Raw genomic sequence first — 57,671 nt, 5'->3', positions numbered from 1 at the left:
CGGCTCGCGTCGCCATGACCATGCCGATCTTGGCGGCGTGCAACTCCGCCAATGTTCCACCCTCAACGATCGCTCGATTGTACGATTGATATGCCTCTACGAAATCGGTTTCCAGACGGAACAGAAACACCGCGAGTCCCGGCACGATGGTGAGATAACTGAGAAAAATGGGCACGTCATAGATCGGTGAGGCATATAGCGGTCCGATGACCTGCTCACCAGTTGCTGGATCAAACCAAAAAAGAAACTTATCTGCCCAAATGGCCGCATTGAAAGCCAGACCAACCAGAGAAAGTGACCAAAACAAGCGATTGGCACGCTTTTTCGGCCATTTCAGATACCCCGGAAACTCTCTTATAACGGTGATACCCAGGCCTAACAACAGAATCATTTGGCCCACCGCAAATGCTGCAAGGTAACCCGGCAATCCCCAGTGGCGACCCCCAAAAACTCCCAATAATATGACTGTTGCATAGGCGAGGAAATACCAACTCACTAGCGCTTTATAGTCCTTCAGACTGGTGCCCATGATCGTCAGCACCCATACACCACAGAGTTCGACAAAACTGAATCCCATGAGAATCTGGTAAACCAGAGACGTCCCTTGAAACAAAAACAGCAGGACCAGGATCGCGAATATCGCGCCCGGAACAATTGCCGTTACCAGCATGGTGAGCAATATCGTCACTACGGAACGTGCCTGCCGTGCAAAAAGCATATCGGCGATGTATCGGGTAAACAGCAATTGCATTGGCCCGGTAAAAATGAGCGATACTGCAATCAGGTAAGTGACAGAGACCTGAAACTGAATGATGGGTAGCGTTGCCGATCGGTCGCTGACAGCCAGGAAACCAAGGAGCAGTATTCCAAAAATCGATAGCAGCCATGGTCCGGATGAGACAATGCCGGCGTAGCCATAGGCCTCGATCAGCGCCAAGTAGCTATTTCGGCGGAGAATACGACGCAACTCAAAACCAATGCCGGCCATCGTCAATTCCTTCTCAGAGACTGGTCGTACAACTGTCGATACGCTGCAAACATCTGCTCTTCGCGATACTGGCTCTCCACACGTTCGATCGCCTGCTCGCTACAGCGACGCCACTCCGCAGGATTGTCCAGGAGCTCGTATATTGCTTTCGCCATCGCCTGCGCGTCTGCGATAGGTACTACCTTTCCGGCGGCACGCGGATGATCTGCGTTCGCGCCGAGGATGAGTCCCCGACAGGAGCCTACATCGGTACTGACCACGGGAACACCCGCCGCAAAACTCTCGAGAACCGACAGTGGCAGCCCCTCGCTAATGGAACTCAATACCGTGAGTCGCACATCCTGCAGTATCTCAGTGACGGCACGAAAACCCAAAAACTCCACCTGATTTTCCAGCCGAAGATGGCGCAGCAGCAGCATGCACTCCGCGAAATACTCCTCGTCCTCTTCCGTGGGGCCAACAATCCAGAAACGGGTACTACGACCCTGGTCGCGGGCAACTGCAGCGGCGCGGATAAAAGTCTTGATGTCCTTGATTGGGACCACTCGTCCAATCAATGCCACAATATCCTGCCTCTCGGCATAGTCTCGGCGACAGGAGACAAATTTCTCTACCGCAATCCCGTTGGGAATCGTTTGCAACTTATCGGGGCTGGCGCCATCGGCAACCTGCAACGAAATCACACCACTGTAAAGATTGATGATTTTATGGGCTTGGCTGTAGGCTATTTTACCGAGCAGGGCAAAAAAATTGATCCAGAGCTGCCGTAGATAATGGATGTGCCCGGCGCGCTGCAAGAATTCTTCGTCTTCCTGGATCCAGCGGGCCAGCATCAGGTCGATACGGCGCTCCTTGGTATAGATGCCATGCTCGGAAATGAGCAACGGCCGACCTTGCTGGTGGCTGAGTAGGGCGCCCAAGTAGCCGGCATAGCCGGTTGAGGGACAATGCATGATCTTGGCCTGGGGTGCATTTTCCATGGCTTTCTGCATCACCCAGAGGGGGGCATGCATACCGCGAATCGTCCAAAAATAATCGATGAAGGGGGGCTGGTCAGGGATCTCTGCATAACGCGCGAGGAAATACTCCCATATCGCTTCGGAATACAAAAAAGTCTGCTGACTCATCGAAAAGTTATTCGCATAAGCGGCAAGATTGAGCCCCTCTTGCTTGCCGGCGATACAATGTTTCATTTGCTCGTGAGCAACTTCAACCGACTGCAAATCCGCTCGCTTAGCCCATAATTCAACCTTTTTCGGTGGAAGCTCGTTACTGTCATGGAGGAAATATTCCGCAAAATAGTCTACGTTCTCCGGTAATGCATAAGGCGTGGCGGTGTATTCGTCACGGGCACTCCCTAAAAAAATGATGCCGAAACGATACTCGGGAAACCCTTGCATCATGCGATTTACCCAAGACGAGACTCCGCCGCGGACGTAGGGAAAAGTCCCTTCAAGAATCAGTAGGACATCCACGGCTTGGGCCGATGTACGTATCATCATTTCTGACCTAACCAGAAACGATAGGACGCACTGTAGCGCGGGGAGAGCAGCACCTCTGGATGCTTTCTATAAAGCATCTGCAAACGCCGGACATCACGTTGCCGATAAAGCGCGGCCGCCCGATACGGTGCCAGCACACTTGATGCCACGTTTGCCTGCTCGGCTTGCTGAAAAAGCTCCATCGCCTGGCCTACAGCGCCCATCTCCAACGCTCGCAGCCCTCGCAGCATAGCTGGCGCCTGTTCCACAGCTTGATCATCGGGCCCAAGCTCAGGCTTCGTTTCCTCTTTGCGCAGTACCGGATCGGCCAGCTCACGAGAATCTGTGTGTTCGATGTTCCAATGCAACCAGGCTAGATAATCCTGCAGCCGCTGGCGCAAGCGGGGGCTGGAATGGTGCTCAATATCCTGCTGCAGATCCAACAAGAGTTCCGTATTTTCCTGTTCGCGCTGATCGAGGGCTGCGTAGGCCAGCAAGCGGACCTCTTCGGCCTCGTCACGTAACGCGGCGCGAAGCAAACGGGTTTGTTCGGCAAAACGGGAGGAAACGATCTGGGAAAGCGCTTCCACCCTCTGACCAAGATTCCTGGATCCTCCTAGCCGACCTGCCACCGCCCCCTCTGAGGCAGCAGAAATGCGCAAGCGAAAATCTCGCGCAGGCGCTGGGACGAGAATCGGCTCGACTTCGGCAACGTGAATACGGTGCCGCACGGAACGCAGCGCAATCGCATAGATTAGGGCAAGCACCGCGCCCAGCAATGGGAGAAAAACGCTGAGCATCAGAAACAGCAGCCACGCTGGCAACCAACCTTGTGACGCCCTCTCTCGGGGTACAATGATGCTCGCCCCTAACGATGCCATCAAGGCGATTAAAAAATAGAGGATAGCGACCAAGGTCACGGCGAATCTCCCTCTTCGAGGAAGGCACGAATCTGGACAACAGCGTCTCTGCCATCAAGCTCTAAGGCATCTCTTCGTTGAAATACCTTTTCCCAATCGTTTGGGCAGCTTTCCTGGATCTGTGTTTCCACTCGCCGCAGGTAGCCCTCGACCGCACTCTGGCCGGAAAATGGCAGCAGTACCAGCAGATACAGCCCGTTATCACCGCGATGCAGCCACAACACATCCAATCCGCGACGCAGGTTCTCCATGCTTCGCACAATCGCCTCCGCTTGCTGGGCATCCCGCAGAACGTAGCGAACACAGAATCCCACATGCACCACGATTTTTGCCAAACGCTGCAGTTGCAGAAAATCAACAGCGAACTCTGGCGGACAATCGGACCAACGTTGCAGTAATTGCTGTGAAAATTGAACCGCGTTGGAATAGTTACAAAGATACTGAAATAAAACTTCTACGATCTGCAAGTTTTCTCTGCTAATAGCAAAAAAAGACATCTCTTCAATGGCGAGATAATATGCGACTCCGACTTCTTCCCGGTGGACATGGACAGACAGATATTGCTGAATCTGTGCCAAATCAAGGCCTGCAATGTTCTGGCTATGACTTTGGGCAACGGCGTGGTACCAAACAGGATCCAACTCATTCAAAGCGGCAACGTCACCGAAGCTCGCCAGCAAGACGGGATGCGCATTCGCACCGGAGCGAGAATACCAGGCAGCGACCTGGAGCCCGGCAAGCTGATTCAGAAAATACAAGACTCGGGACACGATCTCCTGGTTCAGGATACCTCGATTGGCAATGAGACTACGTCGCAGATCTTCTAGGGCACTACGCACCGAGACGGGTTTGTAGAGCAGACTTTGCTCCAGGCGATCGAGGGAGATTCTGGTGACGTAGAGATCATCGGCGAGCTGGCGTAACCGGGTCGCGGTAATTTCTTCCTCGAGCGCACGTCCGGTCTCACGCCGAAACCAGTACGCACTGAACTCCGCGGCAATGAGGACCACCAACAACGTACCGGCAGCCAGCTCCAGGCTGACTCCCAGCGGATAGGGATGCCAGAGAAAATTACTTGCCAGGATCATCATGGAAGCCAGTGCCGGCAGGAACGCGTAACGCAACGCGATAAGCAAGGGAATCAGCATCAACCAAGGAAATCCCTGGGTGAACAACAGGGGATCGTGGGGACGCAGAAAATTACTGAGCAATAATGCACCGATCGGCAACAGAATTGCCTCGAGCCAGCCCTCGCTCCGTCGTGGCAGCGCCGTCAACATACCCATGATGCTAGTGTAGCGCGCGATTGAGGAGACGCTGGATCAGGCGTTGCGCAACTCCTCCCGTGCCGCCACGTCCCAGGCTTCCGCCATGGGCACTCCCCACCCCACTCCAAACCACTTTATCGTTGGCAACATCGACTACCCACAGCGTCATGGCCACTTCCGGTTCGGCATTGATCCCCGCACGATAATCCCATTCATCGACACTTCCCGCGAGGGCATAGCGAGCTCCATCGGCACGCGCCTGACGCAACGCGTCCGCATATTCCCGCTTCCAGTCGCCACCAAGAAGGGCTTCGGTACGGGTATTGATCGGTAGATTCCCGAGTACCGGACGCCCCTCACTCTGCAAGGTACCTGCAGCGATCGCCGCCGCACGGGCATTGGCCATCGGCGTCTCGGTGTTATTGGCAAAGGGCAACACTGCCCAGGTGGATCCCTTGTTATCCGCGAGCGGGCCGGCAGTTTGCACATTCATGCCGGCACAACCACCAAGCGAAGCTATCAGCCCTACAGAAACGACCACTGCGCGCCAATTCATCTTGATTTTCCCCCTCTTCGATTCTTAAAAATAAAAACGATACCCGAGACGCACTACGCGCTGGTTCAAAGCTAAGCCATTTCCTCCCTGCCCTTGAGCGAAACCAATACGCAATCGATCTGGCCCAAAAACCGAGGTACTCAAACCTGCATCAAGCTGATATTGCGGGCCAAAGCGGGTATTTTGGTACACATTCAGAGCTAGGTACGGGGTCCAATCGCTGGCCACGGCCCGCTCCCAGGTTCCCCACTGCACTCGCATGCCGATATCGGCATAACTACCGGGCAATACAAGATCCGGGGTACGGGCATCCGGCTGCAACGCGGACGCGAGTACCCCTTGCAACTGGCTGACGCGGGAAAGATCGTGATAATCCGCGAAGGGTCCGACCTGGAGCTCCCAAGGGCCGAGATCATGACGCCACAATAAGGAGACCTCAGCGAAACGATCGCTGCCCAGCGCATCCCCGTCTTGTCCCTGATATTGCCGCCATCCCCCGCCGATATTGCCCAGCCAAGAGCCGAAGCGCTGCGCCCACTGCAGATCAACGCGGTTGACCATGCCTGCCGCTGCGAGAGCAGGGCTTTGCAAGCTACGATCATGATAGTCGAAGTTTGCCGAGAATTCGCCGCTGTCAGTAGCTTGCCAGGCAAGCGAAATACGCCCACTCACAGTGTTGCGCTCGGCTTGATAGCTTCCCAACAAGCCCTCTATCTGCCAACGCGGATCCTGCCAGCGGATACCGACCAGATCGCGGCTACTCCACGAGGGTACACGCAGCAACTGAGAGGCCGCAGACGCAGATTGGGCCAGGGCATCGGCGTCGAACACTAGGCTCCAACGGTCATTCCAGGCGATACGTCCACGTAGCCGCGGTCCATAGAGGCTGAGGCCATTGAAACTTTGCCAATGGCCTGCTAGGTCAACGTAAGTGGCACTTTCCCGCACGGCCTCCAGGTATTGGCGGCGTAGAAGGCGATCAAACGGATCGATCTGCATAGCCGACAATGCATCCTGCCGCGCTTGCCGGTAGCGCCCCAGCTCCATCTGCGCCTGCATTCGGTCGCGCACCGGTAGACCCTGCGGGTGCCGCAAGAGACGCGCCAGGGCGGGCGTATCGTGGGCATGCAACGCCAAGCTCAATTGCACCCAACGCGGCGTCGGTTGCGGGTTCTTGGCGACCAACAGTTGCGCGAGGCCCCAGTATCCGTGCGCCAGGCTCCAGGATATAGCGGGCAGAAAGTCGCCCCGGCGTGCCGCGGCAAACAACACATCGCGCGTCACATTGCCGCCGGCGGGCGCTGAGGCCAACGAATCGGCAAGAGTTCGCAAAGGGTCTTGCGCAAAATCTTCCTCAGGTGTCGGCTTGGGGATAGGAACAGCATGACCAGCGGGCTGGGACGAGGTAGCCTTCTCGCCGTTCGCGCGAGCCAAGGTTGGATACAGAAAAGAGCTTGCCGTCAGCAACGCCAAAACGCCCAGCCCCTTATGTCTCACCGATCACCCCCATCCGTAGCGCGTAACTCCTTAGCACTTTGCCAGGCCGCTTGACGACGCAAGCTCCAGGCTAGTCCGGTCTGACCAGTGCTCTCCCAGAGCGATGCCTCGTTGAGTAAACGTAGCGCCCGCGCGCTGGGCGCCGCAGCGTCTGTGGGTAAATATAGGGCCTGCCGGTTCAGATTCAGACGCTCCAGGGCATTACGCACAGCATCGCGCAGGGCGGGTGCCGGTTGGGCCGTATCCCCCACCAGGACTGCGCGCAACAGGCGTAGTTGGCCGCTGTCGATAAGCATCCACAGCAAATTGTTTTTAGCGACAGTATCATCGGGGTTCAGTCGAAGGGCCTGGGCATAGGCATATCCGGCAAGATGGTAGTCAAGACGCGCATTGGCCCATTGCCCCATCGCCAGCCAGTAGGCGGGAAAATTCCGCAAACCATCAGGGTCGGAATTTGCCACCTCTTGCAGGAGCTGCCCCAAAGTCTGCCAGTGTTTGGCCGCAGCGGCATAATACAACCCCTCGAAATAAAAAATCGGCAGATGGTATTTGCGCCATCCGAGCATGGCCACCGCCAGAGCCGCCTCGGGTTGTTCGTCACCAGTCAATCGCACCAAACGTTGCAAATCATATTGACTGGCAGCGCCCAGAAGATAAAGCGTCTTTTCTGCCTGCAATGCGGCATCATGATCATGCAACTCCCAGGCGAGAACGGCATACAGTTGCCAAAACGGAACATCTTCCAGGGTCGCTTGCCCACGAACGCGCTCCAGCGCAGCAAAGGCCAGACGATAATTGCCCTGCATAGATAACAGACGCGCTTCTTCGATCGCTATCGAGGGAGCGGAACCATACTGCCCTGCACTGCGCTGCAAGGCGTGCAGGCTCGCTTCGATGTCACCCATCTGATAACTGAGATACGCCTTCTGATTCAGCAGATAGCGACGCGGGCCGAAACGTTGAAGCGCAGAATCAAGGGCCTGCAACGCACGGTCTGGTTCACCAAGCTGCCCATATGCATAGATCAGGGACTTCCACTCTGCGTCACTGAGCGGTCGACTGCGCGCCGCCGGTGCCAGCATGCTGATGACGATATCTGGCCGCTCCAGGGTAAGCGCCAAGGAAATGGCTTCTCCCTGTGCAGCCGCATCGCCATGCTCCGCCAACCAATGCTGTTGGCGCAATACCTCTTCGCGCTGACCTAACCAGCCCGCAACCTCGATCAACCGCTGCCGCCACACCCGGTCGTCTGGCCGTTGCTGGACGGCCGTAAAGGCCAGCCGATATGCCTCTCCAAGATCATGGCTTTGCAAAAAGGCACTGTAGGCCAGATCGTAAAGCTTTTGCGAATATTTCGCTGGATAGGGCTGCACTTCCAAGGGTGGACGGTACCAGGATGGTGATACACCGCCCTGGTCCAGGTAACTCATCCCCTTGCCCGATTTTTGGCTGGCCTGTAAATCCGCGGCAAAGGCATTTGCATCCTCTTTTTGCCGCAGATATTTCGCCCGCCATTCTGCGTCGTCAGAAGCCAGGCTACCGGGAGCCTTCCACCAATCCGAGGGCATCGAAGCGGCGAGCGCTGGCATTGCGCACCATACTAGAACGAAGCTGATCGTGAGGGTGCGAATCTTCATGACCTCTTCTCGCTGGGGACATTGCGCAGCAATTCGCGATGCAGCCACTGTGCGGCCAGCTGTGGGCGATCAGCAGACAGAGCAAGCTCCGCCATGGCGAGCACCACCTCATGGTCCTGCCATAGCTGGGGCAATTTCTGTAAAGTCGATTGCGCTACCTGCAGGGCGGCTTCTGCACCTTTTCCACCTTCTACCCATCGTATCCCCTGCAAGAACCAATGCTTCGCGCGTTCGCTGTCATGACTCTGTGCCGCAAGCTGCAAAAGGAGCGCCCCAGCTTTGGCCGGCTGATTACCCGCTGCCCAGGCATGTGCTGCAGCAAGCTGATCGGCCTCCCGCTCTTGCGGGTCTACTGTGGCGGCCGCCAGCCACGCCTGTGCGCTGAGGTCATAGGCACCCAGAGCGAAGGCGTCCCGCGCGAATGCTTGCCATTGGCCAAGCGACCAGGCACCCAGTGCATACAACGCCGCTAACTGCGGCCGCAAGTCCCGCATCGCCGCCTGACGTCTCGGGGACTCTGCGGGGATGGCGAGCGCTTGCGTTTTGGCAATCCGCCATTGCAGCAGACGCGCCTGACGGTACAAAGGGCCGTCGGGATAACGCAATACGGGAGCGATTTGCTTTTGCGCCGCACTATACTGACCACTGCGCAACATCAGTTCCGCACTCTCCAGATGCGCCCGCGCATCGGCAGCGCTCTCCTGAAAAAACAAATGACCATGCCAACCATACTGCCAAGCGACACCGGCGATCACCGCCAGCACGATCGCGACGAAGAGCAGCAGGCTCGCCGGGCGGAGCAGATGCGCCCGACCGCCAGCCTGATCAGCTTGGCGGGCAGTGGACATCGACGCGCACACGCTGCGAATTGCTCTGGATCTGCTCGGAGCTTGCTACTGCCTTGCCGTTCAGCCTTACCGAACAACTCTGTATATTGGCGAGCTGGAGCTGTACCGGCACGAAACCATCGAGCTGCGCGGTAAAGCCGTTGGCATTTTCCTGATACGCGCTGATGGGCGCGTTGGCGCTCCTGATGTACGGTATCTTCGGAGCAGTGGATTGCAGCCCCAAAAGCACAGAGTTCTGGCCATCCATGTGCACATAGTAGGCATCGTTCGGCGTATCGTTGTATCCCGCAATGCCCGAGCTGGCCGCGAGGTTGGGATATCCGAGGCCCTTCGGCATCCGCAGCTCACGTAAGTCCGTGGCGTTACCAATCCAGAAACCATCGCCCTCGCGGGCAATGTGGATGGTGAAGAAATTGTTGGCGATATGCGCATAATCAGCGACATAGACCGGCGTAATGGATTGAGTCAGAACCCAGTCATAGACCTTCTCCAACGCCGAAAGGGAAGCGAGTTTGGTCGCCGTATACCAGTGGGTATAGATGTCGATCGGCTTCAAGCGATGGGGTTTGTTGGTCATTTCAAATGTCTGGATGACATTGATATATCCCCAGAACGGTCCATGCCATTGGTTGGTAAAGTAATCCTCATTCGCATCCGGAGCAAAGACCTGCAACCATTTACCGCGGAAGATGCCAATGGGTGGAACCGCAGTAATGCTCGGGTCCTTTTTGCTGATATAACTGTCCCCACCATTGATGTTCATCAATCCGGCCCCATACGCAAGGCCCACCACCTGCGCATCAGGTTCACAGTCCCCCGACCACTGATCGATCACGACCTGCTTACCAGGTGGCGCGAGGTGTTTATCAATCCACTTGGCGGCACCCACCGCCTCCATGTAGGGACTGAATTTGTAGCCCGGGACTGGCAGATTGATACCAGGATAATCTTTCCCGGCTTCAATTGCCGGCCAATTGAAGGGATGCGACCACATATGCGAACCAATTTCCACATAGGGCAGACGGAACACCTCGCGAGCCACCTCGGTACCCAGAGGCGCGAGCGCTGGATACAGGCCACGGTCACCGGGGAGCAGGTCGCCGACAATGATGGAACCCGTAAACGGCAACTTGTATTTCTCTAGTATCCGGTGCATGTATACCTCACCGGCAATGTGGTAAGGCGGAAATTGTGCTCGGCTGACAAAGCCGTCGCCGTCGGTATGCGCCATGAACAGACGCCGTCCACTTTCGGTCGTTGTATCCGGAACCGGCATCGGCGGCAGGCGCAAGGCTTCCCGATAGAGCGCAAAAGGATCGATCAACCAACGGGTATCCTTGTTCGGCAGAGTCTTCAAGATGTAGGGCGACAAGACATAACCGCCCCACGGGGTGATGGCTGCTGCATCTTCGCTGCTGCCCGAGCTATCGCGTACATGCAGCCAAATCTGGCTGCCCGCTGGAGCGTTCACGCCGAGAAAATCCCGGGTGCTGGCCTGCACCGGCATTTCGTAGTTCATTTCCTTGGCCGCACTGGCAACCTCTGCGGAACTCGCCGTGACAGACTGCGGGCGGGACATTTCCAGCGCTTGGTAGAACTCTGCGTCGAGATCGTCCTGAAAATCTCCCATCAGCAGGATGGGTATTCCCACCTTTTTCACCCCATGTAACCAACGCGAGAGACCAGCAACATCGGTCACCGGATCGCCATCACTCCAGAGTACAACCCCTGCGTATTCCCCGGCGTAGGGAGCTTTGGGCAACCCATCGGATAGCCGACGGAATTCCGGAATATATCCGAGATACTCCAAAGGCATGGCACCATTGGCAAACGCCTCACTGTACTCTTCTGGGCCGGTGCTGTTGTACAGGATCAGAACATGCCGTGGCATCGGTTCGCGCAAGCCAGCGCCGACAGCCGTCAGCTCGGCATTGGTCACATAGGGGATAAAACCCAGAGCCCGGATCTTCTCGGCATCCTCCCACCAGCCTTCACGATTGAGCTTGGTCGGCAGATAGTCGATCACAATAGCCGGCAGACCATAGGATTGTGCTTTGCGCAGTTCCGTGACAAGCGCCTCGCGGTTGCTTGCCGACACTTCCTGATAGCTTTGGGTGGATTGATTCCATTCGTGGAACAGCGACTCTGCCAACACGGCAGACAGATCCTGGTGAATCTGGGGCAGTACCGAAAAGCCCCGATTCGCAATCAATTGTGCTTGTGGATGCGCCGCCTTGATGGCCTGAATCAGATCGACGAGCCCCTGTTCCTGCGCCCTCCGTGCCATACCTTTGGTGACTGCCTCATAGGAATCTAGAGTATCCAGGAAAAATCCGCGGTAGCCCTCCGCCCAGATGGGATCAATGACTTTCTGTAGGAGAAAATCACGACATTGCGCATGCGCGAGATCAATGATTTTACCGCCCCAAGCGGCATTGCGACCCAGCACGCAGGATTCTGGAAGCTGGGCGTAGCGATCGTCACCGGGAGTCGTTTCGCCAATACTGACATAGGCAAAGACTTTTTGCTGCGGATCGAAGGCACTGGGTAGCCGATCGCCTCCGGGATTGACGACCACCCAATCAAAATCGTGGAACGCTGCGGGCGCGGCGCCATCTCCGTAGTAAAATCCAACACTGGGCTGGGAAGCGGCTTGTGCAGGCAATAGGCCCACCCATAGTACCACCAAGACCCCAAGTACCGCCGCAATCCGCGGATGCTGGAAAGAATCCAAACGCATACGTCCCCCTTATGTGTCCCTCACATTAGCAAGCTACGTGATAATTGCAAGAGAACGCATCGAGTTCGATCCCGCAAAAAAGCCGAGGACATAGCCTCGGCCCCCTTGACTCAACTCCCGCCCGAAACTTAGCGCTCCGACAACATCCGCTCGATGCGCGGCCCGAGAATCAGCTCCATGGCATAGCCCATCTTATTGCCCGGAATAACGATGGTGTTCTTCCGCGACATGAAGCTGCCAGGAATCATCTGCAGCAGATACGGAAAGTTTTCTTCCTTGTGATCGCTGAAGCGGATCACCACCATACTCTCATCGGGCGTAGGAATATCGCGAGCGATGAAAGGATTGGAGGTATCCACCATTGGTACCCGCTGAAAGTTGATATGCGTGCGACTGAACTGCGGGGTGATGTGGTGGATGTAATCGGGCATGCGCCGCAGGATGGTGTCGACAATGGCCTCGGCGGAATAACCGCGCTGGGCATTGTCACGATGGATCTTCTGGATCCACTCCAGATTGACCACCGGCACCACACCGACGAGCAGATCGACATAGTTGGCCACATCGTGCTCTTCGGTTTTCACGCCGCCGTGCAGCCCCTCATAAAAGAGCAGGTCGGTGCCGGACGGAATGTCCTGCCAGGGCGTGAAGGTGCCCGGGGCACTGCCGCGCAGCTCGGCCTCGGCATCGTCGTGCACGTAGTAGCGCATCTTGCCGGTGCCGGTCTCGCCATATTGGCGGAAGAGCGCCTCCAAGGAGCCAAAATCATTGCCTTCCGGGCCAAAATGGCTGATGGTCTTGCCTTCGGCAGCGGCTTTGGCAATCGCTTCGCGCATTTCGACACGATTATAGCGGTGGAAGCTATCGCCTTCGATCACTACCGGGTTGACATCCAGGCGGTGGAAGACATCGTGAAAAGCATGTTTGACGGTCGTAGTACCCGCACCCGAGGACCCGGTCACCGCAATGACAGGATGTTTTTTCGACATGGAACTGCTCCTTGATAGGCAAAGAAAAGGGTAGCGCGCAGCGGGCGCGACAAATTAGCCAAGAGTGTATATCAGCGCAGTGGAATCGCTCAAATATCCAGACGTTGCGCGATGGCGAGCGTAGCCTCCGCCTGGTTCAAGGTATAAAAGTGCAACCCCGGGGCCCCCTCTCGCAGCAGGAGATTGCACTGGCGCGCGACCACCTCGGCAGCCACTTCGCGCTGCGCCTCCGGTTCATCGGCGTAGGCTTCCAGCAGCAGGCGCAAGTAGCGCGGAATCTCTGCCCCACACTGGGCAGAAAAACGGGCAATTTGCTCAAAATTATGGATGGGCATCACCCCGATCAGAATCGGCACGGTCACTCCGCGCCGCTCCAGCTGGTCACGGAGCTGCAGATAGGCATCGGGGTTATAAAAATACTGGGTGATCAGCGCGTCCACCCCAGCTTCGGTCTTAGCGACAAGATAATCCAGATCCGCACGCGCATGCTGCGCCTGTGGATGGACCTCGGGATAGGCCGAAGCGAAAATCTCGAAGCCACCGAAGTCGCGGATGAAAGCGACCAGATCGCTGGCATGACGGAAGAATCCCGGATTTTCCATCCCTTCCGGCAGGTCACCGCGCAGGGCGACAATCCGCCGCACCCCCCAGTCCCGGTAGCGCTGCAAGAGCTCCCGAATCCCCGCCTCGGTAGAACCGATGCAGGTGAGATGCGGCACTGCCTCATAGCCATTCTGCCCCTGAATGAGACGCACCGTGGCGAGGGTACGCTCCTGCGTGGAGCCGCCCGCGCCATAGGTAACCGAGGCATAGGCTGGGTGCAAGGCCGCCAGGGCGGCCATGCTCTCGCGTAAGCGCTCTTCGCCCGCCGAATTCTTCGGTGGAAAAAACTCCACCGAGATTTCCGGCGTCTTCATCAGTAGCGGTAGGCGTCGTTCTTGAACGGGCCATCCACCGGCACGCCCAAGTAGTTCGCCTGCTCTGTGGTCAACTGCGTGATCACTCCGGCAAAGCCCTCGACCATGTAGCGTGCTACTTCCTCGTCGAGCTGCTTGGGCAGCACATCCACCCGAATCGCCTTGGCCTTTTCCGCAGCCGACAACTTGGCGAAGCCTGCCTGATACAGGTGGATCTGCGCGAGTACTTGGTTGGCAAAGGAACCGTCCATGATGCGACTGGGGTGACCCGTAGCGTTGCCCAGATTCACCAGACGACCCTCGGAGAGAAGAATCAGGTAGTCATGACTATCAGGGTTGGCCTTGCTGCCACTGGCGACATCGCGATAGACCTTGTGCACCTGCGGTTTCACTTCTTCCCAGGCCCAGGTCTTGCGCATGTAGGCGGTATCGATCTCATTGTCGAAATGGCCAATGTTGCAGACCACCGCGCCATTCTTCAGTGCCGCCAGCATGCGACTATTGCAGACGTTGAAGTTGCCCGTAGCGGTAACCAGCAGGTCGGTCTGCGCGAGCAGATCTCGATTGACGCAGGCGTCGGAACCGTCATCCACTCCATCCCGGTAGGGGGAAACCACTTCGTAGCCATCCATGCATGCCTGCATGGCGCAGATCGGGTCGACTTCCGTCACCCGCACGATCATTCCTTCCTGACGCAAGGAAGCAGCGGAACCCTTGCCAACATCACCATAGCCCAGCACCAGGGCGCGCTTGCCGGACAACAAGTGATCCGTGGCACGCTTGATGGCGTCATTCAGCGAGTGACGACAGCCATATTTGTTGTCGTTCTTGCTTTTGGTTACGGAATCGTTGACGTTGATGGCCGGGATCTTGAGGCTGCCCTCTTTGAGCATTTCCCAGAGACGATGGACGCCGGTGGTGGTCTCTTCCGAAACTCCGTGGATTTCGCTCAATAGTTCCGGACGCTTTTCATGCAGGAGGCCGGTCAGGTCACCACCATCGTCGAGGATCATGTTCGGCTTCCAGCCCCCCGGGCCGGTGATGGTCTGCTCCACACACCACCAGTATTCTTCTTCGGTCTCGCCTTTCCAAGCAAAAACCGGGATCCCGGCCGCGGCAATGGCCGCCGCCGCCTGGTCCTGGGTAGAGAAGATATTACAGGAAGACCAGCGCACCTCCGCCCCCAGAGCCACCAGGGTCTCGATGAGGACAGCAGTCTGGATGGTCATATGGATACAGCCGGCAATGCGCGCGCCCTTGAGGGGTTGTTCCGCGCGATACTTCTCGCGGATCCGCAGTAAAGCCGGCATTTCCGTCTCGGCAATACGGATTTCCTGGCGACCCCAGTCGGCCAGAGAGAGGTCGGCAACTTTATAATCAGCTTGGTCTTGCAACACGGCATTCATCGGGACTTATCTCCTTTGAAAGACGAGCGCGGTTGAAGCAAAGACCCGCACCGAGCCTGACCGCCGGACCGCGACGGCTGCAGCGCCCCTCGGCACAGGTAAAAAATCAGTTCAGGCCGGCCGCTGCACGCAAAGCCGCGGCACGATCGGTGCGCTCCCAGGTAAACTCCGGCTCCTCGCGGCCAAAGTGCCCATACGCGGCGGTCTTGCTGTAGATCGGCCGCAACAGGTCGAGCATCTGGATGATGCCCTTGGGACGCAGGTCGAAATGCTCGCGCACGATGGCGGCAATACGATCGTCGTCAATGACGCCGGTACCAAAGGTATCGACCATCAAACTGACCGGCTGCGAGATACCGATGGCATAGGCTACCTGCACCTCGCAACGCTTGGCCAGCCCCGCGGCAACGATATTCTTGGCAACGTAGCGACCGGCATAGGAGGAGGAGCGATCGACCTTGGAGGGGTCCTTGCCCGAGAAGGCGCCACCGCCGTGACTTCCCTGCCCGCCGTAGGTATCGACGATAATCTTGCGGCCGGTCAGACCGCAGTCACCCACGGGTCCGCCAATCACAAAGCGACCGGTGGGATTGATGAAATACTGGGTGCCCTTGTGCAACATTTCTGGCGGCAGAACGGGCTTGATGATTTCCTCCTGCACCGCCTCCACCAACTGTGTGTGACTCACATCGGGGCTGTGCTGCGTGGAGAGAACCACCGCATCGATGGCCACTGGGCGGCCATCCTCATAGCGCACCGTCACCTGGCTCTTGGCGTCGGGGCGCAACCAGGGCAAGCGGCCATCCTTGCGCACCAAGGCCTGCCGCTCGGTCAGGCGGTGCGCGAAATAGATCGGCGTGGGCATCAGCACGTCCGTTTCGTCGCAGGCAAAGCCAAACATCAGCCCCTGGTCGCCCGCCCCCTGATCCAAATCGAGGCCGGCCCCCTCGTCGACACCCTGAGCAATATCCGGCGACTGCTTGTCGAGAGTCTGCACAACGGCGCAGGAGGCCCAGTCAAAACCCATCTCGGAGGAATCGTAGCCAATCCGGCGCACCGTCTGCCGCGCCACGTCGGCGTAGTCTACCTGCGCCGCGGTGGTGATCTCACCGGCAAGGACAATCAAACCGGTGGTGATCATCGTTTCGGCAGCGACTCGCCCGCGCGGGTCCTGGGCCAGGATCGCATCAAGGATGGCGTCGGATATCTGATCTGCAACTTTATCGGGATGGCCTTCGGACACGGACTCGGAGGTGAAGAGATGGGTTTTGGACATGCGGACGGCTCCTCGGCTGCTGGCGATGTCAATCGCAGAAAAGTGAGGCAAATATAGCAGAGGGTCCGACCACAAGAAACTGAAAGGCGCTCATTGCAAGCGCGAAAAACCCTCAAGACCCCGATTGTGTCGGTGCGATAATGGGGAAGGCGCGCTTGTCCTCGCTGCCCCCCCAGAAGTAGGAAATGCCACCCGTCACCTGGACATTGTTCAGGGCACCCCCCTGCGCACGCGGGGTGTCGAAGAGGACTTGATCCTGCACGCCAAGACGCAGACCGAAATGATCACCCAGGCGCTGCTCGTAGCCCAGCCCAAAGATTCCCAAAAGCGAAGTGCCACGGCCGACTTGCTGGTTAAACAGATCGCTCGACGCACCAAGCCCCAGCGAGAGATAGGGGGAGGAATTTCCGGAAAAGGCATAGTAGTTGCCAATGAGGGAACCACTGTACTGATTCGCGTTGCTTTTGCTCTGATCTTGCAGTCGCGCAAAGGCCGACGCGATCTGCCACTCGATACCCAAATGCCGCCCCAAACGCTGCCCGACACGCAGACCTACCGTGCCCCCGCCATCCAAATGGCTGCCCGACCCGAAGAACGTGTTGCCACCAAAGAGATTGACATAGGGCTGATCCGGGGCAGCCATTGCCGCGGCCGGCAGCACTGCCAGCCCAGCAAACAGCAATCCAGAAAAAAGCCCCAAAGCTCGCATCATTCGCACCCGATGACCACATTGTCGTACAATGGCCACATTGTAGTCCTCAATCGTGCAAATTGCCACTCGTATCCGTTGCAAAAAATCAACAGGAGATTCCATGCCGACCCTTATTTGCGGTTCCCTCGCCTTCGATACCATCATGGTCTTTCAGGACCGCTTTCAGGAGCACATCCTGCCCGATCGTGTGCACATGCTGAACGTCTCCTTCACCGTACCCGAGATGCGCCGGGACTTTGGCGGCTGCGCCGGCAACATCGCCTACAACCTCAAGCTTCTCGGCGGCGAGCCGCTGATCGTCGGTACCGTTGGCCAGGACTTCGGCCCCTACGCGGAGCACCTGCAGCATCTGCACATTGCCAGCAGCCATATTGCGGTTCTCCGCGATCAATATACCGCACAAGCCTTCATCACCACCGACCTCGATGACAACCAGATCACTGCCTTTCACCCTGGAGCGATGATGCAGGCGGGCAAGAATCGTCTCGCCGGGCAGATTCCAGCGGGAAGCCGCTGGGGCATCGTCGCCCCCGATGGACTCGATGCCATGGTGCAACACCTGCACGACCTGCGGAGCGCCGGGGTGCAGACCATCTTCGATCCCGGCCAGGCCCTGCCCCTCTTCGATGGCGACACCCTACGCCAGATGATCAGCGAGGCCGATTATCTCAGCGTCAACGATTACGAGTGCGGCATGATCCAGTCGCGCACGGGTTGGGACTTGGCAACCCTCCGCAGCAAGCTTAAGGCTTTGATCGTCACCCAGGGCGAGAAGGGTTCGACTATTTATCAGGGCGAGGAAGAGATCCGGATTCCAGCGGCCAAGGCCAGCGCCGTCGTCGATCCCACCGGCTGCGGTGATGCCTATCGTGCCGGCCTGCTCTATGGCCTGGAGCACGATTTGCCGTGGGCAACCTGTGGCCGCATCGCGTCGCTTATGGGCTCCTACAAGATCGAGGTTGCGGGCACCCAGAACCATCGCTTCACACACAACGAGTTCGTACAGCGTTATCAGGACAGTTTTGGCGAGGCCTTACCTGCCTGAATCAGCTTTCGATGGGCTTATCCTCGGCTTCCCAGACGACCATGCCGCCGGTGAGGCTGTAGACCCGGGCGAAGCCCATCTGCGCCAGGGTAACGGCGGCAAAGGCAGAACGGGTGCCGCTGTCGCAGTAGAGCAAGACTCGGCGTTCCCGCGCCCGCGACAGCTCCGGGTGGGCCTTGCCATACTCGAGGTCTGCCAACGCTTCCAAGTGACCGCGCGGGACGTGATGGGCCCCAGGCAATCGCGCCCGATGAAAATCCTCTGCCTCCCGCACATCGACGATCAACACGTCTTCACCGGCGTCCAGCCATTCCTCGACCACATCACAATCGACTTCAGAGATTTGTGCCCGCGCCTCACGGATAAAGTCTGCCAAGCTTTTTGCCATAGTTTACCTGCTCCTGCGTCACCGCTTTCCGGAGCGGCTACCATGGCGAGGAAATCGGCAAAAGGCAAGCTTGCCAAAGACCCGTGTTAGCCCCAAGGCGTAATGTCCTCTTCGGCTTCCAGTGGCCGGGTATTGACCTCTAGCAACGGCCTCAAGTCCCCAATCTCCACGTCCAACGGAATAGCTATTCTCCCGATCGACACGTCTCTCACGACTTGTTGCATGTAACCGTATGGAGTGGGTAGGATGTCGCATGGTTCTCTAGGGAGGCTTGGCGATGGCGCACGTCAATCAGCGGGTACAAAAGCACCGTGAAGCTCTGCGCAGGGAAGGGCTTCGTCCGGTGCAGATTTGGGTGCCTGACACGCGCCGCCCGGACTTCGCGGAAGAGTGCCGTCGCCAATGCCTGATTGTGGCCCAGGCCGATAGTGCCGACACCGCCATGCAGCAGTTCATGGATGAAGCCCTGGCTGATGGCTGGCCGGAGGAGTGATACGCGGAGACCTTGTGACCATCGCCATGCAAGGTGACTTTGGCAAACCACGGCCCGCGCTGGTCATTCAAAGTAATCAGTTCAGGGACCTGGGCAGCATCACCGTGCTGCCAATCACCAGCACTCTTATTGACGCGCCATTGCTTCGCATCACCGTTCAACCGGGCACGGAAAATGGTTTGCAGAAACCATCACAAGTCATGGTGAACAAGGCCATGACCATCAAACGCGATAAGGTGGGACCTGCTTTTGGACACATCGATGCGAATACTCTGGTGGAGGTCGAGCGTTGTCTGGCTGTGTTCCTGGGGATTGCGAAGTGAGCCGCGCTTCGAGACGATCAGTCGCGTTTGCACAGCCCTGCGGGTACGCATGGTCACGCAATCTATGTACTGACGCAGCCTTGCTGAGGTAGCGTTTTGAAAAATTTTTCCTATTTACAAAGCGTGGTTGGAAGGGCACCGCTAATCTGCGCGACGCCAGCCAGCGTCCTGCGCATATCCAGTTGGCAGGTGTCTGCATATATGCACCTTGCGGACACTTCTCAAGGCCATAAAAAGGTTCTATGCTGACCTCGAGTCCTGCAGCGAAGAAGGAGTCCGTCGTGATACGCAAACGCAGCAAGAGCGCCGAATGTACCCTCCCTCCCCTAGGCATGAATGCCGAGACCCTTTGTCAGGACAGCCAACACTATCTCTTCCGCAGCCTGGGGGTTCCCGTCGCCGAAGCCGCTACCGACAAGATTGCGCGTAGCGTCTACACCGCTCTGGGCATGGCCTTGCGCGATCGCTTGGTAGAGCGCTGGAACCAAAGCGAAGAACGGCGCACCGAAATGCGCGGGAAACGGGCGTTTTACCTGTCCCTGGAATTCCTGCTCGGGCGCAGTCTGAACAATACCCTACTCAACCTTGGACTCGAAGAGGCTGCCGAAACGGCCTTGGCCTCCCAAGGTTGGGAATTGGCCGAGCTGGCCGAAAAAGAGGCCGATGCCGGCCTCGGTAATGGCGGTCTTGGCCGCTTGGCTGCCTGCTTTCTCGACAGTTGCGCAAGTCTCGCTCTACCGGTTACGGGCTATGGCATCCGCTACGCTTATGGCATGTTCCGCCAAGAAATTCACCACGGCGAGCAGGTCGAAGAACCTGACCATTGGCTCAAAAATGGCTACCCCTGGGAAATCAAGCGTCCGGAGCGGGTACGTCGCATCCCCTACGGCGGGCACAGCGAAGTCTATATCGACGCTGCCGGCAAAAATCGCTTTCGTTGGGTAGATACCCATGATGTCCTGGCCGTGCCCTACGACATTCCCATCCCTGGCTATGCCAATGACGTCGTCAACACCCTGCGCCTGTGGCGCGCCGCCGCCACCGACGTCTTCGATCTCGGGGAATTCAACGCGGGGGCCTATCCCGAGGCAGTTGCCGCGAAAAATGCCGCCGAGCATATCAGCATGGTGCTCTACCCTAACGACAGCAGCGAAAACGGCAAGGAATTGCGTCTGCGCCAGCAGTATTTCCTCGCCTCCGCCAGCCTGCAGGATGTCCTAGCTGACTGGGTCGCAAAGCATGGGGAAAAATTCTCCCATTTTGCCGAGCAGCATGTCTTCCAGCTCAACGACACCCATCCCAGCATCTCGGTGGCCGAACTCATGCGTCTGCTGATCGACGAACACGGATTGGATTGGAACGCCGCCTGGAAGATCACCAGCAGCACCATGGCCTACACCAATCATACCCTACTCCCCGAAGCGTTGGAGCGATGGCCGGTGCGTCTCTTTCGCCAGCTCCTGCCGCGCGTGCTGGAGATCATCTACGAGATCAACGCGCGCTTTCTGCGCGAGGTGGCGCGCACCCACCCCGGTGACAGCGGCCTGCTCAGCCGTGTCTCCTTGATCGAAGAAGGCCCGGATCCCATGGTACGTATGGCCAACCTGGCGGTGGTCGGGAGCTTTTCCGTCAATGGTGTTGCCGCCCTGCACACCGAGCTTCTGTGTCGCGAGCTGTTTCACGACTTCTATCAGCTCTGGCCGGAACGCTTCAACAACAAGACCAATGGCGTCACCCCGCGCCGCTGGCTGCAGTCTGCCAACCCCGAGTTATGCAAGCTGATCAGCGGCAAGATCGGCAGCGACTGGCAGCAGGACCTGGCCGGGCTGCAGACACTCTCGCCCTTTGCCGATGACAGTCGGTTTCGCAAGAGCTGGGCCAAGGTCCGCGCCGCCAACAAAGCGGCACTCTTTGACATCATCAGCGAGCAGACCGGGGTGGCCATGATCCCCGGCGCCCTGCTCGATACCCAGGTCAAACGTATCCACGAGTACAAGCGGCAGTTGCTCAACGCCCTGCATGTGGTACACCTCTACGATCGCATCAAGCGCGGTGATCTAGAAGGATTCACGCCGCGCAATGTGCTCTTTGCCGGCAAGGCGGCGCCGGGATATTTCATGGCTAAGCGCATCATTCGCTTTATCAACGAGATCGCCCGTACCATCAATGCTGATCCCGACACCGATGGGCTGTTGCGTGTGGTATTCCTGCCCGATTATCGGGTCTCGCTGATGGAAAAGATCTGCACCGCCACTGATCTTTCCGAGCAGATTTCCACCGCTGGCAAGGAGGCGTCGGGTACCGGGAACATGAAATTCATGATGAACGGGGCATTGACGATCGGTACCCTGGATGGTGCCAACATCGAAATTCGTGAGGCCGTAGGTGCCGAGCACTTTTTTCTCTTTGGCCTGAATGCCGAGGAGGTCGCCCATCTGCGCGCGCAGTATCAGCCGCAGCACTTCATCGATGCCGACCAGGATCTGGAGCGCGTCTTGCAGCTCATCCGCAGCGGCTATTTCAATCCCTACGATTTTGGCCTCTTTGATTGCCTGCTGGATGCCGTACTCTCTCCGCATGATCCCTGGATGGTGCTCGCCGACTTCACCAGTTACAAGCAGAAACAGCAGGAGGTGGCAGGACTGTGGCGCGATCAGGATGAATGGCTGCGGTTCAGCATCCGCAATACGGCGGCGAGCGGGATCTTTTCCAGCGATCGTACCATCCGCGAATACAACGCCGATATCTGGCATCTGACGCCCCTGGTAGCGGAGGGCGCCAGTCTTGGCTAGAATCCGCGGGTGTCGGAAAAGTTTGTGAAGGAGTCAGGTGAGTACATCGTCCGTTCGCCCTGTGGTATTGCTCATTCTCGATGGCTGGGGCTATCGCGAGGCGGCGGCAGATAACGCCATTGCGCTGGCTCACACGCCGCACTGGGATAGCTGGTGGAAAACCCACCCGCATGCCCTGCTACAGGCATCCGAGGCTTCGGTCGGTCTGCCCCGCGGGCAGATGGGCAACAGTGAGGTCGGGCACATCAACATCGGTGCCGGTCGGGTCGTCTATCAAGAGTACGAACGGATCAATCGTGCCATCGCCGATGGCAGCTTCTACCAGAATGCCGCACTGGTGCAGGCCGTGGATGCGGCACAGCAACACGGCAAGGCGGTGCACATCCTCGGGCTGCTCTCTCCCGGTGGGGTACACTCCCACGAAGATCACCTGATCGCCGGTTTGCGTCTGGCGCGGGAGCGCGGCGCCGAGCGGGTCTATCTGCATGCCTTTCTCGACGGGCGGGATACCGCCCCCCGTTCGGCGGCGGCCTCCCTGCGGAAAGTAGAAGACGCTTTGGCGCGGGAGGGCGGGTGCCTCGCCACCCTGATCGGTCGCTACTATGCCATGGACCGCGACCACCGCTGGGACCGCGTGCAAAAGGCCTATGATCTCATCACCCAGGGCCTTGGCACGGAATATCCGAGTGCCGAAGCCGCCCTGGAGGCGGCCTATACCCAAGTGGAAAGCGACGAGTTCGTGCCTGCAGCGCGGATCGGACCCGCGGCGCGGATAGAGGACGGCGATAGCATCGTCTTTCTCAATTTTCGTTCTGATCGCGCCCGCCAGATCACCCGCGCCTTTGTCGAGCCGGACTTCTCCGGCTTCCCGCGTGCGGTCGTGCCGAAACTCTCGGCCTTCGTCACCCTGACAGAGTACAGCGAGCAGCTTCCCGTGCAGGTAGCCTTTCCACCGAGCCGTCTGCGCAATACCTTTGGAGAGTGGATTTCCCGCTTTGGGATGCGGCAACTGCGCATCGCCGAGACCGAGAAATATGCCCACGTGACGTTCTTTTTCAACGGTGGCGAAGAGCAGGTTTTTGAAGGGGAAGATCGCGTTCTCATTCCCTCGCCCAGCGTCGCTACCTATGATCTGCAGCCGGAAATGAGTGTTCGGGATCTAGCAGATCGCCTGATTGCCGAGGTGCAGGCTGGTCAGCATGATGTCATCATCTGCAACATTGCCAACCCCGACATGGTCGGACACAGCGGCAAACTGGAGGCCGCCAAGGCTGCGGTGGAGGCCGTAGATCAAGCCCTGGGCCGTATCGTGCCGGCAGTGCGGGCACGCGGCGGCGAGGTGCTGATCACCGCGGATCATGGCAATGTTGAACAAATGCTCGACCCGGAGACCGGCCAGGCACACACTGCGCATACCTGTAACCCTGTGCCCCTGCTCTATATTGGCCGCTCCGCCCGCCTGCAGGAAAGCGGCGCGCTGGAGGATCTCGCCCCCACGCTACTACAGCTGCTCGGCCTGCCTAAGGCCCCGGAAATGAGCGGGAAAAGTCTCATCGAGCATACGTGAAGGATCTGACCCCTACTGCCGTCCTGCTGGGCAGCGCCCTTTTCTGGGTAGGCATCGGCGCCGCCCAGGCGAGCAATCTGCCGCAGAAAATTCACGAGAACAAGGCCCGCCTGGAGTCCATCCACCAGAATGTTTCGGCGCTGCAGGCGCGGTTGGCGGATAAGCAGAAAACCCAGGCAGAGCTCCGTAGCGAGATCGCCCAACTCGACCAGCGTATCCAATCCACCCAACACCAGCTGCAAGGCATTCAGCAGCAGCGCCAGCAAACACAACAGGAAATCAGCAAACTGCAAGGTCAAATTGACAAGCTGCAACAAGAATTGCAAACGCAGAAAAAAATCCTCGCCGAGCAGTTGCGCGCCGCCTACATGTTGGGTGGGGAAACCCCACTCGCGGTCTGGCTGCAAACGGAAAAGCCGGCCGAAATCGGGCGCCTCAGCGTCTACTATCAGGCCTTGGCCAAGGCGCGTCTAGAATTGATCGCGAAGACGCAGACAACGGGCAAAGAGATCATCAAGACGCAGGAGCGGAAAAAGCAACAAGAGTCCCATCTCGCGCAACTGGCAGGGCAGACGCAACATCAGGAAACCACCCTGGAGGCCCAACGGAATCAGCATGCCACACTGGAAGAACAACTGGTGAAGCGCATTGCCGCCGATCAGGCCAAGATTGCCAATCTGCAGGCCAACGCCAATATTCTGAACGGCTTGGTGCAGCGGCTCTCGGTGCAGTACGCGCAGCAACTGGCAGCGGAAAGGGCGGCGGCCGAGGCTGCGGCACGCAAACGCGCGGCCGAACGTCTGGCGGCAGAGCGGCGGGCGGCAGAACAAGCCGCGGCCCGTGCGGCTGCAGAACGGCGGGCTGCCGCGCGCGCCGCGGCGCAGGAGCGTGCCCGGATCGCGGCGCAAGCCGCCGCCGAGCAAAAACGTGCCGAACAGCTGCAGAAAGAGCTGCATCAGCCACCCCCGCCAACGCCGGTGCAGGCTCCGCCAATTGCGACGGTTCCGCCGGCCACGCCCAGTATTGCCCCGCCAACCAACAGCGCCGTGGGTCACGGCAGCTTCCCTCCTCCCGTCAGTGCGCCGGTGCGCCATCTCTTTGGCACGCCGCGGGTACAAGGCGGGCCGAACTGGCAGGGGATTACCTTTGCCGCGCCAGCGAGCACGCCAGTACACGCCATCGCCCCGGGCATGGTCCTATACGCCGGTCCGTTGCGTGGTTATGGCGAGATCGTCATTGTCCAACAAGCCAATCTCGTTCTGGCCATTTACGGGCACCTGGCCAAGCCGGCCGTGCAGGTCGGTCAGAAGCTGCAAACCAGTAGCCTGGTAGGGACGGTCGGCAGCGGCGGTGAGATGGGCGATGACGGCCTCTATCTCGAGATCCGCAGCCAGGGTCACCCGGTCAACCCATTGAATTTCATTCGCTAGCAGTGCAAGGTTCTGGAGCCATGATGACGACGCGCATTCTGCAAATCTGTATACCCGTCCTGACCATCGTGGTCCTGGCTCTGGGTCCGGTTCCTGCCCGGGCAGAAGAGAGTCAGACCATTCCCCTCCAGGAAATCCAGACCTTCAGCCAGGTGTTTGCGCTGATCAAATCGGACTACGTCGACCCTAGCTCCGACCAGAAACTGATGCAAGGGGCCATCGCCGGTATGGTGCATGCCCTGGATCCACATTCCGCCTATCTCACTCCCAAGGAATGGAAACAGATGCAGGTCTTCACCGATGGCCGCTTTGGTGGCGTGGGCATCGAGATCACCCCGGATCATGGGCTCCTGCGGGTGGTCACTCCCATCGACGGCACCCCCGCCGCGCGGGCAGGGATTCATGCTGGCGATCTCATCATCAAGATCAATGGCAAAGCGGTGGAGGGTCTGGGTCTGCAGAAGGCGGTGGACGAGATGCGTGGCAAGCCGGGTAGCCAGGTCAGTCTCACCCTGCTGCGACCGCACAGCAGCGTCCCCCTGCAGGTCACCCTGACGCGCGCCATCATCAAGGTACAGAGTGTGCGCTACCAGATGATCGCCCCCGACTACGGCTATCTGCGCATCAGCCAGTTCCAGGATAACACCGGCAATGCCGTGCAGGCGGCCGTCAAAGAGCTTGAAAAGGATGCCGATGGCAAACTGAAGGGACTCATTCTCGATTTGCGCAATAACCCGGGTGGGGTACTGCAGGCGGGAGTGGAAACCGCCGACACCTTCCTGAATCAGGGGCTGATCGTCTATACCAAGGGCCGCACCGGGAGCAGTGACATGCGCTTTCGCGCCCATGGTCCCGACCTGCTGCATGGTGCCCCCGTGATCGTATTGATCAACGGGGGTACAGCCTCCGCTGCGGAAATCGTGACCGGCGCCCTTAAGGATGATGGCCGCGCTTTGGTGCTCGGTAGTCGCAGCTTTGGCAAGGGTTCCGTGCAGTCCGTCATTCGCCTGGATAACGGTGGCGCACTCAAACTGACCACGGCGCTGTACTACACGCCAGCGGGCTGCTCCATTCAGGGGCAAGGAATCGTCCCCAACGTTGCCATCGTCCCCAGCAACCCGGAAGAGCGACAGATCGATGCCGCTTTGCTCAAGGAATCGGAATTGGAGGGAATGCTCGAGGCGCCGGACCAGTGTCAGAAAGTGCAGCCACAGTTCGAGATTGCGGAGCCGACACCGCCCGCCACCAACCAGCAAAAGCAGACGCCGTCCGAGGGTCCGGATCTGGCCACCGATTTTGTGCTGCGCAAGGCCCTGGAGATTCTGCAGGGCAATGCCGTGGAGGTGATGCAGGATGGAAAGTCGGTAAAAAAAGTCGTCCCGTTACCGATCTATCCCAGTCGGGATAAAAATGCCGACGCCAGGGTCAAAGCTGCCTGAGTGAGAATGCAGGGGGAGAAGGTGGCGCCAGTACCGAAAGTAGTCATTCCGATTGCCGATGGTTGCGAGGAGATGGAGGTGGTAATTTGCGCCGACATTCTGCGCCGCGCCGGCGCGGAGGTCTGTCTGGCCGGAGTGGATGGCACGCGTGCGGTCACCGCCTCCCGGGGCGTGCGCCTCCTGCCGGATTGCAGTTGGAGCGAATGTGCCGATGCGCCAATGGATCTGCTACTGCTCCCCGGCGGAGCGGGTGGGGTGGAGCGCCTGCGGCAATCCACCAGCTTGCGCAACAAAATCATCGAGCGTAGCGCCGGTGCTGAGAGAGTCGCGGCCATTTGTGCGGCTCCCTCTTTGCTTGCCGAGCTGGACGTACTGCGCAACAAAAAAGTGACCAGTTATCCCGGCGCCCTCGATCCGCAGAGCACAGACTATCAATTTCAGACTGCGACCGTCGTTGTCGATGGTTCGCTTACCAGTTCCCGCGGTCCGGGGACCGCGATGGACTTCGCTCTCGACCTCGTCGTCCAGCTCTTTGGCCGGGAACGGGGAATGGCGGTGGAAACGGCCTTGCAAAGGCCACCGGTTTACCTTTGATCTGTCCCCATGGATAATGCTTCGTCTCAATCAAACTGAAGGAAAACGCATGAAACTTCGCGCAGTTGTTCTCGCCGGCATGGTCGGTGCTTTTTCTCTGCCCGTCTTCGCTGCGCCAGCGGCTACCGTCAATGGTCATGCCATCGACAACAGCCAGGTGCAGGAAATCATGAGCATGAGCCCGGACCTCGCGAAAGAGCCCAATGCTCGCGAGCAGGTCATTCAGAATCTGGTCAACATGGAAGTGCTCTCGCAGTATGCGGATCAGCACGGCCTAGCCCAGTCCGCAGCGGTGCAGGAACGCCTGGGCCTGGCCAAGCGGCAGATCCTGGCGGACGCCGCGGTCGAATCCTATGTCAAGGCCCATCCCGTTTCCCAGGCCGACGTTCAGAACGCCTACGACAAATTCGTCGCGGCCATGGGCAAGAAAGAATATGAAGTGCGCCATATCCTGGTGAAGACCAAGGCTGAGGCGGACAAGATCATGGCCGATCTGAAGTCAGGCCAGAAGTTCGCCAAGCTTGCCGAAAAGTACTCCATCGACAAGGGTAGTGCCGCACACGGTGGCGAGCTCGGCTGGATCGTTCCCGGCATGGTGGTACCACCCTTCGCGCAGGCTGTGGAAACGGCGCCCATCGACAAGCCCGTCGGCCCGGTACAGACCCAATTTGGTTACCACATCATCGAAGTGCAGGCTACCCGACCGGTCACCCCGCCTTCCTTGAGCTCCATGCAGGACCGTATCAAGGCCCAGCTGCAGCAGCAGGAGGCCGCCAAGTTCGTATCGGATCTGCGGAGCAAGGCTACCATCAACATCACCAAGTAATTTCTCGTTACTCTGGCGCTGCAAGGGCCGAAGGGGTTTCTCTTCGGCCCTTTGCCTTGCCTGGAGCCGGATCAGGCGCCACAATGAATGGAGAGAGTTTTTGGGAGTATTGGTGTGGCAACGCGAAGAAATCCTCAGCAACCTGTCCTGGAGCGGCAAACCCAGATCCGCGAGCCGCGCCTGTATCGGGTCTGTCTGCTCAACGATGACTTCACTCCCATGGACTATGTAGTACGCATCCTCGAAGAATACTTTCACAAGAGCCACGAAGACGCCCTCCAGATCATGATGGAGGTGCACAATCAAGGCAAAGGCATCTGTGGGGTCTACCCCTTTGATCTCGCGGAAACCAAGGTCACCCTGGTCACGGCTGATGCCCGTCAGCATCAGCATCCCTTGCGCTGTACCATGGAAAAGGAGTGAGCGATGATCGACAAGCCCTTGGAACAGTCCATCAATCAGGCATTTCAGACGGCGCGCGAATTTGGGCATGAGTATGCCTCGGTCGAGCATCTGCTGCTGGCCTTGCTCGACAACCCGGCCAGCCAAGAGGTGCTGGATGCCTGTGGCGCCGACCGCAAGCGCCTCGGGCGCGAGCTCAGAGGATTCCTGAGCAAGAAAATTCCCTCCCTGGGACAGGCCGGCACCGTCAACAGTCAGCCCTCCATCGGCTTTCAGCGGGTGATTCAGCGTGCTTTATATCACGTGCAGTCGGCCGGCAAGGATGCCGTCACCGGTGCCAATGTGCTGGTCGCTCTCTTCGCTGAGCGGGAATCCCATGCAGTGTATTTTCTGCAGAAGGAACATGTATCGCGGATGGATGTGGTTACCTACCTTGCCCACGGGCATCCGCGCGACGATAGCCAGGAAGAAGGTGAAGAACCAGAAACCGAGAAAGAGCAGAACAAGTCTGGCAAGGATCCGCTGTCTGCGTATACGCGCAATCTCAACGCCCTGGCCCGGGCTGGACGCATCGATCCGCTCATTGGTCGCGCCCATGAATTGGAGCGCGCATTGCAGATTCTTGCCCGCAGACGCAAGAACAACCCGCTCTTCGTGGGTGAGCCCGGGGTCGGCAAGACGGCCATCGTCGAAGGTTTGGCACGTGCCATCGTCTACGGCAACGTGCCGGAAATTCTGGAAAACGCCACCATCTATGCCCTCGATATGGGTGCCCTGATCGCCGGCTCCCGCTATCGTGGCGACTTCGAGGAGCGCCTCAAGGCAGTGCTCAAGGCCCTACAACGACAGCCCAAGGCCATCCTCTTCATTGACGAGATCCACACTATCGTCGGTGCCGGTGCCGTTTCCGGGGGGGCCATGGATGCCTCCAACCTGCTCAAACCCGCTCTGGCGGCAGGGGAGCTGAAGTGTATCGGCGCTACCACTTACCAGGAGTTCCGTCAGCATTTTGAGAAAGACCGCGCCCTCAGTCGCCGCTTTCAGAAGATCGACGTGCCCGAGCCGAGCCCGGATGAGGCGGTCGAGGTGCTCCGTGGACTCAAACGGCACTTCGAGAATCATCACCACCTGCGCTATACCGACGCCGCCTTGCGTGCAGCCGTGGAATTGTCCATCAAGCATATCCACGACCGGCACCTGCCCGACAAGGCCATCGACGTCATCGATGAGGTTGGCGCCGCCCAGGCCCTGCTCCCGCCGTCGCGGCGCAAGAAGAGCATCGGCGTTCATGACATTGAGGAGATGGTGGCCAAAATGGCACGTATCCCGGGCAAGTCCGTCTCTCTCGACGACCGCACGGCACTGAAGAACCTCGAACGCGACCTGGGGCTGGTGATCTTTGGTCAGGATCGTGCCATCCGCGAGCTGAGCGCGGCCATCAAGCTCTCCCGCGCGGGGCTGCGGCACGCCGAGAAACCGATTGGTGCCTTCCTCTTCTCCGGCCCCACGGGCGTCGGCAAAACCGAGCTGACCCGGCAGCTGGCACAGCTTTTGGGTATTCCGTTGCTGCGCTTTGATATGAGCGAGTATATGGAGCGGCATAGCGTGTCGCGCCTCATTGGCGCACCGCCTGGCTATGTGGGCTACGATCAGTCTGGTCTGCTCAGCGATGCGATTTTGAAGCAGCCGCATGCCGTTCTGCTCCTCGATGAAATCGAAAAGGCGCACCCGGATATCTTCAACGTGCTCCTGCAGGTCATGGATCATGGCAAACTCACCGATGCCAGCGGCCGGCAAGTGGATTTCCGCCAGGTGATTCTGGTCATGACCACCAATGCTGGCGCTGAGGAACAGGGAAAGGCAGCGATCGGCTTCGTCCAGAAGGCGAACGAAACCGGCAAGGAAATGGAGAGCATTCGGCGGATCTTCGCGCCCGAATTCCGCAACCGCCTCGACGCCATCGTGCCCTTCTCCCCCCTGGCGCGGGAGGACATTCTGCACGTGGTCGACAAGCTGCTCATGGAACTGGATGAACAGCTCCTGCAGAAGGGATATAGCCTGGAGGTCAGCAGCGAGCTGCGCGACTGGCTAGCGAAGAAGGGCTACGATCCGCTTATGGGTGCGCGGCCAATGGCGCGGCTGATTCAGGAGGAACTGAAAAAACCGCTGGCGGAACACATCCTCTTTGGCGATCTCCCCAAGGGCACGCAGATCAGTGCAACCCTGGAAGGAGACAAGGTCGTCCTGCGTCTCCCCGAGACCGCTCCCGTCTAACGCTGGCGGCGCCAGTAAGGCGCCAGCAGGCGGGCTTCCGGTACCTCTTCGAGAATGGCGGCGGGGATTTCCACGGTCAGGCCAGGACGTGCGCGGATACTCACCCAAAGCAGATTCATGCGCAGGTTGAGGTCGGCAAAGACCACCCAATTCTGGTAGCGCTGCAAGACGCCGCCCACCAGACGCAGGGTGCGCAATTGCCGCTCGCTGCTGTGGCGCCGCAAACCGGGGAAGATCATACGAAAGTCGGCAAGCAGGTGGCCGTACTCATCGCGGCTCGGGACCCTCTGCCACAACGGCCCGTCGGCCTCCAGCCGGCCCCAGGACAAGGCAGCAGGCAGAGCAGCGGAAGCCGGGACTAGGAAGGTACCGGCCTGCGCGCAAGGCTTATCCCGGGAAGCGGGCAACGTCCTTTTGGATGATTTCACGGGCGGCTTCGACACCGGACCAATCCTTGAGTTTTACCCATTTGCCGGGCTCGAGATCCTTATAGTGCTCAAAGAAATGCCGCACCTGATCGAGTAGGGACTGCGGCAGATCCTTGACGTCCCTGATCGCCTCATAACCGGGTGCGATCTTGGCATGGGGCACGGCAATCACCTTCATATCCAGGCCTTTCTCATCTTCCATCGTCAACACGCCTACCGGACGGGCACGCAGGACCGTGCCGGGCGCCACCGGCTGCGGGGAAACGACCAACACATCCGTGGGATCGCCATCATCCGACAGGGTATTGGGGATGAAGCCATAGTTCAGCGGATAGTGCATGGCGGTAAAGAGAAAACGATCGACAAAGACGGCTTCCGAAGCCTTGTCGACCTCATACTTGATGCTGGAGCCTTGCGGAATCTCGATGACGACGTTGATGTCATCGGGGACGGCCTTGCCGGCGGGGATTTCCTTCAACTTCATGCAGAACACTCCTCCTGGGTGGAAAATGCGGCCCGCACGCGGGCCAGATCCGCGGGGGTATCGACCCCAATCGGCGGAACAACATCGCTACAGCATACCCGAATTCGGTATCCGCGTTCGAGTATCCGCAGTTGCTCCAACGACTCCAGCTCTTCCAGGGCCGAACGCGGCCAGCGTGCATACTCCTGCAGAAAGCCAGCACGATAGGCATAGAGACCAAGGTGGCGCCAATGCTGGCCTGCGGGCAATTCGGCGCCTTCGGTCAACGGATAGCGATCACGTTCCCAGGGAATGGGAGCCCGGGAGAAATACAAGGCATCCTTGGCGGCGTTCAGCACCACCTTGACGGCGTGGGGATCGACCAGTTCTTCCCAGTGGGTCAGGGGCACCGCTGCGGTGGCGACCAGCAGAGCCGGATCTTCGGCAAGGGCGGCAGCCACCGCATGCATCAGTGTCGCCGGCATTTGCGGTTCATCGCCCTGCAGGTTGACGATGATTTCGTCCGCTGGCAATCCGAGAATCTGAACCGCCTCGGCCAGGCGCTCGCTACCGCAACTGTGACGCGAGTCGGTCTGTACCGCCTCGCCGCCATGTGCGCGCACTGCCGCCAGGATCTGCTCGTCGTCTGCCGCTACCACCACGCGTCCCGCACCACTGGTCAAGGCACAACGCCGCACCCTCTCGATCATGGGCAGTCCGCCAATGGGCAGGAGCATTTTTCCCGGAAGGCGGGAAGACGCCATGCGCGCCGGAATGAGAACGGTAAAACTCACTTGCTTTCGCCATCCAACGGCTCCGCATCTTCCAGCAGGAGGACCGGAATGCCATCGCGGACCGGAAAGCGCAACCTGCAGCGACTGCAGCAGAGGGCGCTCTGCTCTGCGCAAGGCAGGAGGGGGCCTTTACAGGCCGGACAGGCGAGCAGATCGAGTAAACGGCGATCGATTTTCACTGTGGACTCCTCCAGGTAGCCAGCCGCTGATCGAGCCAGTGGCTGAAGGATGGCTCCCAATGGATACCGATCTCCAGCACCCAAATCTCTGGGAGACCAGCCAACTGCATGCATTTTACGGCATCCTTACTGGTTATGACGAGGGGCGCGCTTATATTTACCAGATCCTGCTGGCGAAAGACGTGATGGTCGGGGAAGGAATGCAGGGTTACCTGCGCTCCCAAGACCTCCAGCGTGCGTTGGAAACGCTCCGGACGGGCAATGCCGGTAACCGCATGGACGTGGCGATTGCGCAACGCCTGCAGTGGCAGTTCCTGCACGGGATCGTGCAGGGGCACCAGGCGCGTAGCCTGCTGCTCGAAGCGAAAACAGGGCGGAGCGATACCCACGAGGTCTGCACTGCCAGCGGCGGCAGGATCGCAGAGCAGGGCATCGGCGGCCTGCAGAGCCGTTTTCGCCTCGCGCAGGGGACCGGACGGCAGGCAACGCCCGTTACCCAGGGGTCTTTCCCCTTGCAGCAGGAGGAGGGAGAGACTGGGTTGCAGGGCAAGATGCTGAAAACCATCATCGAGAACGACGATGTCGTGCCCAGCATTGGCGGCAGCCAAGATGCCGGCATGGCGGCGGCGACTGAGAAAGACCGGAGCTACGCTGCGCAGCAGCAGGGGCTCGTCGCCGGCACGGACGGGAGAATCGTCCGGAAGCACGGCATAGGGCTCCTGCGGTGGGTGCGCGCCATAGCCGCGGCTGATAGCGGCTGGATGCCAGGAGTGGCTTTGCAGGTAGCGGAGCAAAGCCATCGTCATCGGAGTTTTCGCGCTCCCTCCCACGTTGAGATTGCCCACAACGATGCTCGGCAAGGCTCCGGGCAGACGCCTCGCCCGGGCGCGCCGCCGCGCTGCCAAGGCGCAATAGATGGCACCTAAGGGGCGTAGGAGATAGGCACCGACGCCACCGGCGTACCACTGCCGCTCCAGCTCCTGGCGCCAGCTCAGCAAACCGGGCTTACCAATCGAAGACCCGCTGCAAGAACTCCGGCAAGCGCTCCCCGGCCACGCGACGCTCCTGCCAGAAATAGCGCCGATAGGCATCGGCCTCTTCCCGCGCCGCAATGGGCTCCGCCAACACCGACGCCCAGTGCTGCAGCACTGCGGCGGGCTGGGCCAATTGGCGCGGCTCGACGGTCAGGGTGCTGGGCAGTGCCCATTGCAGGCCCAAGCCCTGACTGAGAGGGCGCCCACCGGCAAAGATCTGCCATAACTGCATATTCCCGACAGCGAGGAGATGCACAGCGTCACAGGCAGCCGCCAGGGCGGGGTGCCAGCGCGCTTCGTCCACCCGCAGAATACTGCCGACCTCCACCGGCTCTCGTCGCCACGTGGACAAGACTGGCAGACTCGCTGCTGCACCAACACCTTCGAGAAAAAGCAGGCCACGCCGGCGCAGAGGGGAATTCTGCCAGGCGGCTATCCAGGTAGGCCAGTCTCTGGCCTGTAAACCCGTCACCCAAAACAAGGCATCGCCCTGGCTGCCCAGGATCAGATTGCGAAAATTGGGTTCCACCTGCGCTACCGTCACCAGCGTGAGGAAATCCACTGGCTCCTGCAAACCAACATCACGGGCGAGGGACTCCCACTGCTGATATTGCCGCTGACTGCGTGGGTAAACGGCCTCCCAGGGAGTGAGGCCGACAGCCCCCGTGGGTGGGGCGGCGATCGCCAAGGCAGGGGTACTCTTCTCTCCGAGCAATCTCGCCAGGGTGGGACTGGGCACCCGCCCCAAACCCAGATAGCGCAGGGGACGCAGACGCTCTAGGGTGGTAGCCAGGGCACGGGGATGGGCGCAGGGGCCAAACCCATAGCCCAGACGCTCGATGCCCGCCGTGCTCTCCGGGAACAGCGTCGCATCTTCCCGTTCGAAGGTCAGGATCATGCGCAGATCGCGGCGTTTGTCACTGATCGCCCGACAGAGCTCGACGCCCAGCCGCAGATCGTCATGTCCGCTGCCGCCCTGTAACCACAACACGGGACCGCGATCCCCGGGGAGCTTCAGCCCCCCCAAGCGGGCGTTGGCCTGGGCCAGACGTCCCGTCCGAGCGTCCTGCCAGCTCGCCCAGCGGGCACGCCAATAACTGGCTCCGTAATAACTCATCCCTGCCATCCTTCTTCCACCCGCTCCATCCTGCGGTCCGCCCGCTGCCGCTGGGCCCGCATCTCGTCCTCCAGCTTCTGTTGCAGAGCGAGCATCTCGGACGGAGAGGCGTCGGCCGCAATGTACATCGGCTCTCCCCAAAGCACCACGGCGCGACTACCGGGCAGGGGGAAGAGAAAGTGATCCCAACTCGCAAAGCGACGTCCCCAGCGCGCCGAAAAGGTGACCGGAACAACCGGAAGCCCGGTCCAACGCGCCAGCTCCAGCACCCCCGCCTGCAATTGCTCGCGGGGCCCGCGTGGGCCATCCGGGGTGATCGCCAGATCGTAGCCTTCCCGCGCCGCCCGCAGCATCCCCTTGGCCCCCTTCAAGGCGCCACGCCGACTGGACCCGCGCACAGCTTCATAGCCCCAGTGCGACATCACCTGGGCGATCAGTTCGCCGTCGCGATGCTCGCTGATCAAAATTTTCACTCTTCGCCCGCCTATCCGCTGGTAGGCCGCCGGAATCAGGGCGAGACGCCCATGCCAGAAAGCCAGAATGATGGGCTGCCCGGATTCGCGCAATGCACGAATGCGATCGGCGCCCTCTTCCTGCCAGCGCAAACTCTGGGCAACCCCTCGTAGCACCAAGGCAGCCAGCGCGGCGGCACGGGACTGCCAGCGCCCTGCCAGGCGCACGGCTCAGCGTCCCGCCGGACTCAGGGTCGCGAAACTGATGCGCGTCAATCCCGCCGCCTGGGCCGCATCGAGAACGTCGATCACATACTGCTGAGTGGCGTCCTTGTCGGCACGCAAGACGATGACACGCTCCGGATCCTCGGCGGCCAGGGCCTTGAGGCGGGCCAGCAGATCGCTCATCGGCAAGCCATGGCCGTCGATGGCCACTTGCCCCGTCGCACTCAGGTCGATGGTGATGGGGGTTTTGGGTTCGCCCTTGGCGGCTTGCTGCGCCTTGGGTAACTGCATCGAGATGTGACTGTGCTGCACAAAGCTCGTGGTGACCATGAAAAAGAGCAGCAGCACCAGGACGATGTCGACCATGGAGATCACGTTGATCTCCGGCTCCTCATTCCTTCCACCCCGCGAGCGAAAATTCATGATTTTCCGCCTGCCAGCAAGTTGACCAGTTTCAAGACATCCTTCTCGGTAGCCAGCACCAGTACCTCCACACGCCCGCGGAAATAGCGATAAAAGAGCAGACTGGGGATGGCGACGATCAGGCCCGCCGCAGTGGTGATCAACGCCTCGGCAATGCCGCCCGCCAGGGCCTTGGGATCGCCCATACCCACCGCACCAATGGCAGCAAAGGCATGCATGATGCCAAAGACGGTACCGAGCAGGCCGAGCAGCGGCGCGACACCGGCAATACTGCCCAGGAAGTTCAGGTAGCGATCGAGATGCGCCATTTCGTGGCGCCCGGCGTCCTCGACGGCCTCTTTGATGGCGTCTCGTGGCTGCCCCACCTGCTGCAGGGCAACCAGAAGAATACGTGCCAGGGGCGTGTCGTTTTCATAGAGCTGCTTGACGACTTGCGGCAGTTTCCCCGCTTCCACCATGTCGGCAACCCGCTCGACCAGACCCTGCGGCACAACCCGCGCCCGCCGCAGCACCCAAAAGCGATTACCGACGATAGCCAGGGCCAGAATCGCGGCCAAAATGAGGATGGGCAGCACAAAACCGCCCAGGCTGAACAACTCTACGAGATCTCGCACGCAACACTCCCGCCAGATAACTTACGGGGAGCGACTATAGCATAAGCACCAGATTTGCCGAGAACCTTTCTGTTACGCCTGGTGAGCAAGAGCGGGGATCACGCCAACTCCCAGTACGGACGGGGACGCGCGGCCTGTGGCAGATGCAAGCTGCCGCCTTGCCAATGCCAGGGCGGCCCGGGGTCTTCGCCAAGATAGCGGATACTGGCATAGGGGTACTGGTGCAGCAGGGCATGGCGTTGCCAGACATCCCAGGTATAGGGTGCAAAAATCAGCTTGGGGGCAATGGCGAAATGCGCGGCAAAAAAACGTTTTTCCGTTGCCTCGTCCATATCCCCCAAAATCAATACCCGCCCGGCATCGAGGCTGAGCACGCAAGGCTGCACTGGGGCGAAGTGCAGGACTCGGCCACCGGGGATGACACCTTCGGCACACGCACCTAGGGGTCGATCGGCGGCCCCCAGGCGATTGCCAAGCGGAATCAGGCTCTCTGTAGCAGCCGGCAAGGGCTGCGGCAGGCTCAGATCACCAAGCACCCAAACGCGCAGACGACTCTGTCCAGATTTCTGCAACTGCGCTGCGAGCAGTGGTGTCAGGGCTCGCTGATCCGGGCGATGCCAGAGGTTGGCGGTGTAGAGTCCCGTCTCCCGGCCGGAGTGCCAGAACAACGCCATTCCCTTGCCCACTGGCAGCTCTTCCAGGCGGAAGCCATCCGGCACCGGCCCCGGCGCCAGGAGGGGTACAAAACCGAGATAGGCCAGATTCCGTCCCGGCCAATAGCGCGGCAGCAGGAGCAACGCAAAGAGTATGGCGCTGGCGAGTGCCGCCCAGAAGCGCCCCGGCGTCACCGTCAGCAGGGCCCAGGGCCAATGGCGCAGCCAGTCGAGCAAGGCGGTTACGGCCTGCATTTCCAGGGCTACGAGGCGAAAGAGCAGGCGGTAACCCAATTCCCAGTCCAGCAGCGAGAAGGCTGCGCCGAGCAAGGCCAAGGGCACGGCGAGTAGCTCGATCAGCGGTATCACCAGCAGATTGGCCAGCGGCGAGATCAGCGAGATGCTGCCAAAGAGAAAGGCAAGCAGCGGCAGCAGCAGGATCGAGACTCGCCACTGCGCCGCCAGGGCCTGGCGCCACTGGCCTTCCTCCATGCCCAGACTGATCAGCACCGCCACCGCCAGGATCGACAGCCAGTAGCCCAGATCGATGACCTGCCCCGGATCGAGCACGGCCATCATCGCCGCGCTGAAGGCAAGGCCGGACCACGCCGCATGGCGGCGGCCCAGCAAAGCTGCCACGCTGGCGGCGGTAATCATCCAGGCAGCGCGCTCCCCCGGACTTTGCATGCCCGCCAAGTAAGCATAGGTCCAGGCTACCGGGATGGCCGCCAGGAGCGCCGCCTGCTGCGCTGGCCAACGGCGGACGAGGGCCGGAACACGGCGCCAGAGGGAGCGCCAGAGCCAGAGAAAAAAGCCGGTGATGACGGCCACATGGGAACCGGAAATCACCAACAGGTGAGCGGTACCGGTATCCCGGTAGATCTGCCAAACGCTTGGGGGAAGCTGGTTGCCGATACCCACCGTCAGGGCCTGCACGTAGCCCGCCCAAACCCGCGGCAGGGCGGCGTTACTGGCCTGGGCCACGCGGCTGCGCCATTGTGCGAGCAGGTCCAGAGGATGCCAGGAAGAGGCTGGCAGGGGCGTGGCGGAGACAATCTTGCCCGCACCCAGCAAACCCTGCCAGAAACGCTGTCGTGGCAGATCGACAAAGGCGCTGTGGCGCAGGGTCTGCAGCGATTCCGATCGGATTTCCAGGCGCCAGCGTTGGCCGGTGACCGGGGCTTCGGGTAGGGCTCCGTGCAGCTCGATGAGAGAAGGTATACGCGCCATCAGCGCCGCCGGCTCGCTACGCTCCGGCACCAGATGCAGACGCCACTGACCGCGCTGCTCCTGCGGGATATCCGCAATTCGCCCGGTAATAGTCAGCGATTGTCCGGCGGGAAGGACTCTTTCGAGCAAGTGCCGCGCCTGTAGTCCAGCAATCAGAAAGGCCAAGGCGACGGCTGCGGGCAACAGCGCCTGATGCCAGCGCCAGCCCAAGAGGAGAAAAAGCAGTAGCGCCAGGCCGACTGGTAGTTGTGCTGGCAGAACGGTAAAGCTCTGAAAGAGAATCACCCCGACCAGCAACGCCAGCGACACGGCGAGCAGCCCTGGCCAGGATTTGGACCAGCGCGCGAGACTCGCTAGACTAAGCCCTCTTTGTCCCGACAGGATTCCCTTTGCGCCTGCCCGCATTTCTTCGCCTCCCGAGCCGTGAGGAAATCCTCCGCAAACGCCCTCTGGGGCGTTTTACGCACTATCTGACTCACAGTGCCTACTGGCAACTGAAGCGCAGTAATCTGGCGAGAGCGGGCGCGTTGGGTACCTTTATCGGCACCCTTCCCTATTTTGGGCACGAGCTCACGATTCTCATTCTGTGTCTGGTCTTGCACCGCTGGCGGCGCATCGACGTCAATGTGCCCCTGGCGATGCTCCTGCCCTTCATCGTCACCGGCCCGCTCACCATCGTCGAGGTATTCTACGCTTCCTACCAGCTCGGCTACTGGCTTCTGCAGCAGGTGCACCTGGCCCCGGCCATCACCATCCATTATGCCGACATCCAGCGCCTGGTGCATGGCAACATGGGATTGCTGTCCATGGGAGACCGTCTGTGGCATGCCTACTGGGTCACCTGGATCGGCAGCATTCCCTTTGGTGCCACTCTCGCTGCCATCGTTTACGTCGGCATCCTGCTTGGCTGGCGCGGATGGGTCAACTGGCGCCTGTTTCGTCGCCGGCAAAACCGCAACTAGAGAGCAGCGCTGTCCTGTAGAGTACCATCGCGCAAGTGCAGCACGCGCGCCATACGTTCCGCCAGGGCGGGCTCATGGGTGACTACTACCATAGCCGTTCCCAGCTCAGCATTGAGATCGAGCATCAGCGCGTGCACCGCCTCGGCAGCGCTGCGGTCGAGATTCCCCGTGGGTTCGTCGGCAAGGAGCAAGGCTGGGCGGGTCACCAGGGCACGGGCCAGGGCCACGCGTTGGCGTTCACCACCGGAGAGCATCCCCGGCTTGTGCTGATAGCGTTGCCCCAATCCCACCCGATCAAGCAGTTCCTTGGCCCAGGGCTCGCCTGCGGCCCGCTTCTCTCGGCGGATAAGCAAGGGCAGTAGCACATTCTCCAGGGCAGTAAACTCCGGCAACAGGCGATGCAGCTGATAGACGAAACCGATGCTCCGATTGCGCAGGCGACTGCGCTCCGCCTCCCCCAGGCGGTAGAGATCCTGCCCCAACACCCGCACAATGCCATCACTGGGGCGTTCCAGGCCGCCCATCAGATGCATCAGCGTACTTTTGCCCTGTCCCGAGGCGCCGACGATGCCCAGACGTTCGCCGCGGCGCAGCTCCAGATTGACGTCGCGCAGCACCTCCAAGCGTCCCGCGCCGAAGCTGTAGCCATGACGCAGGTGTTCCACCTGCAAGACGAGATCACTCATAGCGCAACGCCTCTGCCGGATCGACGCGGGAGGCGCGCCAGGACGGATACAGGGTCGCCAGCCAGCTCATCAGCAGCGCGGCGATGGCCACATGCACCACGTCTGCCGGCTCCAGGCGGGAAGGCAACTGACTGATGGAATAGACCTCGGGCGAGAGAAACTGCACGTGGAAGAGCTGCTCGATGAAGGGCACGATGGTCGGGATGTTCAGCGCCAGCAACACGCCACCGAGCACCCCGAGGGCCGTGCCAAAGAGGCCGATGATTACCCCCTGCACCATGAAGATCAGCATGATGCTGCGTGGCCGCGCGCCCAGGGTGCGCAGAATGGCGATATCCGGTTCTTTATCGGTCACCACCATCACCAGGGTAGCAACGATATTGAAGGCCGCCACGGCAATGATCAGCGACAGGATAACGAACATCACCAGCTTTTCCATGGCCAGGGCCTTGAAGAAGTTCTCGTGGGTCTGGGTCCAGTCCTGCACGTAAAAAGCGGGCCCCAGGATCTTTTGCAAACGCGCCGCAAAGACGGGGGCAGCAAAGGGATTCTGCAATTGCAGGCGCAGGCCGGTCACCCCGGAGCCCAGGTTGTAGAGCGCCTGGGCGTCAGGGAGGCTGATGTAAGCCATACCGCTGTCGTAGGCGTAGATGCCCACAGAGAAGAGCCCAACGACGGTGAACTGGCGCAGGGTCGGCGTCACCCCCAGGGGCGTAACGCCCCCCTTGGGCGAAATCAGGGTCACCTTGCTACCGATGGTCGCGCCCAGTTGGCGGGCCAGGGCACTGCCCAAGACGATCCCCCAGGGCTGTTTCTGCAAGGCATCGAGGCTTCCCGCCTGCATATCTTGCGCCAAACGGTTCACCCGTCCTTCCAGCTGCGGATCGATACCCTCCACTAAGGCCCCACTCACCAGCCCGTCGTGGGAGAGCATGGCCTGGGCCTGGACGTAGGGCGCCACTCCGGTCACCCCTTGTACTTGCGAGAGATTTTTTTCCGACTCGCGCCAGTCAAGCACTGGCACCCCGTTGCCCTGCACGATGACGTCCGAGGTGACGGCCAGGATGCGGCTACGCAGGGTATGATCAAAGCCGTTCATCACTGCCATCACGGTGATCAGGGCGGCTACCCCGATCACCATGCCCAGAATGGCCGTACCGGTAATGAAGGAAATGAAATGGTTGCGCCGTTTGGCGCGGGTGTAGCGCAGGCCCACCCAGAGTTCGAAAGGGCTCATGCCTGCTCGGGCCGCAAATGGGGAAAGAGGATAACCTCGCGGATGCTGGGCTGGTCGGCCAGGAGCATCACCAGGCGGTCGATGCCCATGCCCACCCCGGCAGTGGGCGGCATGCCATACTCCAGCGCACGGATATAGTCGTGATCGTAGAACATCGCCTCGTCGTCACCGGCCTCCTTGGCCAGGACCTGGGCCTGAAAGCGCTCGGCCTGATCTTCCGGATCGTTGAGCTCGGAGAACCCGTTGGCCAGTTCGCGCCCGGCAATGAAGAGCTCGAAGCGGTCGGTGACTTCGGGATCGGCGTCATTGGCGCGCGCCAAGGGGCTGACTTCCGTTGGGTATTCAATGATGAAGGTGGGCTGTTGCAGTTGCGTTTCCACGGTCTTTTCGAAGATCTCGATGAGGCGCTTTCCCCAGCCCCAGCCCGCCTGCACCGGCATCCCCAGTTCCTGCAATTTTGCCGCCAGGACTTCGGGATCGCGCAGATTCTTTGCGCGCAGATCCGGGTTGTAGGCCCGCACGGCCTCGGCCACGCTCAAGCGCGCGAAGGCGCTCCCCAGGTCGATCTCCTGCCCCTGATAGACGATCTTCGTCTGCCCCAATGCGGCCTGTGCTGCTGCACGAATCAGCTGCTCCGTGCGATCCATGGCGATGTGATAATCGGCATAGGCCTCGTACCATTCGAGCATGGTGAACTCGGGATTGTGGCGGGTGGAGATGCCCTCGTTGCGGAAATTGCGATTGATCTCAAAGACGCGTTCGACACCGCCGACCACCAGCCGCTTCAGATAGAGCTCGGGGGCGATACGCAGATAGAGGGTCATATCGAGGGCATGGTGGTGGGTGACGAAGGGCTTGGCCGTCGCGCCACCAGGGATCGGCTGCATCATCGGCGTCTCGACCTCAGTAAAGCGCGCCGCCGAGAGCCCCTGACGCAACGCCGCCACCGTCGCCGAACGGATCTGGAAGGTGCGCCGCGCCTGCTCGGTAACGATGAGGTCCACGTAGCGCTGGCGAAAGCGGGTTTCGGCATCGCTCAGACCATGCCATTTTTCGGGCAGAGGGCGCAGGGCCTTGGCCAGCAACTGCAGGAAATGCACGCGCAGGCTCAACTCGCCCGCCTTGGTGCGGAACAGCGTCCCCTCGACCCCGATCACGTCGCCCAGATCGAGTTCCTTGAACTGCGCGTAGGCACCCTCGCCCAGCTCATCGCGGCTGAGAAAGAGCTGCAGGCGGCCGCTGCCATCCTGGAGATCGGCAAAGCTCGCCTTGCCCATCACCCGCCGCGTCATCAGGCGTCCACCCAGGCGGGCGCTGATCGGCTCCTGCTCGAGCGCTGCGGCGTCCATATCGGCACAGCGCCGTTGCAGATCGCCGGCCTCGGCATCGCGCCGGAAGGCATTGGGATAGGCGCGGCCACCCTCGCGCCAGCGCTGCAGCTTCTCCCAGCGCACCTGCATCTGATCGTTCCGCTCTTCCATGCCTTGTCCTCGTTCCCTGCCTCAGAGTCCGGCCTTCAGGGCCGCCTCGATGAAAATATCCAGACCACCATCGAGCACCTTTTGCGTATCGCCCACTTCGACACTGGTACGCAGATCTTTGATCCGTGACTGGTCGAGTACATAGGAGCGGATCTGATGCCCCCAGCCGATATCGCTCTTACTCTCCTCCAACGCCTGCTTTTCCGCTTCGCGCTTTTTCAGCTCCATCTCGTACAGCTTGGAGCGCAACATGCGCATCGCCTCGGCGCGGTTCTTGTGCTGCGAACGATCGGTCTGGCAGGCCACCACGATACCCGTCGGCACGTGCGTGATACGCACCGCCGAGTCGGTCTTGTTGATGTGCTGACCGCCAGCGCCGCTGGCGCGATAGGTGTCGGTCTTCAGATCGGCGGGATTGATATCGATTTCAAAGCTGTCGTCGATCTCGGGATAGATAAAGATACTGGCAAAACTGGTGTGCCGCCGATTACCGGAATCGAAGGGCGACTTGCGCACCAGACGATGGACTCCGGTTTCCGTGCGCAGCCAGCCGAAGGCATGATCGCCTTTTACGTGGATACTCGCCGATTTGATCCCTGCCACCTCTCCTTCCGAGACTTCCACCAGCTCGGCGGCGAACCCATGCGCCTCCGCCCAACGCAGGTACATGCGCAGAATCATTTCCGCCCAGTCTTGCGCCTCGGTGCCACCGGCACCTGCCTGGATGTCGACGAAACAGTCAGCGGCATCATGGGGGCCAGAGAACATCCGCTGAAATTCCAGCTTTTCCACCGCTGCCAGGGCCTGATCGAGATCGGCATCGACGGCTGCCAGAAGCTCCGCGTCATTTTCGCCCAGAGCCAGTTCCAGCATCTCAGCGCTGTCGGCGACCTTGGTGGCGAGCTCATCCATCGGCCGCACGATGGCCTCCAGGCTGGCACGCTCCCGCCCCAGTTCCTGTGCCTTCTCCGGCTGGTTCCAGATCGCGGGATCCTCGAGCTCCCGCCCGACTTCTTCTAATCGGCCCCGCTTTTCTTCGAGGTCAAAGATACCCCCTCAGGCCGTCCAACCGGGCCTGGAGATCGTCGCGCAGGGCGCGCATCTCATTCACTTCACGCATCGCAAATCCTTGTCTCGTGAGACTCCAGACCATGATCTGCCTGGCGCCAAAGGCGCATAGTATGCGCAAAGATTGCTCTAACGACCAGCACCGAGAAACATCACCGAGAAACATCTGCTATCCGAAGGCACGGATCTGTTTCACAGGATCGCGGTCATTGAAACCGAAGTGAAAGCGTTTCAAGGTCGGTCTGGTCAATCAGACCGTCAGGGGACTGCGGGTCGTTTCCAGAACCGGTCCCGTAAACGGAGAATGCCGAGCCTGGTGAAGAGACAAGCTCACACCTGTAGCGCCGCCGCGTGGTGCCGCAGGTGCTCTTCCATAAAGCTGGAGATAAAATAATAACTGTGGTCATAACCAGCGTGTTCGCGATAGCGGAGCGGCTGCCCGGCCTCCGCGCAGGCGGCAGAAAAAATCTCCGGCCGCAGCTGTTCTTTCAAAAAGGGATCGGCCAAGCCTTGATCCACCAAAATTTCTCCCGGGAATCTTTGGCGCAGCACCAATCTGCTGGCATCCCATTCCGCCCAAGCTTGGCGATCTTCCCCGAGATAACCGGTGAAGGCCTTCTCTCCCCAAGGCACCTGGCCGGGAGCCGAGACGGGAGCAAAAGCCGAAACGGAACGATAGCGCTGCGGTTCGCGCAGGGCACAGATCAACGCGCCATGCCCACCCATGGAGTGGCCCATGATGCTCGCCCGCGTCGCATCCACGGAAAACTCCTGCGCCAGGAGAGCGGGTAGTTCCTCGGTCACATAGTCATACATCTGGTAGTGCTGCTGCCAGGGGGCCTGCGCAGCACGCAAATAAAAACCCGCACCCATACCAAAATCCCAATGGGCATCATCACCGGGCAGACGCGCCTCGCGCGGGCTGGTATCCGGCGCCACCAGGATCAGCCCCAGCTCGGCAGCCCAACGCTGGGCGCCCGCCTTGATGAGAAAGGTTTCCTCGGTGCAGGTGAGGCCAGCGAGGTAATACAGCACGGGCAGCCGCTCTTTCTGTGCCTGCGGCGGCAAGTAGACTGCAAAGCGCATGGGCGTCTGACAAGCATTGGAGAAATGACGAAAGCGCCTGACGCTGCCGGCAAAGCAGCGATTTTCGGCAACACATTCGAGCTCCATCATCGCCCTCAGAAGGTAATGACGCTGCGAATCGACTTGCCTTCGTGCATGAGGTCGAAGGCCTCATTGATCTGTTCAAGCGGCATCACATGGGTGATGAGGTCGTCGATATTGATCTTGCCATCCATGTACCAATCGACGATCTTCGGCACATCGGTACGCCCGCGCGCACCCCCGAAGGCCGAGCCGCGCCAGTTGCGTCCGGTCACCAGCTGAAAAGGCCGGGTGCTGATTTCCTCGCCGGCACCCGCCACGCCGATGATCACCGAGGTACCCCAGCCCTTGTGCGCGCACTCCAGAGCCTGACGCATCAACTGCGTATTCCCCACACACTCGAAGGTGTAATCCGCTCCACCGCCGGTCAAGCCCACCAGGTAGGAAACCAGATCGCCCTCGACTTCCTTGGGGTTGACGAAATGGGTCATCCCAAATTTTTCAGCCAAAGCGCGCTTGCCGGGATTGACGTCGACACCAACGATCATGTCCGCGCCGACCATCCGCGCTCCCTGGATGACGTTCAGGCCAATGCCGCCCAGACCAAAAACCACCACCTTGCTGCCGGCCTCCACCTTGGCGGTAAAAACCACCGCGCCGATACCCGTGGTCACGCCACAACCGATGTAACAAACCTTTTCGAAAGGGGCATCCTCGCGAATCTTGGCTACGGCAATCTCCGGCAACACTGTGTAATTGGCAAAGGTAGATGTGCCCATGTAGTGATGCAGCATTTTGCCATTCAGTGAGAAGCGACTGGTACCGTCGGGCATCAAGCCCTTGCCCTGGGTCGGACGGATGGCCTGACAGAGATTGGTTTTGGGGTTGAGGCAATACTCACACTCACGACATTCCGGGGTGTAGAGAGGGATGACGTGGTCACCCGGCTTGAGCGAACGCACATTGGGCCCGACCTCGACCACCACCCCTGCCCCTTCGTGGCCGAGGATGGCGGGGAAGAGCCCTTCCGGATCGGCCCCGGAGAGGGTGTAGGCGTCGGTATGGCAGACGCCCGTGGCCTTGATTTCGATCAGCACCTCGCCGCTTTTGGGTCCTTCCAATTGCACGGTTTCGATGGAAAGAGGCTGCTGGGAGGCGAAGGCTACGGCTGCACGAACGTCCATGGGATCTCCGAAGTCAAGGAATGACAGAAAGATACCATCCGGTATGTAAGCTTGGCAAACTTCGTCCGAAAAAAACCGATGTATCAGAATATAGCTATTTATTAACTATAAAATGGAAATTTTACTTTATGGATAATCTTGTCTTAAGCACAAATTAAAACATTCCATTCGCCAAAATATCACCTCCAATAGATCATGCAGAAAACCTTGGAGTGAGCAACATGATCTTAAAAAAACTCAGATTTGCGATGTATCTGGCGATGATTACGACGAGCGTACCGGCCGACGCGGAAGCCGCCGAGCCCAGCAATATCGACCCCACTCCTCTCCTGGTACAGGTACAGGTGCACAACAGCGCTGAAATCGGGCAACAGACGGAAACATTCACGCACCCCGCCAGTGGTGCCGACAGCAGCCACCTGCTCGACTTTGTGAGCGGCGCACAGAGTGTCGCCTCAGGTGGCGTCTCTGCCTTGCCCTATCTGAATGGCCTGGCGAGCGATAATCTCAATTTGCGGGTGGACGGCATCTCGATCCCGAATGCCTGCCCCAACCAGATGATCCCGCCCCTGTCGTATCTGCCGTCCAGTCAGATCGGCAAAATCGAAGTCTACCCCACGGTGGCGCCGGTAAGTGTCAGCGACAACGCCATGGGGGGCACGATCCTGGTTTCCGCAACAGCGCCCATCTTTGCCAGCCCAACACAGAAATATACCTATGGCGGCAGCGTTGGCGCCTTCTATCAAAGCAATGGTGATATTCATGGAGAAAATCTCTCCGTATATGGCGCCACGCCGCATTTTTCCATTCAGTATGCCGGCAGTCTCAGCCAGGGTGACAATTATCAGGCGGCTAAGGGATTCAAAGCCGCGACATCCAGTATTCCGGCAAAAACCGTGGGCTCCAGCGCCTTCCGCAGCGAAAACCAGAGCGTGACCCTGGCTGGCCGTTGGAATACCCAAGAGCTCACGCTGCGCATCAGTCACCAGCACATTCCCTATGAGGGCTACCCCAATGTGCGTATGGATCTGACCGATAACCAGCAGACCAGTTTCAATCTGCACTATCGCGGCGGCTTTCACTGGGGCTTTGTCGATGCCCGAGTCTACAATGTTCTCATCCAACACGAGATGAATTTCCTGCCGGACAAAATCACCGCTATGGCACCAGAGATGCCCATGTATACTCAGGGAGTAAAAAATGGTCTGCGTCTGGAGTTCGGGCTGGATCTCAGCCCACAGGACCTGCTGCGTACCGGCATCGAGGTTGCACGCTATCACCTGAACGATTGGTGGACGCCAGTGCCGAGCAACCGGATGATGGGCCCGGATACCTTCTGGAATATCCGCGATGGTCGGCAGAATCACTACGACGCCTTTGCCGATTGGTCGCACCATTGGAGTCCGGAGTGGATGAGCCGCCTGGGCCTGCGTTTCGCTGCGGTAGACATGAACAGCGGGCCGGTGCAAGGCTACAACCCCATGATGTATGGGAATCCGGCCATGCCGGGCTCAGTGCCAGGGCAGTTCAATGCCGCTGATCGCTCCCGTAGTTTCAGCAACTGGGATCTCAGCGCCATTCTGCAGTATCACCCCACTGCCGCGACGGCCCTGGAGCTGGGTTACGCGCGCAACGTCCAGGCACCCAGTCTCTATGAGCTCTACCCCTGGTCCAGCAACCAGATGGCGATGTTCATGAATAGCTTTTCCGGGGATGGCAACGGTTACATCGGCAACCTGCACCTGCGCGCCCAGACCAGCAACACCATCAGCGCCAGCCTCCACCTAGAGGAAAGCCACTGGGATCTGCGGGTCACCCCCTATGTGAATTACATCCAGAACTACATCGGCGTCGAGCGCTGCCCAACGAGCTTGGGCGGCGCCTGCACCATCGCCAACCGTAACGTAGAAAGCGGTTTCGTGAACCTGCAATACCGCAACCAGAATGCCCTGATCTGGGGGGTCAACCTGCAAGGGCAGACACTGCTGCTGCGCAGCCAGCAGTGGGGGGACTTTTTCCTCGACGGAAAGATGGCCTATACCCGCGGTGAGAATCTCAGCCTCGACGTACCGCTCTATCGGATCATGCCACTGAATGGCAATCTCACCCTGCGCCAGGACTGGGGCCACTGGGAAAACTGGATGCGCGAGACCCTGGTCGCCAGCAAGACCCGGGTCGATCCCCTGCGCAATGAACTGCAGACGCCGGGTTACGGGCTGCTGGAACTGGGCACGCGCTATCGCTCCGGTCCCTGGCAGGCCAGTCTGCGCCTAGAAAACCTGCTCAACCAGCTCTACTACCAGCCCCTCGGCGGGGTGTACCTGGGACAGAAGCCATTTGTTTATGGCATCCCGCTACCCGGCCCGGGGCGGTCGGTGAATCTCGATCTCCGTTATCAGTTTTGAGATCGTAGTCCGATCAGCATGCCAGGCGCACCGCAATTCCTTTGGAAGCGGGCGTTTTCGAGAGCTTGTCGTGCTCCGAGATGGGAATCAGCGGGTTCAGCTCGGGATAATACCCGGCAACGGTACCGCGCGGGATCTCGAAAGATACGAGCTCCAGACCGTCCACCCGACGCTCTACCTCATCCGCCGCGTCACCGAGCAGCGATACCTTTTGTCCCGGACGCAGACCGGCATCCGCGATATCCGCGGCGTTCATGAGGAGCACATCGCGCGTACCCTCGATGCCGCGGAAGCGATCGGAATAGCCGTAGACCGTGGTATTGAACTGATCATTGGAGCGCAGGGTAATGAGCCGGTAGCGCCCTGGTGCATCGGCAAAATCCAGGGCATTGAGGCGTTCCGGCAGAGTGAATTCGGCCTTGCCGCTGGGAGTTTTCCAGACCCGCTCGCGCGCCGCGTTGACCCGCCAAAAACCTCCGGGCTTCTGAATCCGGGCGTTGAAATCATGGAAGTCCTCCGGGTAGGTAGCCGCGATCAGATCGCGTACCTGGCCATAGTCTGCTTGCCAGTCGTCCCAGCACAGCTTGGGATTGGGGTCCAGGGTCGCCTTGGCAATCCCCGCTACAATCGCCAGCTCCGAGCGCAGCTGCGGCGAGGCCGGTTCGCGGTGCCCGATGGATGGGTGGATCATGGAGAAGCTGTCTTCAATGGTCACGGTTTGATTGCCCGTCGCCTGCTCATCGATCTCCACGCGCGACAGGCAAGGGAGGATGTAAGATGCCTTGCCGGGGTACAAATGGCTGCGGTTGAGTTTGGTCGACACCGTCACCGTCAGCTGCTGCTGCGGCCAAACCTCCTGCAAACGTGCAATGTCGGGCATTGCCCGGAGCAGATTGCCGCCGAGGCTGATCGTGGCCGCCACCTCGCCACGTAGCAGGGCCTCACCAACCTCGACAATGTGCATACCGTCCTTCTGCGGCGGTTCAAAGTCGAAGAGGGCGCGCAGCTTGTCCATGGGAACGAGCGCCGCTTTTTCCGCGATGCCCACCGTGCGTTGCCCCTGCACATTGGAGTGCCCGCGCACTGGACAACAACCGGCACCGGGGCGGCCGATATTGCCGCGCAGCAAAAGAAAATTAACCAGCATGCCGACGTTCGTCGAGCCATGGACCTGCTGCGTCAATCCCATGCCGTATACGCCAATCACCCGTTCGGCAGCCATGTAGACCGCCGCCGCCGCGCGCAGAGCGTCCTCGCTCAAGCCGGTTTCCGCACAGATGGTCGCCCAGGACGTCGCCCGCAAAAAATCGAAGAAATCTTCGAAGCCATGAGTATGCTCGGCCAGGAACGCATGATCGATGACCGTACCACCCTGGGTTTCATCCGCCTCCAGGACCGCCTTGCACAGGCCAGTAAGGGCAGCGATATCGGAACCGGCACGCAATTGATGATATTGATCGGAGATTTGCGTCTCGTGGCCACTGAGCATATCCGACACGCTACTGGGATCGACAAACGCTACCAGACCCTGTTCCCGCACCGGATTGAAGGTGATGACCTTGGCCCCGCGCTTTTTGGCATCCTTGAGGGGATGCAGAAAACGGGGGGAGTTCACGCCGGGATTCTGACCAAAGAAAAAGAAGCAGTCAGCCTCGGCCAGATCTTCCCAGATTACCGTGCCTACCGGCGAGCCAATGACGCGCTTGAGACCGACGCTGGTGGTCTCGTGACACATATTGGAGCTTTGCGGCAGATTGTTGTTGCCATACACGCGGGCCAGCAAGGCGTAGAGATAGGAGGCCTCCAGACCGGCGTGCCCCGAGGCGTAGAATACCACCTGTTCTCTGGGCAAACGGTGCAGGGTCTGACCGATGGCGGAATAGGCCTCGTCCCAGGAGACCTCGACATAGCGATCCTGCTCGCGATCGTAACGCAGCGGTGCCGTGAGGCGTCCGGTCTTTTCGAGTTGGTGGTCGGACCAGCTACGCAGTTCGGTGACGGTATGCGACTTCCAGAATCTGGGTGTGCAGCGTGCCGAGGTGGTGTCCCAGAGGATCGCCTTGGCGCCATTCTCACAGAATTCGAAGGGATGGTAATTGACCGGCTTGGGCCAGGCGCAGGAGGTACACATGCTGCCGCCAGGCTTGTTGAGGCGTGCCAGGGTCTCCAGCGCCGCGGGGGTGGCCCAGCTCTCGCCGTAGATATGTACGATACCCTCTACCGATCCCCAGCCACCCGCCGGTGGCTTGGGAAGATTCACCTGGGATTTCCTTTCCACTGCCATTCTCCCGATTTTGTCCATACTCTTAGTATAGGAAGCCATCGTAAATCGTGCTCACCGAAGATAAATATAATCATTCTCTAATTTGACTTTGTTTAAAGATAGATTTTATCTTTCACAGATCATCCACCTGCAACAGGAGTTAGAAATGTCTGGAGAATGCCCGTTTCACCCCAGCCCCAACGTCGGAAAACAGAAACATAACCAGGAATGGTGGCCCAATCAGCTGAATCTCAAGATATTGCATCAGTTCACTTCCGCGACCAGCCCTATGGATCGCGATTTCAACTACCGCAAAGAATTCCTTCAGCTTGATTTGTCTGCAGTGAAGGCAGACCTCTTCGCTCTCATGCGCAACTCGCAGGACTGGTGGCCGGCCGATTACGGCCATTATGGCCCGCTCTTCATTCGCATGGCCTGGCACTCGGCAGGCACCTACCGCACCAGCGATGGCCGCGGCGGCGCAGGAATGGCGCAGCAGCGTTTTGCGCCGATCAACAGCTGGCCAGATAACGTCAACCTCGACAAGGCCCGTCGCCTGCTCTGGCCGATCAAAAAGAAATACGGCAACCGACTCTCCTGGGGGGACCTGATCATTCTCGCAGGCACCTGCGCTCTCGAATCCATGGGTCTACAAATCTTTGGTTTTGCTGGTGGACGGGAGGATGTCTATGAGCCCGACGAATCCGTGTACTGGGGACCAGAGGGCACTTGGCTGGAAGACCAGCGCCATGACGCAGACGGCGGCATCGATAATCCCTTGGCCGCCGTGCAGATGGGGCTGATCTATGTCAATCCCGAAGGTCCCAACGGTAAACCAGATCCCCTGGTATCCGCGCGTGAGGTACGCCAGACCTTTGCCCGCATGGCCATGAATGATTACGAGACGGTGGCCCTGACCGCTGGCGGGCATACCTTCGGCAAGTGCCATGGTGCGGGCGATGCCAGCATGGTGGGTCCAGCGCCCGAAGCGAGTCCTTTGGAAAACCAAGGTTTGGGCTGGGTCAGCACCTTCGCCTCCGGAAAAGGTGGCGACCAGATCGGCAGCGGTTTGGAGGGTTCCTGGACGCCTACGCCAACCACCTGGGACATGAGCTACTTCGAGGTACTTTTCGGCAATGAGTGGGAGACCGTCAAAAGTCCCGCCGGCGCCTGGCAATGGACCCCCACCCAACATACCGACGCCAACATGGCGCCAGCCGCCGCAGATGCCAGTAAGAAGGTACCGATCATCATGACCGATGCCGATATGGCTATGCGCCACGATCCTGAGTATGCACGAATTTGCAAGCATTTTTGGGAGAACCCCGAGGAATTTGCCGATGCCTTTGCCCGTGCATGGTTCAAACTCACCCATCGGGATATGGGTCCAAAATCGCGCTACTTGGGACCGGACGTACCCGCAGAAGACCTGCTTTGGCAGGATCCCCTGCCCGCCGTTGAATATCCGCTGATCAACGAACAGGACATTGCCGAACTCAAAAAACGGGTCCTTGCCAGTGGCCTGCCGACGCGCTCACTGGTATACACGGCCTGGTCAGCAGCCGCCAGCTTCCGTGGTAGCGACAAACGCGGTGGCGTAAACGGAGCGCGAATTCGCTTGGCTCCGCAGAAGGACTGGGCAGTCAATGAGCCGGAGCAACTGGCACAGGTGCTCGACAAACTGGAAACGGTACGGGAGGAGTTTCACGGCGCTGCGAAGGGTAAGAAAATCTCGCTGGCCGATCTCATCGTCATTGCCGGCAATGCTGCGGTAGAAGAGGCGGCAAGGGCGGCTGGCTATCCGGTGATCGTCCCCTTCCAGCCCGGGCGCGTGGATGCCAGCGCCGAGCAAACGGACGTCGAGTCCTTTGCCGTACTCGAGCCCTTCGCTGATGCCTTCCGCAATTATCAACGCGGCGAGTCGTCGGTGTCTGCAGAGGAGCTGCTGATCGACAAGGCCCAGCTTCTCGGGCTAGACGCACCCGAGATGGTGGTGTTGCTGGGTGGCATGCGCATGCTCGATGGCAATTACCAGAATAGTCGACATGGGGTCTTTACCGATCGTCCCGGTGTGCTCAGTACCGACTATTTCGTCAACCTTCTCGACATGAACAATGTCTGGAAAGCGGAAAATAGCGAGCAACTCTTTCGCGTCTGCGAACGCAGCAGCGGCGCAGAGAAATGGACGGCCACACGGGTCGATCTGGTTTGCGGCAGCAACTCGCAGCTGCGCGCCATTGCCGAGGTCTACGGGCAAGACGACTCCGGCCAGAAATTTGTTCAAGACTTTGCCGAGGCTTGGGCGAAGGTCATGCACGCCGATCGCTTCGATTTAGTCCCCTGACTCGCGAACCTGGGCCTGCGGATGCTCTGCATCCGAGGTCACAGGTAACGGTGCGCCCTCAGACGCCAATACCGTCGCCACATCGCGCGGATAGGTGAAGGCCGCGAAAACCATGGCGAGGCCGGCAATCAATAGAAGAATCAGCAACAGCAGAAAGGCATGCCCGAGGGCCTCGGCGCCTTGGTCACCGCTTTTCTGAAAATATCCAACCAAAAGCCCAATCATCAGCGGCGCCAACCCCACCAGAGTATAGCGCACCAGATTGCGTACACTTTCTGCTCGCCCCCACAAGCGCGAGTGCATGATATCGAGACGCGCAGCATCCAGAGTGGGATTGGTAGCGCCCAAAAACAAGGCCGCCAGAAAAAAACAAGGCGCCGCTACCCAGACGCTGGGCAGCAGGAAGGCCGGCAGAAAGGCCAGCACCGTCAGAAAGAAGGAGCCCGCTGCTACCCATACCCGCGCCGCAACAATGTGCCGGTGTAACAATCGATCTGCGAGCCAGCCACTGAGCAACACTCCGAAGATTCCGCCACTGCCTAGTCCCATGAACAGGATGCTGGCGGTATCAGCGGGCAGATCAAAGCGCTGCATGAGATAGAGATCGGCAAATACCAAAAGTCCGGTGAAATAAAAATAACTGGCCGATGAGCCGAGAACCAGAATGATGTTGGTACGAATGGTGACAATGTAACGTGCCGCCCGTATCCACGGCCAGCAGGTCGGATCCTCGTGCATCACCCGGTCGGGGTATGGCGAAATCGCCATCCGGCGAATCAGATCGGCAACCTTGTGGGAACGCGCTGGGGCGGAGTCAGCGCGCGAAGGGCTTGGGGAGCCGATGGCAATTTTTGCCATCGTATTGCGTTGCGGCTCTCGCAGATACCGTCGTATCACGACAACTCCCAATGACCCCAGCAATGCCAGACTCCAAAAAGCAAAACGCCAGCCCAGGAGGTCGGCGACGATACTCGCCACCAGCATTCCGATTCCCGCACCCAACAACTCACCACCGACAATCAGGCCAAAAATCCTGCCGCGCTGAGAGGGCGGAAAGTAATCCCCAGTCAAGGAGGCGACTACCGCGCCAACGGAGATACCGCTGGCACCGACCACAACCTGCGCCAGCAACAGCTCCAGATAACCGGGAATACAGCCGCTGGCAGCCATACCCAATGCCCAGCTGCCAGCAAAAATGGCCAGGAGCCGCACGCGCTTTCGCCGATCCACCCAGACCCCGGCGATCAGGGTGAGTATCGCGCCAGAGAGCGAGGCTACCGTACCCACCAGACCAAATCGCGCGTCGCTGATATGTAATGCGGTCTCCAGTGCATGAGCCAACGCCCCCAGTGCTGCGAGGTTTGCCGATGCCACCCCCAATACCGCGGCGAGTATTATCACTACCCGGGCACGATTGGGCAGATATTGTGAAAAGCGATATTCGATCTGCTCGTATTCGGAACAGAGCCAATGTTCCAGGTTGACGAGATTTTCCCTATTGATCATGGATGCAGTATAAGCGAAAAAGAGAACAGACGGCCTTGACCTTACAAACCAGTAAAGGGTTTATCCTGCAGCTATGAACGACACATTGACACCCGAATCCATCGATAAAAAGATCGCGCGCACCCCGAGCACCCAACGCCTGCGCGTGGGGGTAACGGGCATGACCTGTGCCTCCTGCAGCAGCCGGGTGGAACGGGCCTTGAACAAGGTGGCGGGGGTGGAAGCGAGCGTCAACCTGGCGACGGAAACGGCAGAGATCCAGTTTGATCCGGCGCAAACGCCCGCTGCCACCGTCGTTGCCGCCATCGAAAAAGCTGGCTACGGCACCCTCAGCGCCGAAGCGCAACTGGCCGTGGAGGGGATGACCTGTGCCTCCTGTAGCAGCCGGGTGGAGCGTACTCTGCGCCGTCTACCCGGGGTGCTCGAAGCCAGCGTAAACTTGGCAACGGAGCGCGCGCAGGTCCGCTATCTGCCGGCCAGCATCTCCGTCGACGAGATGATAGCCGCCATTCAGGCAGCGGGCTACGGCGCCAGAAACCTGGACCACAGCGAGGAGACGGAGGAAGGCGACCACAAGGCCGTCCTCCTGCACGCCATGGGCCGTGATGTGGTCCTCGCTATCAGTTTTGCCCTCATCATTCTTCTTCTGGCGATGGGATCGGCATTTTCACCCGCTTTTGCCGCTTGGCTAGAGACCAACGCGCCACTGCCCAAATTTTGGGAAGGCGTGCAATTTGTTCTGGCAAGTGTCGTGCTGTTCTGGCCCGGACGGCGTTTTTTCCGCCCCGGCTGGATTGCCTATCGTCATCTGTCTCCCGACATGAATTCTCTCGTCGCCACCGGTACCGGCGCGGCCTGGCTCTATAGCAGCCTGGTGCTTTTTGTCCCCTTCGTCTTTCCCGCCAGCGCTCGTCATCTTTATTTCGACTCCGCGGCCGTGGTCATCGCCGCCGTGCTACTCGGCAAATATCTGGAAGAGATCGCCAAGGGACGCAGTTCGGCGGCCATCCGCGCCCTGTTGCAACTGCAGACGAAAACTGCGCGACGCATCGATGCGCAAGGGCAGGAAGAGGAAGTGTCCGTTAGCCAATTGCGTCTCGGCGATCATCTCCTGGTACGCCCCGGAGAGCGTATTCCGGCGGATGGCCGGGTGCTGGAGGGCAGCGCCCATGTCGATGAAGCCATGCTCAGCGGTGAACCGATTCCGCAAAAACGCGAAGCGGGCGCCGAGGTCTTTGCCGGCACCTTCTGCCAGGATGGACGCCTGCGCATCGAGGTCACGCGCTTGGGGAAAGACTCGGTGCTGGCCCAGATCATTGCCCTGGTGGAGTCCGCGCAGAGCGGCAAGTTGCCCATCCAGGGTCTCGCGGACCGGGTGATCCGCATCTTTTCCCCGCTGGTTCTCGCCATCGCCTTGTTGAGCTTTCTGTTCTGGTCGCTTTACAGCGCCAACGTCAGTCTGGCATTGGCCACGGCCGTGGCCGTGCTGGTGGTTGCCTGCCCCTGCGCCATGGGTCTTGCCACACCAGCCGCCATCATGGTGGGCACCGGACGCGCTGCCGAACTGGGGGTCCTCTTTCGCAAGGGCAGTGCCCTGGAGATGCTCGCTGGCGTCGACACGGTATTGTTCGACAAAACCGGTACCGTCACCCGCGGCCGCCCGACCCTGGTCGCTCGCGGTGGTGCCCAGGAAGCGCTGGTGATTGCGGCGGCGGTCGAGCGCGATTCGGAACACCCCATCGCCCGCGCCATTGTCGATGCGGCGCCCACGCCTTCCCAGCCGGTCGAGAATTTCCGGGTGGTGCCTGGGCAAGGCGTCGAAGGGCAGTTGGCTGGCACCCAGGTGCGGGTGGGGACCCGGGAGTTTCTGGAGCAGCAGAATATCGCCATCCCCGAGGACGACGAACTGCGTAGTCAGGAAGCGGCCGGTGCGACTATCGTCTTTGTCGCTCAGGGCAATACCTATCTGGGCTGGCTGGCGGTGGCCGATGCCTTACGGCCCGAAGCGCCAGCCGTCTGCACCGCACTACGCCAGATGGGAATGAATCTGGCCCTGGTGACCGGCGACGGCGAGACAGCTGCGCACCGGGTGGCGAAACAACTTGGCATCGAGGAAGTACATGCGCGAATACTGCCGCAGGACAAGGCCAAGATCGTCCAGGAGGTTCAGGCTGGGGGGCGGCGAGTTGCCTTCATCGGCGACGGCATCAACGATGCCCCGGCCCTCGCCCAGGCGAATGTCGGAATCGCTCTGGCAAGCGGTACGGAGATTGCCATGGAGGCCGCCGACGTGACGCTGAGTCATCCCGACCTTGGCACCCTGGTCACCGCTCTGCGGGCAGCCCGGCAAACCCTGGGGCGGATTCGCGGCAATCTTTTCTGGGCCTTCTTTTACAATATCCTCTTGATTCCCCTGGCCGCCGGGGTCTTTTTGCCCTGGGGACTGCAGCTCAATCCCATGCTCGCTGGGGTTGCCATGGGCTTTTCCTCGATCTTCGTGCTTGGCAACAGCCTGCGCCTGCGACGCATCCGCGCCTTCGTCGCCTAGCACGGCTCCGCATGGCGAATCTGCAGTTGCAGGCGCGATTCACCGCGCCAGTCGTTGCGCTCCAGGGCATAGGCGAAACGGATTTGCTGGCCTGCCTGCACGGGATGCTCACCATCCTCACTGGCAAAGAACCAAATGGCGTCAAAATCCTCGCCACCCAGGCGCAGCGCAAGCTTAAGGTGGCGGCCATCACCCACCGGGCGTAGACTGCTGATCGTCCCTTCCGCAACAAAAAGGGGCGCCTCCCACTGCCGCCCAAAGGGCTCCAACTCGCTGATTTCCTGCAACTGTTCCATGCTGGGCAGGGTCGGCAGAGCGCCATCGGTCCAGATGCGTGGGCCAAGCGGTTCTTCTGCAAAATGCGGCGCCGCCAGCTCTGCCCAGGCGCCACGAAAGGCATCCAGGGCGCTGCGCCGCAGGGTGACCCCCCCGGCCCCGGCATGTCCGCCCCAAGCCAGGA

49 protein-coding genes and 1 riboswitch (2 of these 50 cut by a window edge) are annotated in these 57,671 nt (G+C 59.8%); of the genes, 15 read left to right on the top strand and 34 right to left on the bottom strand.

Translation table 11 applies throughout. The features are described from left to right. From pelG to MQE22_RS01245, 14 genes are all read right to left on the bottom strand, one after another. Nucleotides 1-988: the 5' portion of an exopolysaccharide Pel transporter PelG gene (gene pelG, locus MQE22_RS01310; RefSeq protein WP_215872856.1), read on the bottom strand. The gene continues 383 nt to the left of window position 1, outside the view; the window shows 988 of its 1,371 coding nt (coding positions 1-988); its start codon is at nt 986-988; the stop codon falls past the left edge of the window. A gap of 2 nt (nt 989-990) precedes the next feature. Next, nucleotides 991-2,487: a GT4 family glycosyltransferase PelF gene (pelF, locus tag MQE22_RS01305; protein ID WP_215872863.1), complete on the bottom strand. Its 1,497-nt coding sequence runs from the start codon at nt 2,485-2,487 to the stop codon at nt 991-993. Continuing rightward, complete coding sequence (locus MQE22_RS01300) at nt 2,487-3,389, bottom strand: hypothetical protein (protein ID WP_255789986.1); 903 nt, start codon at nt 3,387-3,389, stop codon at nt 2,487-2,489. Before MQE22_RS01300 ends, pelF begins: the two co-directional genes overlap by 1 nt. Continuing rightward, nucleotides 3,386-4,669: a PelD GGDEF domain-containing protein gene (locus MQE22_RS01295; protein WP_226827350.1), complete on the bottom strand. Its 1,284-nt coding sequence runs from the start codon at nt 4,667-4,669 to the stop codon at nt 3,386-3,388. Before MQE22_RS01295 ends, MQE22_RS01300 begins: the two co-directional genes overlap by 4 nt. A gap of 10 nt (nt 4,670-4,679) precedes the next feature. Beyond that, the gene (locus tag MQE22_RS01290) at nt 4,680-5,213 is read right to left on the bottom strand and encodes a hypothetical protein (RefSeq protein ID WP_215872648.1); all 534 of its coding nucleotides are present in this window, start codon (nt 5,211-5,213) and stop codon (nt 4,680-4,682) included. A gap of 24 nt (nt 5,214-5,237) precedes the next feature. Continuing rightward, the gene (locus MQE22_RS01285; protein WP_255789982.1) at nt 5,238-6,710 is read right to left on the bottom strand and encodes a hypothetical protein; all 1,473 of its coding nucleotides are present in this window, start codon (nt 6,708-6,710) and stop codon (nt 5,238-5,240) included. After that, a complete protein-coding gene (locus MQE22_RS01280) occupies nt 6,707-8,299 on the bottom strand; it encodes a tetratricopeptide repeat protein (protein ID WP_255789979.1) in 1,593 nt (530 codons plus the stop codon). The genes MQE22_RS01285 and MQE22_RS01280 overlap by 4 nt, the downstream gene beginning before the upstream one ends. A gap of 44 nt (nt 8,300-8,343) precedes the next feature. After that, on the bottom strand, nt 8,344-9,195 hold the full coding sequence (locus MQE22_RS01275) for a hypothetical protein (protein WP_215872646.1): 852 nt from the start codon (nt 9,193-9,195) through the stop codon (nt 8,344-8,346). After that, nucleotides 9,173-11,935, bottom strand: a complete 2,763-nt coding sequence (locus MQE22_RS01270; protein WP_215872645.1) for a bifunctional glycoside hydrolase/polysaccharide deacetylase family protein — start codon at nt 11,933-11,935, stop codon at nt 9,173-9,175. The genes MQE22_RS01275 and MQE22_RS01270 overlap by 23 nt, the downstream gene beginning before the upstream one ends. A gap of 128 nt (nt 11,936-12,063) precedes the next feature. Then, nucleotides 12,064-12,924, bottom strand: a complete 861-nt coding sequence (locus MQE22_RS01265; RefSeq protein WP_215872644.1) for a phosphoribulokinase — start codon at nt 12,922-12,924, stop codon at nt 12,064-12,066. A gap of 89 nt (nt 12,925-13,013) precedes the next feature. Further along, nucleotides 13,014-13,841, bottom strand: a complete 828-nt coding sequence (gene metF, locus MQE22_RS01260; protein WP_215872643.1) for a methylenetetrahydrofolate reductase [NAD(P)H] — start codon at nt 13,839-13,841, stop codon at nt 13,014-13,016. Continuing rightward, a complete protein-coding gene (ahcY, locus tag MQE22_RS01255; protein ID WP_215872642.1) occupies nt 13,841-15,247 on the bottom strand; it encodes an adenosylhomocysteinase in 1,407 nt (468 codons plus the stop codon). Before ahcY ends, metF begins: the two co-directional genes overlap by 1 nt. Before the next feature lie 17 nt (nt 15,248-15,264). Next, a riboswitch (S-adenosyl-L-homocysteine riboswitch) is annotated at nt 15,265-15,344 on the bottom strand. Nucleotides 15,345-15,353: 9 nt separating this feature from the next. Further along, nucleotides 15,354-16,523, bottom strand: coding sequence for a methionine adenosyltransferase (gene metK, locus MQE22_RS01250; RefSeq protein ID WP_255789976.1), 1,170 nt, complete (start codon nt 16,521-16,523; stop codon nt 15,354-15,356). Nucleotides 16,524-16,635: 112 nt separating this feature from the next. Further along, nucleotides 16,636-17,271 carry an outer membrane beta-barrel protein gene (locus tag MQE22_RS01245; protein WP_255789974.1) on the bottom strand — a complete coding sequence of 212 codons (636 nt, stop codon included), beginning with the start codon at nt 17,269-17,271 and terminating at the stop codon, nt 16,636-16,638. Between the two features lie 64 nt (nt 17,272-17,335). Here MQE22_RS01245 and MQE22_RS01240 point away from each other — a divergent pair, with 64 nt between their 5' ends. Then, nucleotides 17,336-18,280, top strand: coding sequence for a carbohydrate kinase family protein (locus MQE22_RS01240; RefSeq protein WP_215872639.1), 945 nt, complete (start codon nt 17,336-17,338; stop codon nt 18,278-18,280). 1 nt (nt 18,281) lies between these two features. On the opposite strand, the gene MQE22_RS01235 is transcribed toward MQE22_RS01240, so the two are convergent. Beyond that, nucleotides 18,282-18,668, bottom strand: coding sequence for a rhodanese-like domain-containing protein (locus tag MQE22_RS01235; RefSeq protein WP_215872638.1), 387 nt, complete (start codon nt 18,666-18,668; stop codon nt 18,282-18,284). A gap of 277 nt (nt 18,669-18,945) precedes the next feature. Here MQE22_RS01235 and MQE22_RS01230 point away from each other — a divergent pair, with 277 nt between their 5' ends. The 10 genes from MQE22_RS01230 (at nt 18,946) to clpA (ending at nt 30,808) form a co-directional block, all read left to right on the top strand. After that, nucleotides 18,946-19,161, top strand: a complete 216-nt coding sequence (locus tag MQE22_RS01230) for an antitoxin MazE family protein (RefSeq protein ID WP_226827342.1) — start codon at nt 18,946-18,948, stop codon at nt 19,159-19,161. Nucleotides 19,162-19,175: 14 nt separating this feature from the next. Next, nucleotides 19,176-19,484 carry a type II toxin-antitoxin system PemK/MazF family toxin gene (locus tag MQE22_RS01225; RefSeq protein WP_255789971.1) on the top strand — a complete coding sequence of 103 codons (309 nt, stop codon included), beginning with the start codon at nt 19,176-19,178 and terminating at the stop codon, nt 19,482-19,484. Between the two features lie 281 nt (nt 19,485-19,765). After that, nucleotides 19,766-22,276: a glycogen/starch/alpha-glucan phosphorylase gene (locus MQE22_RS01220; RefSeq protein WP_255789969.1), complete on the top strand. Its 2,511-nt coding sequence runs from the start codon at nt 19,766-19,768 to the stop codon at nt 22,274-22,276. A 37-nt stretch (nt 22,277-22,313) separates the two neighbouring features. Further along, nucleotides 22,314-23,843, top strand: coding sequence for a 2,3-bisphosphoglycerate-independent phosphoglycerate mutase (gene gpmI, locus MQE22_RS01215; protein WP_215872634.1), 1,530 nt, complete (start codon nt 22,314-22,316; stop codon nt 23,841-23,843). Next, entirely contained in the window at nt 23,840-25,273 is a 1,434-nt protein-coding gene (locus MQE22_RS01210; protein WP_255789967.1) for a murein hydrolase activator EnvC family protein, read from the top strand. Before gpmI ends, MQE22_RS01210 begins: the two co-directional genes overlap by 4 nt. A 20-nt stretch (nt 25,274-25,293) precedes the next feature. Then, nucleotides 25,294-26,712, top strand: a complete 1,419-nt coding sequence (locus MQE22_RS01205) for a S41 family peptidase (RefSeq protein ID WP_215872633.1) — start codon at nt 25,294-25,296, stop codon at nt 26,710-26,712. Nucleotides 26,713-26,733: 21 nt separating this feature from the next. Beyond that, complete coding sequence (locus tag MQE22_RS01200; protein ID WP_255789964.1) at nt 26,734-27,306, top strand: DJ-1 family glyoxalase III; 573 nt, start codon at nt 26,734-26,736, stop codon at nt 27,304-27,306. A gap of 49 nt (nt 27,307-27,355) precedes the next feature. Then, complete coding sequence (locus tag MQE22_RS01195; RefSeq protein WP_215872632.1) at nt 27,356-28,132, top strand: peptidylprolyl isomerase; 777 nt, start codon at nt 27,356-27,358, stop codon at nt 28,130-28,132. Between the two features lie 114 nt (nt 28,133-28,246). After that, a complete protein-coding gene (gene clpS / locus MQE22_RS01190; protein WP_215872631.1) occupies nt 28,247-28,555 on the top strand; it encodes an ATP-dependent Clp protease adapter ClpS in 309 nt (102 codons plus the stop codon). Between the two features lie 3 nt (nt 28,556-28,558). Continuing rightward, nucleotides 28,559-30,808 (top strand): ATP-dependent Clp protease ATP-binding subunit ClpA, encoded by a 2,250-nt coding sequence (gene clpA, locus MQE22_RS01185; protein ID WP_215872630.1) that lies wholly within the window; start codon nt 28,559-28,561, stop codon nt 30,806-30,808. Here clpA and MQE22_RS01180 read toward each other — a convergent pair. From MQE22_RS01180 to MQE22_RS01135, 10 genes are all read right to left on the bottom strand, one after another. Next, a complete protein-coding gene (locus tag MQE22_RS01180; RefSeq protein ID WP_226830696.1) occupies nt 30,805-31,215 on the bottom strand; it encodes a hypothetical protein in 411 nt (136 codons plus the stop codon). The two genes, clpA and MQE22_RS01180, sit on opposite strands and share 4 nt — an antisense overlap. Then, nucleotides 31,196-31,720: an inorganic diphosphatase gene (gene ppa / locus MQE22_RS01175; RefSeq protein WP_215872629.1), complete on the bottom strand. Its 525-nt coding sequence runs from the start codon at nt 31,718-31,720 to the stop codon at nt 31,196-31,198. The genes MQE22_RS01180 and ppa overlap by 20 nt, the downstream gene beginning before the upstream one ends. After that, nucleotides 31,717-32,493, bottom strand: coding sequence for a 3-deoxy-manno-octulosonate cytidylyltransferase (gene kdsB / locus MQE22_RS01170; RefSeq protein ID WP_215872628.1), 777 nt, complete (start codon nt 32,491-32,493; stop codon nt 31,717-31,719). The genes ppa and kdsB overlap by 4 nt, the downstream gene beginning before the upstream one ends. Further along, a complete protein-coding gene (locus MQE22_RS01165; protein ID WP_438266990.1) occupies nt 32,490-32,672 on the bottom strand; it encodes a Trm112 family protein in 183 nt (60 codons plus the stop codon). Before MQE22_RS01165 ends, kdsB begins: the two co-directional genes overlap by 4 nt. Beyond that, the gene (gene lpxK, locus MQE22_RS01160; RefSeq protein ID WP_226827334.1) at nt 32,669-33,670 is read right to left on the bottom strand and encodes a tetraacyldisaccharide 4'-kinase; all 1,002 of its coding nucleotides are present in this window, start codon (nt 33,668-33,670) and stop codon (nt 32,669-32,671) included. Before lpxK ends, MQE22_RS01165 begins: the two co-directional genes overlap by 4 nt. Before the next feature lie 7 nt (nt 33,671-33,677). Then, nucleotides 33,678-34,823 carry a hypothetical protein gene (locus tag MQE22_RS01155; RefSeq protein WP_215872627.1) on the bottom strand — a complete coding sequence of 382 codons (1,146 nt, stop codon included), beginning with the start codon at nt 34,821-34,823 and terminating at the stop codon, nt 33,678-33,680. Next, complete coding sequence (locus tag MQE22_RS01150; RefSeq protein ID WP_215872626.1) at nt 34,820-35,503, bottom strand: lysophospholipid acyltransferase family protein; 684 nt, start codon at nt 35,501-35,503, stop codon at nt 34,820-34,822. Before MQE22_RS01150 ends, MQE22_RS01155 begins: the two co-directional genes overlap by 4 nt. A gap of 3 nt (nt 35,504-35,506) precedes the next feature. Further along, nucleotides 35,507-35,923 carry an ExbD/TolR family protein gene (locus MQE22_RS01145; protein WP_215872625.1) on the bottom strand — a complete coding sequence of 139 codons (417 nt, stop codon included), beginning with the start codon at nt 35,921-35,923 and terminating at the stop codon, nt 35,507-35,509. Next, nucleotides 35,920-36,537, bottom strand: coding sequence for a MotA/TolQ/ExbB proton channel family protein (locus MQE22_RS01140; RefSeq protein ID WP_215872624.1), 618 nt, complete (start codon nt 36,535-36,537; stop codon nt 35,920-35,922). The genes MQE22_RS01145 and MQE22_RS01140 overlap by 4 nt, the downstream gene beginning before the upstream one ends. A 98-nt stretch (nt 36,538-36,635) precedes the next feature. Beyond that, on the bottom strand, nt 36,636-38,825 hold the full coding sequence (locus MQE22_RS01135; RefSeq protein ID WP_215872623.1) for a ComEC/Rec2 family competence protein: 2,190 nt from the start codon (nt 38,823-38,825) through the stop codon (nt 36,636-36,638). On the opposite strand from MQE22_RS01135, the gene MQE22_RS01130 reads away from it, so the two are divergent. Then, complete coding sequence (locus tag MQE22_RS01130; protein WP_215872622.1) at nt 38,810-39,382, top strand: DUF2062 domain-containing protein; 573 nt, start codon at nt 38,810-38,812, stop codon at nt 39,380-39,382. The genes MQE22_RS01135 and MQE22_RS01130 overlap by 16 nt on opposite strands. On the opposite strand, the gene MQE22_RS01125 is transcribed toward MQE22_RS01130, so the two are convergent. The 6 genes from MQE22_RS01125 to MQE22_RS01100 all read right to left on the bottom strand — a co-directional run bounded on the left by MQE22_RS01125 (nt 39,379) and on the right by MQE22_RS01100 (nt 46,145). Beyond that, the gene (locus tag MQE22_RS01125) at nt 39,379-40,068 is read right to left on the bottom strand and encodes an ABC transporter ATP-binding protein (RefSeq protein WP_215872621.1); all 690 of its coding nucleotides are present in this window, start codon (nt 40,066-40,068) and stop codon (nt 39,379-39,381) included. The genes MQE22_RS01130 and MQE22_RS01125 overlap by 4 nt on opposite strands. Further along, nucleotides 40,061-41,305: a lipoprotein-releasing ABC transporter permease subunit gene (locus tag MQE22_RS01120; protein ID WP_215872620.1), complete on the bottom strand. Its 1,245-nt coding sequence runs from the start codon at nt 41,303-41,305 to the stop codon at nt 40,061-40,063. The genes MQE22_RS01125 and MQE22_RS01120 overlap by 8 nt, the downstream gene beginning before the upstream one ends. Next, nucleotides 41,302-42,786, bottom strand: a complete 1,485-nt coding sequence (lysS, locus tag MQE22_RS01115) for a lysine--tRNA ligase (protein WP_215872619.1) — start codon at nt 42,784-42,786, stop codon at nt 41,302-41,304. The genes MQE22_RS01120 and lysS overlap by 4 nt, the downstream gene beginning before the upstream one ends. A 21-nt stretch (nt 42,787-42,807) precedes the next feature. Beyond that, a protein-coding gene (gene prfB, locus MQE22_RS01110) for a peptide chain release factor 2 (protein ID WP_215872618.1) occupies nt 42,808-43,906 on the bottom strand; the annotation gives its coding sequence in 2 pieces (ribosomal slippage) (nt 42,808-43,830 and nt 43,832-43,906; 1,098 coding nt in all). Nucleotides 43,907-44,184: 278 nt separating this feature from the next. Next, a complete protein-coding gene (fghA, locus tag MQE22_RS01105) occupies nt 44,185-45,030 on the bottom strand; it encodes an S-formylglutathione hydrolase (protein ID WP_215872617.1) in 846 nt (281 codons plus the stop codon). Nucleotides 45,031-45,035: 5 nt separating this feature from the next. Continuing rightward, nucleotides 45,036-46,145, bottom strand: coding sequence for an S-(hydroxymethyl)glutathione dehydrogenase/class III alcohol dehydrogenase (locus MQE22_RS01100; protein WP_215872616.1), 1,110 nt, complete (start codon nt 46,143-46,145; stop codon nt 45,036-45,038). Between the two features lie 221 nt (nt 46,146-46,366). On the opposite strand from MQE22_RS01100, the gene MQE22_RS01095 reads away from it, so the two are divergent. Further along, the gene (locus MQE22_RS01095) at nt 46,367-48,550 is read left to right on the top strand and encodes a TonB-dependent receptor plug domain-containing protein (RefSeq protein ID WP_215872615.1); all 2,184 of its coding nucleotides are present in this window, start codon (nt 46,367-46,369) and stop codon (nt 48,548-48,550) included. 13 nt (nt 48,551-48,563) lie between these two features. Here the strand turns inward: MQE22_RS01095 and MQE22_RS01090 are convergent, their stop codons facing one another. Beyond that, entirely contained in the window at nt 48,564-50,828 is a 2,265-nt protein-coding gene (locus tag MQE22_RS01090; protein ID WP_255789949.1) for an FdhF/YdeP family oxidoreductase, read from the bottom strand. 151 nt (nt 50,829-50,979) lie between these two features. Here MQE22_RS01090 and katG point away from each other — a divergent pair, with 151 nt between their 5' ends. Continuing rightward, complete coding sequence (gene katG / locus MQE22_RS01085) at nt 50,980-53,157, top strand: catalase/peroxidase HPI (RefSeq protein ID WP_215872613.1); 2,178 nt, start codon at nt 50,980-50,982, stop codon at nt 53,155-53,157. Here the strand turns inward: katG and MQE22_RS01080 are convergent. After that, nucleotides 53,146-54,663, bottom strand: coding sequence for an MFS transporter (locus MQE22_RS01080; protein ID WP_215872612.1), 1,518 nt, complete (start codon nt 54,661-54,663; stop codon nt 53,146-53,148). The two genes, katG and MQE22_RS01080, sit on opposite strands and share 12 nt — an antisense overlap. Before the next feature lie 73 nt (nt 54,664-54,736). On the opposite strand from MQE22_RS01080, the gene MQE22_RS01075 reads away from it, so the two are divergent. Further along, nucleotides 54,737-57,211, top strand: a complete 2,475-nt coding sequence (locus MQE22_RS01075) for a heavy metal translocating P-type ATPase (protein WP_215872611.1) — start codon at nt 54,737-54,739, stop codon at nt 57,209-57,211. Here the strand turns inward: MQE22_RS01075 and MQE22_RS01070 are convergent. Continuing rightward, nucleotides 57,208-57,671: the final stretch of a single-stranded-DNA-specific exonuclease RecJ gene (locus tag MQE22_RS01070; RefSeq protein ID WP_215872610.1), read on the bottom strand. It continues 1,297 nt past the right edge of the window; the window shows 464 of its 1,761 coding nt (coding positions 1,298-1,761); its start codon lies off the right edge, out of view; its stop codon occupies nt 57,208-57,210. The two genes, MQE22_RS01075 and MQE22_RS01070, sit on opposite strands and share 4 nt — an antisense overlap.

Source organism: Acidithiobacillus sp. YTS05, assembly GCF_024396695.1.
In the GTDB taxonomy this organism is placed as follows: Bacteria; Pseudomonadota; Gammaproteobacteria; order Acidithiobacillales; family Acidithiobacillaceae; genus Igneacidithiobacillus; species Igneacidithiobacillus copahuensis.
The sequence above is the reverse complement of the archived record's forward strand: the minus strand, read 5'-3'. Positions and strand labels throughout refer to the sequence as shown.

Bases quoted from the DNA above. Each gene is read 5' to 3' on its own strand.
- pelF (WP_215872863.1), bottom strand. From the start codon at position 2,487: ATGATACGTACATCGGCCCAAGCCGTGGATGTCCTACTGATTCTTGAA.
- MQE22_RS01295 (WP_226827350.1), bottom strand. From the start codon at position 4,669: ATGTTGACGGCGCTGCCACGACGGAGCGAGGGCTGGCTCGAGGCAATT.
- MQE22_RS01290 (WP_215872648.1), bottom strand. From the start codon at position 5,213: ATGAATTGGCGCGCAGTGGTCGTTTCTGTAGGGCTGATAGCTTCGCTT.
- MQE22_RS01280 (WP_255789979.1), bottom strand. From the start codon at position 8,299: ATGCCAGCGCTCGCCGCTTCGATGCCCTCGGATTGGTGGAAGGCTCCC.
- MQE22_RS01275 (WP_215872646.1), bottom strand. From the start codon at position 9,195: ATGTCCACTGCCCGCCAAGCTGATCAGGCTGGCGGTCGGGCGCATCTG.
- MQE22_RS01270 (WP_215872645.1), bottom strand. From the start codon at position 11,935: ATGCGTTTGGATTCTTTCCAGCATCCGCGGATTGCGGCGGTACTTGGG.
- MQE22_RS01265 (WP_215872644.1), bottom strand. From the start codon at position 12,924: ATGTCGAAAAAACATCCTGTCATTGCGGTGACCGGGTCCTCGGGTGCG.
- metF (WP_215872643.1), bottom strand. From the start codon at position 13,841: ATGAAGACGCCGGAAATCTCGGTGGAGTTTTTTCCACCGAAGAATTCG.
- ahcY (WP_215872642.1), bottom strand. From the start codon at position 15,247: ATGAATGCCGTGTTGCAAGACCAAGCTGATTATAAAGTTGCCGACCTC.
- metK (WP_255789976.1), bottom strand. From the start codon at position 16,523: ATGTCCAAAACCCATCTCTTCACCTCCGAGTCCGTGTCCGAAGGCCAT.
- MQE22_RS01240 (WP_215872639.1), top strand. From the start codon at position 17,336: ATGCCGACCCTTATTTGCGGTTCCCTCGCCTTCGATACCATCATGGTC.
- MQE22_RS01235 (WP_215872638.1), bottom strand. From the start codon at position 18,668: ATGGCAAAAAGCTTGGCAGACTTTATCCGTGAGGCGCGGGCACAAATC.
- MQE22_RS01230 (WP_226827342.1), top strand. From the start codon at position 18,946: ATGGCGCACGTCAATCAGCGGGTACAAAAGCACCGTGAAGCTCTGCGC.
- MQE22_RS01205 (WP_215872633.1), top strand. From the start codon at position 25,294: ATGATGACGACGCGCATTCTGCAAATCTGTATACCCGTCCTGACCATC.
- MQE22_RS01195 (WP_215872632.1), top strand. From the start codon at position 27,356: ATGAAACTTCGCGCAGTTGTTCTCGCCGGCATGGTCGGTGCTTTTTCT.
- clpA (WP_215872630.1), top strand. From the start codon at position 28,559: ATGATCGACAAGCCCTTGGAACAGTCCATCAATCAGGCATTTCAGACG.
- ppa (WP_215872629.1), bottom strand. From the start codon at position 31,720: ATGAAGTTGAAGGAAATCCCCGCCGGCAAGGCCGTCCCCGATGACATC.
- MQE22_RS01155 (WP_215872627.1), bottom strand. From the start codon at position 34,823: ATGAGTTATTACGGAGCCAGTTATTGGCGTGCCCGCTGGGCGAGCTGG.
- MQE22_RS01145 (WP_215872625.1), bottom strand. From the start codon at position 35,923: ATGAATTTTCGCTCGCGGGGTGGAAGGAATGAGGAGCCGGAGATCAAC.
- MQE22_RS01135 (WP_215872623.1), bottom strand. From the start codon at position 38,825: ATGCGGGCAGGCGCAAAGGGAATCCTGTCGGGACAAAGAGGGCTTAGT.
- MQE22_RS01125 (WP_215872621.1), bottom strand. From the start codon at position 40,068: ATGAGTGATCTCGTCTTGCAGGTGGAACACCTGCGTCATGGCTACAGC.
- MQE22_RS01120 (WP_215872620.1), bottom strand. From the start codon at position 41,305: ATGAGCCCTTTCGAACTCTGGGTGGGCCTGCGCTACACCCGCGCCAAA.
- lysS (WP_215872619.1), bottom strand. From the start codon at position 42,786: ATGGAAGAGCGGAACGATCAGATGCAGGTGCGCTGGGAGAAGCTGCAG.
- fghA (WP_215872617.1), bottom strand. From the start codon at position 45,030: ATGATGGAGCTCGAATGTGTTGCCGAAAATCGCTGCTTTGCCGGCAGC.
- MQE22_RS01100 (WP_215872616.1), bottom strand. From the start codon at position 46,145: ATGGACGTTCGTGCAGCCGTAGCCTTCGCCTCCCAGCAGCCTCTTTCC.
- MQE22_RS01095 (WP_215872615.1), top strand. From the start codon at position 46,367: ATGATCTTAAAAAAACTCAGATTTGCGATGTATCTGGCGATGATTACG.
- katG (WP_215872613.1), top strand. From the start codon at position 50,980: ATGTCTGGAGAATGCCCGTTTCACCCCAGCCCCAACGTCGGAAAACAG.
- MQE22_RS01080 (WP_215872612.1), bottom strand. From the start codon at position 54,663: ATGATCAATAGGGAAAATCTCGTCAACCTGGAACATTGGCTCTGTTCC.
- MQE22_RS01075 (WP_215872611.1), top strand. From the start codon at position 54,737: ATGAACGACACATTGACACCCGAATCCATCGATAAAAAGATCGCGCGC.